Consider the following 57,671-nt stretch of genomic DNA (forward strand, 5'->3'; position numbering starts at 1 on the left):
TTTACTGTTCCAGAGGCAAGCATGGAAACCGTGGAAAAATGCTCCAGTGCTGGTGCCGCGGCTGTAATCGGCACCACCGGCTTTACTGCTGAGCAGTCACAAAAGCTTGAAAGCCTGGCCGCATCCACCAGGCTTTTCTGGGCTCCGAATATGAGCGTAGGCATTAATGTCCTCATTCAGATCCTTCCGGAACTGCTCAAGAGTCTGGGTGAGAAGTACGACCTGGAAATAATGGAGATTCACCACAAGTTCAAAAAGGATGCCCCTTCAGGTACTGCGGTCAAGCTGGCCCAGATCCTGGCTGAAACCAAAGGGCTGGATATGGACAGGCACGGCGTATACGCTCGTCACGGCATAATCGGAGAAAGACAGAAAGACGAAGTGGGAGTTCAAACCCTGCGCGGCGGGGATGTAGTGGGAGAGCATACTTTTTATTTTCTGGGACCCGGCGAAAGGGTGGAGGTGACTCACAGGGCCCATTCCAGGGAGACTTTCGCCCAGGGCGCTCTAAGGGCTGCAAGATGGCTTGTAGAGCAGAAACCCGGGAAGCTTTATTCAATGGCGGATATTTTTGCCTGAAAACCATCAGGATAAACACTGAGTAACCATTCAGGTTGGGCAGGTACTGGCCAGGGGACAGTCCCGCACTTATTTTTTTCTGATGAACAATTTACAGATGCGAGCGTTAGAAAAATAAGTGCGGGGACAGTCCCCTGGCCTAATGCCATGAGTCACCACCGAGCACTCCCTGAATGGTTACAACACTAAAAACAGTAGCACCTGGTCAAGGTACGGAACTAAAGGAGTTTAACATGAAAGAAGGATTGATACTTTTTTTGAAGGTTATGGCTGTTCCTATTATAGCCATAACTGTAGTGCTGATTCTTATATTTACCAACTGATATTGCCTTCAGCTACAGTTAAATCAGGGATATGTCCCAGTGCCACATGCAAAAAGCTGAACAGATACAATTTGTAATTATTTGCAAGCTGAAAATAAAGCAACCACACAAATGTGATTCAATCAAAATATGAATTAATGTACAGATCACTTTTTAAATACATTTTGGTCTTTTTTGTGTTTACTGGAATGTCATTTTTGCATGTCTATGAATCCAGAGCACAACCGCTGGACTTTTCCAGCTTCTTGATCGATACTCAGGAAGACTATCTTGTGGCCATGTTTTCCATTGATATCGAGGAGTTTGAAAAGATTCAGAAGGCTTTGCACGATGGAAACAAGATAAGTATGATCTGTACTATCAAGTTGAAAAGGCACAGGACCCTTTTCTGGAATAAAAATATACAAGAGAAGACCATCGAGGTCGACATGGCAAAAGACCTCTTGTCAGAAGAGTACATGATCAAATTTCCAGACAAGACATATACTCTGAAAAAACTGCAGGAGGACAGCTTTGACGCTCTGTTTGAAAATATCAGCATAAAGCTCGCTCCGCTGGAAGAACTTATGCCCCAGAGAGATTACAAACTCCACATTGGAATAAGGGTTATTTCTAAGGACGTCCCCCAGTGGATAAAATCCACGCTGTTTTTTTTGTCATGGGATGTAGTTCCTGAAGTACGCTACGAGAAGGAGTTTTCATTTTAACCCTGCAATGACAATGATTTTACAAGTCACCCATTTTCTAAGCGTCATTGCAGGTTTAAAAAGTAACCATACAGGGGATGCCGGAATCACGCCTCGTGCCAGTAATCACAACCGAGGATTCCCTGAATGGTTACGTTAAAAATATAAGGTACTGCGAGAGAATTCAAGTACAGGGTTTTAAAGGTGAATCAGAACACTATAGAAGTTGCCGGTCCTGATCCCAGGGAAAAACGCAGAAGGCTTAGGGAGGTTTATATTGCCCTGGCAGCAGTGGGACTAATGGGCCTTCTGACCTGGATAGAACTGCACTTTTTCGGAGTTGAATCCTACCTTTTCCTGGCCTTCTTCAATGTGAACCTTATTCTTCTACTCCTGGTACTTTTTCTGGTTGTCCGAAATGTTTTCAAGCTGGTCATTGAACGCAGGCGCAAGGTCCTGGGGTCCAAGCTCAGAACACGCTTGGTGATGACATTTATCGCCCTGTCCATTGTCCCCACTGTCCTGATGTTTTTCATTGCAGTACGCTTTGTCCACACATCGGTGGACTACTGGTTTCAGGAGCAGGTTGGCCAGTCCATGCAGCAGGCACTGGAAGTGGGTCAGGTGTTTTATGCCTCAGTCAAGCAGGGCCTGGAAGTACGTTCGGAAATCGCTCTGGATCAGATCCGTTCCCAGCAGTATCTGTGGGGTGGCCCGGGCATGAGCAATTTTCTGGAGAACAAAAAGGAAATTGAACATGATCTGAGTCTCATGGGGATTATCAGCCCCTCTCTAAGTGAACAGAACTGGTTTGCTGATGAGGAGTGGGAAACTTACTGGCCTGAAATCAGGCAGAGCGTTCCCTGGGATGAACTGCTTGAAAGCCCTGAATACTGGACGGGCATGTGGCCCAGTGAAGAATCTGGAGACCTGGTGGTGGGCATTATGCCTGTGGATGAGGCCAGGACGGGCTTTCTGGTTATGGGGCAGACCCTGGAGCCGGGCCTTTTGTCCAGGCTGGACGGTATTGTGCAGGGTATTGAAGAGTACCGCAAGCTGGAAACCATCAAGAACCCCATGAAGACCGCCCTGTATACCATACTGGGGGTCATCACCCTGCTGATCATTTTCGGCTCCACCTGGTTCGGTTTCAAGCTTTCCAGGGAAATATCCGCTCCAGTGCAGGCCCTGGCCGAGGGCACCGAAAGGATAGCCAGGGGAGATCTGAGTGTGCGTCTTCAGGATCAGTCCGATGACGAACTGGGGTTGCTGGTTCAATCCTTCAACAAGATGGCCAGGGACCTGGAAAAGAGTCAGAACAGCCTGACCCGGGCCAACATGCGCCTGGCCAGCCAGAATCAGGAGCTGGAATCCAGGGGCAGGTATATGCATGCAGTCCTGGATAACATTACCGCCGGAGTCATATCTGTAGATCATGAAGGCAGGATAACCACGGTAAACAAGGCGGCAGAATACATTCTGGGTATAGATAGCAGGAAAGTGCTGGGTCAGTACCCCTTAGATCTGGTGGGAGGAGAGTACGGCAGTCTGATTCACGAAGTCCTCAATCAGCTGCATGATCTTCCGGAATCCCAGTGGCAGAGACAGCTGGACCTGGAGGTTAAGGGGCGTATTGTCAAGATACTGGTAAATGCTGTGATCCTGAGAGGGGAGCAGGGGGACGATTACGGAATCGTGGCTGTATTTGAAGACATTACCGAGCTGGAAAAGATGCAGAGGCTGGCAGCCTGGAGAGAAGTGGCCAGGCGTATAGCCCACGAGATCAAGAACCCCCTTACCCCCATCAAGCTGTCGGCACAGAGGCTGGAGAAAAAGTTTTCTTCCAGTGTAAGGGATCCATCCTTCGAGCAGAGCACCCAGCTAATTATCAGGCAGGTGGAAAACCTGCAGCAGATGGTCAGAGAATTTTCCACCTTTGCCAAGCTGCCGGAGGTCAGGCCCAGGACTGACTCCCTGGACAGCCTGGTTCAGGAGGTGGTGTCCATGTTTGAACAGAGCCACAGGCAGATAGGCTGGGAGCTGACCATTGCCTCAAATATCCCCCAGTTCAGCTTTGACCGGGATGCCATGAAAAGGGTGCTCCTGAATATCTTTCTTAATGCGGCAGAGGCAATTGATAAAACTGGCGACGGTAAAGTGTCCATAGATCTGGATTATGATGCCCAGCTCAACAGGGTTTTCGTGCAGGTGGCGGACAATGGCCCGGGGCTTAGTTCCGAGGAAAGGGCCAGGCTTTTTGAGCCGTATTATTCCAGCAAAAAAGAGGGAACGGGTCTTGGACTGGCCATAGCCAAATCCATAGTTTCGGATCACGGGGGGTATGTCCGGGTCAAAAGCAATCAGCCACGGGGGACTGTCTTTGTTGTTGAACTGCCGGTGCGCAATCCCGAAAGCGTAAGCATAGCCTGATACCCCCTGGTTTTTTCCTGCAGAGCATCTGTTTACCGCCTTTATGGTAAGGTATCTGTTTAGCGCTTTTAAGGAAAGCAGGGGACAGGCACTCCGGGACCCACTTGAGCATCATTTTGTGCTTAAAATATCTCATTTTTTGGGACAAGTGGGTCCCGGAAGAGCCAGTCCCCATGCCACATGCAAAGCGCTAAACAGATACTTGGTAAGCAGGAAAACGGTGCAGAGACTGTCAGCTCCCATCAATCTTGAGCTTACCTGGAGGGTCGAGGATTTTGGCCAGCTATACAGAAGAAAACATAATGGTCCTGGAACCGGACCGGGATCGTGCCCTGGAAATTGCAGAAGATCTGAATTTGTGGGGGCTGAAGCCCTGTATTTATGCCAGTCATTTCCGGGCCCTGGGCAGAATGGAGGAGAAAAGGTTTCCCCTGGTTCTTGCTTCCATGGAGTATACCGGAATCGACGGCCTGGAATTCTGCCGCATATTGAGAAAGCGCCAGCAACTGGGGCAACTGGACTTTGCATACATAATCCTCATGGGTGAAAACCAGCATCGTACCAGGATATGTGCAAGCTTTGACGGGGCGGATGACTTTATCATCTATCCTTTTTTAAGGTGTGAACTGAAATGGAGGGTCCTGTCAGGACTTTCCAGGTACCGGCATCATGAAAAGTTACAGACATCATCCATGTATGACCCGGCTACCCTGGCACTTAACGAAAAGGGCCTGAAAAAGGCATTGTACCAGGAAGTAAACCGCATGGGGCGCAAAAAAGGATTTCTGTCCGCCGCGGTTCTTGATTTCAAAAACAGGGAGTGGATGGAAGTGAGCCTGGGGACCGGCCTTTGCACACAGGTAAAAGAGGAAGTCTTCAGGTTTTTAAAGGAAAAGCTGCGCAACTATGATCAGCTGGTCAGGACAGACCAGGACCGCATATGTATTATATCAGGGGAAAACGATATAGACGGGATCACCGGTATGTTAAAAAGAATTTCCGCTTTCATTGCTGAAATGGAAGTGAATGAACCCGGCACCAGGGATTTTGATTTTTCTCTTGCAGGATCCTTCTTAAGTGTTTCTGTGCACAGCACTTATGCCGACATTACTGCCTGCGCAGAACACGTCCATGACTGGATCAGATCCCGGGACAGTTTTTCAGACGCAGTGACCGGGTATTCCGGGACCCTGGATGAAAACGGCATACATGTAGATGGAGAACCGGTTCGCATGCATCCCGGGTCAGGCGCAGAGGATTAAGTGAGCCGACTTCGGACCGGGACATCTTTTATCCTCTGCATGAAGCCGGCTCCGGGCTGTAATTTTTTAACCCGCTCTGGCTGGCTGAATACAGGTTCATGTGCAGGACCTGAAGAGATGTTTCCGGACAGCAGGAGCAGGCATCCAAAGCAATGCGCATCATTTCTGGAACCTTGAAGGGAAGAGTTTTGAAGACCGGGTCCGGTCCGGGCTACCGGCCAGCTACCGGCAAGGTACGCGAAGCGATTTTCTCCATGCTCCAGGGACAGATTGAAGACTGGTCCCGGGTACAGGTGCTCGATCTTTTCGCCGGCAGTGGAGCCGTGGGCTTAGAAGCCCTGAGCAGGGGAGCATGCACGGCGGTGTTTGTGGAGAATGACGCCCGGGCCGTTAAGATACTGCAGGAAAACCTGCAGAGACTTCAAATCCCAGTAAACCGGGCTAAACTGATAAAAAAAGACGCAGAGTCTTTTCTTGCCCGCAAGGCAGAGCATGGATTTGAACTGGTGTTTGTGGATCCTCCCTACGGAAGGAATCTCTTAAACCAGGTGCTCCCTGGAATTATCAGCCAGGGCTGGCTTTTGCCCCGGGGGGTCCTTTGCGCAGAAGTCGAATCCAGACTCCAGGTAACCCCGGAAACTTATCCGGGGCTGGACCTTATAAAAGACAAGCACTATGGGCAGACAAGGATATTGATGTGGCAAAAGACAAGTTGACAGCGGTTTATCCCGGCACATTCGACCCCCTCACCAACGGTCATGTGAGCTTAGTCAAAAGAGGGCTGGACATATTCGATGAAATAGTGGTGGCGGTTGCACTGCACTCTCCCAAGAATCCACTCTTTTCTCTGCAGGAGCGGGTGGACATGGTCCAGAAAGCCTTTGAACCTTTTCCAGGGGTCGTAGGTGAGCCTTTTGAGGGGCTTTTAATAGACTATGTGCGCAGAAAAAATGCAAAGGCTATTTTGCGGGGGATGCGTGCAGTGGCCGATTTTGAATACGAATTCCAGATGGCTCTCATGAACAGGCGTCTGGACCGCGGTATCCAGACTATTTTTCTCATGACTGACTACAAATGGCTTTATATCAGCTCAACCCTTATCAAGGACGTGGCCAGGCTTGGAGGAGACATTACCGGCCTGGTTCCCGAAAATGTCCGGCTGGAACTGCTCAAAAAGTGCCGCAACAACAGTTGATCCCAGCGATAAAATCTTTGCCGGCGTACCAGTAAATTCATGAGCAAAGATAATGCAGACAGGCTTCCACGGATCATTTGCATTCTTGGCCCTACAGGAAGCGGAAAAAACAGGCTGGCCCTGGAGCTGTCAGGTTTTTTTCCAGTACAGATAATAAACTTCGATTCCAGACAGGTTTACCAGGGGCTTCCCATTATTACGGCTCAACCGGGTAAACACGAACTCGAGGTATGTGCGCATCACCTTTACGGTTTTCTCTCGCCGGACAAGAGCATAAGCGCAGGACGTTTTGTACAGATGGCCAGGGAATGCATCCAGGGGGTCCGTCGGGAATCCGGCATCCCAGTACTTGTGGGAGGTACCGGGTTGTATCTCAGGTCACTGATACATGGACTGGCCGAAATACCTCCCGTGGGAGATGACGTCCGAAGGGCTTTACAGCTGCGCTGCATGCATGAGGGACCGGAAATTCTGCACCGTGAGCTTCAGGAAATTGACCCTGAGTATGCCGCCAGGATCAGTTGCAGGGACAGACAAAGGATTACCAGGGCGCTGGAAGTTTACCAGGACACCGGATTCAATATGACCGCCTGGCATAGAAGCCAGCCCAGCGGTCCTTTTTTCCGGGTGCTGAAACTTGGGGTTTATACACAATGGGAATATTTGGAACAGGGATTGCATAGAAGAATACAGGATATGCTCAGGGCCGGGGCTGTGGAAGAAGTGCAGGAAGTATGCAGAGTGTACGGTTTCAACCGGGACCTGCCGGCCATGACAGGGATCGGATGCAGGGAGGTGATGGACTTTCTTGCAGGAGATACGGATATGAAGAGCTGCATTCAGAGATGGTTCAAGAATACCAGGGACTATGCTAAAAGGCAGATGACCTGGTTCAGGAAGGAATCCGACGTACACTGGATCCAGGCGGGTGATTTTTCCGAAGCCAGGGGCATGGTTGAAAAATTTGTTGAGAGAAGTTGAACACTGGAAAACTATTACAGGTGTTGGTGTTGATAATTTTCGTCAGGCGTATTATTTTCATTACTGGAGCATGCAGAATATGAAATATTTACTGACGTTACTGATGGTGCTTTGCCTGGCGGCCGTAGCCGGGGCCGGAGAAAAAGACCAGGGGGAAAAAAGGGATTACGTCCGCCATATCGGCACCGGAAGTATGAACTGGACTGAAGGCCGGGTCCATTCAACGGGTTCTTCCAGGATGCAGGAAATGGAAGACAGGACAAAATCGGCCCGGGCGGCCGAGAGGAAGGCGTTGGTCAAGGCCAGAAAAAAACTTCTTGAAAACCTGCAGCAAATCAATGTGGACTCTTCCATCACCGTCGAGGACCTTTCCCGGGAGAATCCAGAAACAGCCGGCCGGCTGCAGACCCTGGTGCATCATTCCAAGGTATGGGATACAGTGTATTACCATCACCCCGAGGGTGAAGTGGAAGTGCATGTCTTTCTGGATCTTCTGGATCAGGACGTGCAGCGCATGCTGCCGGGCAGGGTTTTCGCAGGTCCGCAGTGGAAAAGAAATGGTAATGTGGTTGTGGAACTCACCCCCTATTGCCCCTTGTATATAGATGCCACCGGCCTGTCTGCCAGGCCGTCCCTTATCCCGGCAATACTGGATCGAGACGGCAATATACTCTACAGAGCATCGGTTCTCGGGGAAAGACCCGGGGCGGACAGGGGCCATGTACGTTACATGCGTGTGGACAAGGATCAAAATATTACCAGGCTGTATGAGTCCGGACCTGACGGCTTCAAGATCGAGCCGGAGCGGACAAATGGAAGGCATGACAGCGATTTTGTGCTTTCCTGGGAGGACACCCTGGAATTTCAGGATATCATGGACAGTATCCCCGAAGGCTGCCCGGTGATCATTATGATGGGAGAAGAATAACTTTGTCTATTTACAGGATATTATTGTTCAGTCTGGTGTTTTTTCTTCTGGGATTGTCTTCCGCCCAGGCCTGGCAGCAGGTCCAGGTGGATGTTGAGCTGGACGAGGACAAAAGCTTCCAGGAACTTCAGCAGCAGGGCTTGAGATCGGGCTACAGCCAGGCTGTAATCCGGGAATCCCAGCGTATAGTCCCGGGTGAACTGTCAGAAAAAAGAAAAGAAATGCTCGGGGAGCACCTGGACTGGAGAATTGACGACCTCATCCTTGGATACCGCATTTTTTCCAGGGAGGAGGTGGATGACCGCCTGCTGATGGATCTCGAGGTGAATGTCGACACCGCGGCCTTAAGGAGCATCCTGCAGAGAACGGGGGTTTATTACACAAGTACTGCGCCCTGGAAATACGATCTGAGTACGCGGGGGTCCGGACCCGGTGACTTCGGCATGCTGCAGCGCCTGCAGACAATAACCGGGGTGGAAGTAGACAGCGATGCGCCCACCTCTGTTTCATTGACCCGCCGGCAGGATGGCAGCTGGAGCGGAGTCATAGACTATAAGGACATCACTCATGAGGTTACCGGAGGGAACCTTTACAGTGTATGGTCTGATTTATGGGCGTTCTTTTTTACCCGGCCGGAAGTAATGTCCGAAATGACCATGGATTTCACTTTGAAAACCACGGGCTGGGCCACAACCGATGCCATCATGCACTTCGACGAGATGATTCTTTCCTGGGATGAGAAAGTGGAAAAAGGAAGCATTCTGTATATTCATACCGATGTGCCATCCTACAGGGCCGGTTGGACTCTGACCACCCTGAATCCGGATCTTCTGAAAAAACGTCTTGGAGAGTATCTTCCATCAAGAGGGGTATACCACACTATAGATGAAAACACACAATAAGATCAGGTGTAGTTTACAGGAGCATAAAACAGATATCGGCTGCAATTCTTCCTGGACGGTTCCCAACGCCCTGACACTGGCAAGGTTCGCAATGGTGCCCGTATTTCTGGGCGCCTTTATCCATGAAGCTTATCTTCTGTCCCTGGCAGTATTCATCCTGGCCGGAATAACCGATGCTCTGGACGGTTTTCTGGCGCGTACCCTGGAGCAGCGCTCAAGGCTGGGGGCTGTGATTGATCCAGTTGCGGACAAGCTTCTGGTGTTGACCGCGTTTCTGTGTCTGGGTCATGTAGGATGGATTCCCTGGTGGCTGATAGTGGTGGTTGTCCTGCGGGAAATCTTGATTGTATCCGGTTTTGCATTTTTTCGATTTACCGGAATGGATGTACGGGGAAAGATCGCCGCCACCCTGGACAGCAAGCTTAATACCCTGGGGCAGATCATGCTGGTGCTTTCGGTCATGTCCTCCATTGTATTTGAGGCGGCTGCCCTTGATCCTGTGTCGGGTATACTGATTTATGCTGTGGGCGGATTGACCCTGATTTCAGGTCTTCACTACCTGCTTCTGGGGCTCGGCCTGGTGTTTTTTTCTGGAAATGATGAGAAAAACACGGATATGTAAAAGGGTCCAGTCCAGCAAAGGTGTTCAGGCAGGGCCTGTATTACTCTTTTTTCTGCTCTTCTTCCTTTTCCTGGCCTTCTTTATCCTTTTTCTGTTCTTTGTCCTTCTCCTCGGAAGGGGTAACATCTATTTCTTCAGGCTCTGTTGTTGCTTTCTTGAAATTCTTGATGGCCTTGCCCATTCCGGCCCCTATTTCCGGCAGCTTGTTGGCTCCGAATATGACCAGGACAATGACCAGAATAATTATCAGTTCTGTCATGCCGATTCCAAACATATACGTTCCCTCCCAGTTTTTGGCTTGCCCATGATCTATACACCCAGGCTACAGGACGGTCAAGGCGCAACTCGGTGCTCTCGCAAAAAGATTTTGCATGTTTACCCGAAAGCATGATTGAAGCAGGGTAAATCCGACCAGGCAGGGCTGATAAATCATGGTTGAAGTTTTGAGCCGGTACAGATAGAAAAATCTGTTTAAAGGAAACATCGACTGTTTACACAGGATAGATTGAAAGATACCGGGGCGGGGAACCTGCCCCAAAACTCTTGAGCACAGGAGCACCAGCATGGAAAGAGTGCTTGTAACAGGTTATGGATACCCGGCCTACAAGGCGGCTCAATTGGTCAAAAAACTGAAGCCGGAAGTGGATCTTTTATGGATAACCGAGTACAGCGAGGAAAAGTATCCCCTGGAAATGGTGGAACTTTTACTGGGACTGGGCGAGAGCCCGGCTGACTGGTCCAGAATCAGGGCCAGGGTCAAGACCGATTTTGAAAAAAATACACGCATGCCGGTTATCGCACCTGTAAGAGTCAAAAAGATCCGTTTCGACCTTCAGGCCAGGGAGGTATCCTTTCTGTCCAATACGGGCAATATGAACTATTTTTTTGACCAGGCATTTATTTTTCCCGAACCCGCCTTCCAGGCACCCCGATTCGCACCTTCGGGGGGGCTTTTATGGCCGCAGAGTTCCTGTGTTGAGCACGTGGTGAACAACTGGGGCCACCTGGAGGCCATACAGGTGGTGGGAAACGATATGAGTGCCGTCCAGGCCCTGGCCTGCGGCGAAAAAAGCTTTGAGTGGGTCAGATCGCAAAACTTCTTTTCCAGGCAGGTGCAGTTTTTTGTGGATGAATATCTTAAGTCCAGGGGCGGCAGCATTTCAATATGTTCTGACCTGGATAGAGAATCTCCTGAAACTGAACATGAAGAAACCGGCAGAACTGTGGTTTACTGCTCCAGGCCGGTACTTGACTTAGAGAGACTGAAAGCAATGGGCATTGATTCCCCTGTGGAATACCTGCAGGATTCAGGGGTGTACATCCAGGATAATATCTGCATAGCAGCCCCTTATGCCGCCCGGGATTATCCCCGGCACCCCACATCTATGGAATACAGCCTTCAAACAGGCCTTTTTGCAGTACAAAGTCTTTTGGGGGACGATCCCCCACGGCCTCCCCAGAAAAACACCCGGTCCTGGAACATGGCCGGACTGCATGCTGGAAGCGCCGGGTTAAACCCGCAGCAGGCCCTGGAAAAGGGGTTCAGCCCGGAATGGGCCATAGTAAGCGGTGCTGACCATCCTTTGAAAGAGGCCGGGCATGTCCTGCATCTGACTGTGGACAAGGATTCCCGCCGGATCCTGGGCGCTGAGTGTGCAGGAAGAGAGGCTGCCGCCTGGGTGGATATGGTCGGTCACCTGGTGCAGGAAAATGCGGTGCTTGAAGACCTGGTGAAGCAGGAAATGGTTTCCTTCGGGTTCGGCCTGCATCCCCTGAAGAAATGCGCCCGTATCCTGGAAAACAAACTTGGTTCCAGAATACTGGGCATCAACCCCACTGAGCTTGAAGAGTCCTATAACCAAGGGGCCGAGTTTTTTCTGCTGGATGTCCGCAGTCCTGAAGAATACCAGCGCATCAGGATTTCCGGGGCTGAAAATATCCCCTTGCCGGAACTGAAGAAAAAGGCCGTCCAGATACCCAGGTTTGTCCCCCTGGTTCTTTATTCCAGGTGTTCAGGCAGGGCTTACCAGGGTGCAAGACTGTTACAGTCCATGGGCGCCAAGCAGTTATACGTCCTGGACGGCGGAATGGAACTGTGGCCGCTGGCAAATGAGACCGAGCAGGAGGCCGGTTCCGGACCGATTGTCGTGCCGTCCGGCTGCAGCATATCCTGCTGCTGAAGACATGGCTGAATCAATAAATGGGCAAAGTGACCAGTCTACCCGGGCGAAACTGTGTCTACTACAGTTTCGGCCGCTGCAAATACGAGGAATATCTAAACCCCGGATACCAGTCTTCATGGCAATGCAGGGTGCTGGCTTTCCTGGAAAAGGATTATGACGGCCTTATCAGCAAGGCTGATGCCTTTGACCTGAGCTTTGATCAGGTGGAAAAGATCTGGGAAAAAAGATTTGCCGGCATCGGATCCTGGGCGGATTTATGCGGATCATACCTGCCTGCCGGCTCTGAAGATGATCGCTGCGCCTGTCTGTTCGGCAACGCCTGTGTCCTTATGATGCCGGAATGTACCGGGGTATGCAGACTGTACAGGCCGCGTGTGCAAAAAGATATTGAGAGTTGAGAATCTTTTGCCTATAACGATATCAGGCGTTCAGGCCGGGCAGGAAATTCAATACATTTTTTTAAGCCACCAGGAGCACAAATGGCAGGCCCGCCAAAGATAATTCATTTCCCTTACATGCATGAAGAACTGGTTTCACCGGGGCTTAGGCCCATGGGCCTTTTCCTGAATCCGGGGATAAAAGATCCCCTGGATATCTTTTTTACTCCCCAGGGCCTTGTTCTGGATAAAGGACTTTCTGAGTACTTCCTGGAACAGTGCCGGCAGTTCGGAGAGCAGTTCAAAAAGACCTCGGACATGACCCACTTGGGCATGGCGCAGATGGAGGACTTTTATACCGGCAGCACCCAGTCCATTCAATACGAGCTTTCCACCTACGGCAAAAGTGACGAGGCAAAAGAAGACCATAAGGAAGACCTCCTCCAGGCCCAGCAGTACTTGCTTCTCAATTTCGCCCTTGAAGAGAGGCTGCTGGAACTCGGCAGAATTGATGCCGACCTGAGCCTCTCCTGGAGCAGCTTTGACGAATCCCTGGGGATAGATGATGAGGAGGAGCACTTCCAGAACATCGCCAGGCAGTCCATCAGCCCCCAGATAAGCACTGATCACTGGCAGAAACTCTTGAAAGCCTATACCGCTTTCCTGCCTCCACAAGGGATTTTGCTGGTACACGAGGAATCAGTTAGCCAGGAACTGCAGGAGTATGGGATTGCCTGGGAAAGACATGATCCGGACCACTTTTTTCCGGGTCTTGCTGACAGGAAGGGGTTGGACTTTTTTTGCGCCACGTTGAATCTTGATAAAATCGACAAAAAAAAGCAGACTTTTGCCCGGGAGGTGAAGCTGCTCAGGGCGGTGAGCTCAACCAACAGCCTTCAACAGACAAAGGAGTAAGGATGAGTCAGGCTAGCATCGGTAAAAAGATCAAGAAGCACAGGGATATGGAAGAGATCAGCCTGGAAGAGCTGTCCAGGCGCAGCGGCCTGGATACCGATTTTATCCGTTCAGTTGAAGAGGATGATATATACCCTTCACTGGGCCCGCTTCTAAAAATCGCCAGGGGCCTGGGGGTCAGACTGGGCACATTTCTGGACGATACCGTGGTCCAGGATCCCCTTATTGTCAGGGAAAAGGACAGGCAGGAAGAGCTGACAATGCTCAAGGGGAAGGAAAAGCCCGCAGCCCTGCGCTTTTATTCCCTGGGAAAAGGCAAAAGCGACCGCAAAATGGAGCCTTTCTTCATTGAAGTGTTTCCGGAGCCGCCCCAGGACAAAAAGCTGTCATCTCATGAAGGAGAAGAGTTCATCATAGTGGTTGCCGGAGAGATAGAGCTGGTTTATGGTCATGAAACCCATGTCTTAAAAGCTGGAGACAGCGTCTACTACAATTCCATAGTGCCTCATAACGTATCAGCCAGAGGCGAGGGTCCGGCCAGAATTTACGCCGTACTCTATTTTCCGGAATAGGACCGGGCGGCACCGGCATTACGCGGAGAACAATTTATGTGGGACCAGTCTTTAAGGGAGATAACCCTTGGAACGCTTCTGGATGAAGCTGTGGAAAATTATCCTGATAATGATGCAGTAGTGTATGTTGACCGGGATTTCCGCCTGACATACAGGGAGTTTTCCCACGTGGTGGACCAGATGGCCAGAGGGCTTATGACCCTGGGGGTGAAAAAGGGCGAGAAAGTGGCCATCTGGGCCAGCAATGTCCCGCACTGGGTGGCCCTGCAGTTCGCTACGGCAAAGATAGGTGCCGTGCTGCTTACCATCAACACCTATTATAAAGAGCATGAGCTGAGCTATGTGCTCAAACAGTCCGAGGCGGAAAACATATTCATAATCGACGGGTTTCGTGATACCGACTATGTCCGGACCCTGTACGACCTTGTCCCGGAGCTTCGCACCCAGGCCAGGGGGTATCTGAACAATAAGGATTTCCCGCACTTAAAAAGGGTGTTTTTCCTGGGGCAGGAAAAACACCGGGGGATGTATTCCCTGCCGGAGCTTCTGGCACTGGGGGGCATGACCAGCGACAGGGATTACCAGGCGCGCCGGAGAGAGCTTGATCCCCACGATGTGGTCAATATGCAGTACACCTCCGGCACTACAGGCTTCCCCAAGGGAGTGATGCTTACCCACTACAATATCGCCAATAACGGTTACTGGATTGGGGAGCATCAGAAACTGACTCACAGGGACCGCATCTGCCTGCCTGTTCCGCTGTTTCACTGTTTCGGGTGTGTACTTGGGGTGCTTGCGGCTGTAAGTCATGCCAGCACCATGGTCATACTTGAGGGGTTTAATCCGCTTATGGTCATGACCTCTGTGGAAGCAGAAAAGTGTACCGCTCTTTACGGTGTGCCCACCATGTTCATTGCTGTTCTGGATCACCGCATGTTCTCCAAGTTTGACTACAGTTCCCTGCGTACCGGGATTATGGCCGGCTCTCCCTGTCCGGTCAAAGTCATGCGGCAGGTGATGGACAAGATGAACATGAGCGAGGTAACCATATGCTACGGCCTGACCGAAACCTCACCGGTGATGACTCAGACCCGCACCGATGATGACATACGCAGAAAGACCGAGACAGTAGGCAGGCCCATGCCGGAGATAGAGGTACAGGTGGTGGATCCGGAAACCAACAGGACCCTGGGGCCAGGAGAACAGGGCGAAGTCTGCTGCCGGGGATATAATGTCATGCGCGGCTATTACAATATGCCCGAAGAAACCAGCAGAACAATTGATGCTGACGGCTGGCTGCATTCCGGGGACCTGGGCGTAATGGACGAGGATGGGTACCTGAGCATCACCGGTCGCCTCAAGGATATGATCATCAGGGGCGGAGAAAATGTTTACCCCAGGGAAATAGAAGAGTTTCTGTACACCATGGAAGGGGTGCGCGATGTACAGGTGGTGGGGGTGCCCAGCAACAGATACGGAGAAGAGGTAGGTGCTTTTATTATCCTCAAGGAGGGTTACGATTACGCCCCCGAGGATATAAGGGACTTCTGCCGGGGCAGGATCGCCAGGTACAAGACTCCCAAGTATGTTGCATTTGTGGATGAATATCCCATGACCGCCAGCGGAAAGGTCCAGAAGTACAAGCTGCGGGAAATGGCTGCAGAGCTTTTTCCCCAGGCCATGAGATGACCTGACTGACTTAATTTATTATTGGAGAGTTTGTTGATTATCTGCAATCCACTGAGTTCCATGAGCCTGAAAGGGCTTGAAGGGATTATATTCGACTGTGACGGAGTCCTTTTCGATTCCAGGGACGTTAATATCCATTTCTACAACCGTATCCGTGAATATTTCGGGCTTGGACCCCTGAGCGATAATGAAGAGGAGTTCGTGCACATGCACTCGGTGATGGACTCCCTGCGGTACATATTGCCTCCGGAATGTCTGGATCGCCTGGACGAGGTGCGCAGGCAAATAAATTACAATGAACTTCTTCCATACATGCGCATGGAAGAGGGGGTGCCGGACCTGCTGGATCTGCTGCGCTGCAAGGGGCTGCGCATTGCCATAAACACCAACCGCACCACCACCATGAACCTGTTGCTGCAGATGCACGGCCTTGCGGACTTTTTCTGGCCCGTGATGACCGCCGGACAGGTGAACAGGCCCAAGCCCCATCCTGAAAGCATGTACAGGATACTGGAGATGTGGTCGACAAGTCCAGGAAAAGTGGCCTTTATAGGCGATTCTGTGGTGGATCAGTCAGCTGCAGGAAGTGCAGGCGTTCCTTTCTGGGCCTATAAAAACCAGCACCTGAACGCAGACATGCTCATTCCTGACTTCTGGACCCTGAGGGAGTTCATTGCAGGGCGGCTTTAAGCCTTCAACGACACTTTGAGGTTTTAAAACAGGTCTGCTTTTTCACTCAGCAGATGACTGAACCGACAAAATTTAACGGAGGATAGATGAACGTGTTTGCCAATTTTTTGATGGCCCTGGTAAGTGTTTTTGATACCCTGCTTACCCTTTACTTCTGGATTGTGATTATTTCCGCTTTGTTGACCTGGGTCCAGCCCGACCCCTATAATCCAATAGTAAGGGTACTGCGCAATCTCACTGAACCGGTGCTGCACCGGGTAAGGACCTGGCTGCCTTTTGTAAACATAGGGGGAATTGACCTGTCTCCCATTGTGGTGCTGGTGGGTATTCAGTTTATCAAGATTTTCGTTGTCCAGTCCCTTTACCAGGCTGTAGCCGGTATGGGCTGAGGATATGCTTGACTCGGCCTTTCGTACTTAAAAAACGGCCGGGACGTATTTTTAGTTCCGGCTCACTCCCTGTTTTTTTCATAAGGGGGAAAAATGGACATTTCAAAAATTGATATCCTGAACAAAAAATTTTCCACATCTTTATTTGGTTATAAAAAAAATGACGTGGAAATGTTTCTGCAGGAAGTGGCCGACTACGTCGGAGAACTGGCTGAAAAGAAATCACAGCTGGATCAGGAGATAAAACACCTTGAAGAGAAGCTGCAGGAGCACAGAAGCAGAGAGGAAGTGCTGCAGAATACTTTGCTCACAACTCAGAAAATGACCGATGACATCAAGGCCAACGCCAACAAGCAGGCCAAAGTTATTGTCCAGGAGGCCCAGTCCAAGGCCGAGGATATATTAAGGCAGGCGCACAAGAGGCTGGCCCAGATTCACGAAGACATATCAGAACTGAAAAAACAGCGGGCTCATTTTGAAATCAAGCTCAGATCCATGATAGAGTCACATCTGAAACTGCTTGAATCACATGACGAGGAACACCTGCACCTGGAGGAAGCTGAATCCAAACTCAAGTTTCTGCAGAAGTCCTGATTGCAGGCTGATGAATTGATAATGCCCTTGCGTGGGCAAGGGCTGATAAGATATAGTGATACTTGCATGCAGTTTCTGGAAAGATTGGACCCGGAAACCTGGATTTTAAGGGTTGTGTTGAAGCCGGGAGCAGACAGGGATGAGGTTCTGGGCATACATGCAGGACGGCTCAAGATTTCAGTTAAGGCTCCTCCTGTTGACGGCAAGGCCAACAAGGCCCTGTGTATTTTTTTATCCAGGTCTCTTGGAATTAGAAAAAAACAGGTATGGATACAAAGGGGGCTGCAGAGCAGAAACAAGGATCTAATTGTAAGCGGTGTTGCCGGGACGGTTTTTAATGCCTTGAAGCATGTACAGTAAACTAACAAGGAGGTCATCATAAATGGAGCAATATGAAAAGGATCTGATAGTCAGATACAGTGAAGAGGATGAAGAACTCAAGAAGCTGCTGGAAAATCATCAGATGTATGAAAAGCAGCTGGAACGTTTTGAAAATAAGCATTTTCTTACCCCCAGCGAGGAAAGGGAAGTCAGGGAGATAAAAAAGAAAAAACTGGCAGGAAAGACCAGGATGCACGCTATACTGGACAATTATAAAGCCAAGGAGGGTAAGTAAAATGGAGCTCACCGGAGCTCAGATCCTGCTTGAATGCATGAGGCAGGAGGGCGTACAACACATTTTCGGGTTTCCCGGGGGTGCAGTCATTGACATCTATGATGAACTGCCCAAGTCATCAATTCAACATTTTCTGGTTCGACATGAGCAAGGGGCGGTGCATGCGGCGGACGGTTACGCCAGGTCAACAGGCAAGGTGGGGGTGTGCCTGGTGACTTCCGGTCCCGGTGCAACCAATACAGTGACCGGCATTGCTACTGCCTATATGGATTCTATTCCTCTGGTGGTCTTCACCGGCCAGGTTCCCACGGCGCTCATCGGCAACGATGCTTTCCAGGAAGTTGACATCGTAGGCATTACCAGGCCCTGCACCAAGCACAACTATCTCATCAAGGATGTCAAAGAACTTGCTCATTCCATTAAGGAAGCATTTTATATTGCTTCCACAGGAAGGCCGGGTCCGGTGCTTGTGGATCTTCCCAAGGATGTCATGCAGGCCAGGACTGAATTTGATTACCCCAAGACCATCAGCCTGCGCAGCTACAATCCCAATTACACACCCAACAGGAAACAGGTAAAAAAGGCGGCCGGTCTGCTGGCCAAGGCGGAGCGTCCCCTGATTTACTCCGGGGGAGGGGTGATCTCTTCCGAAGCCGGAGAGATACTTACCAGGCTGGCCCGCAGGTTTTCAGTGCCGGTGACCTCCACCATGATGGGCCTGGGGGCCTTTCCCGGCAATGACCCGCTCTGGCTTGGAATGCTGGGCATGCATGGCACTTATGCCGCCAACATGGCTGTCAATAATGCGGATGTTCTGCTTTCAGTGGGTGCCAGGTTTGATGACCGGGTCACCGGCAAGGTGAATACTTTCGCCCCCAGGGCCAAGATAATTCATATTGATATTGATCCCACTTCCATCCGCAAGAATGTCAACGTGCATATTCCTATAGTTTCCGACTGCCTCAATGCGCTAAAGACCCTGGACGAGGAAATGGGCGAGATCAATGAGGTTCAGTGGGAGGAAAAGCATGCCTCCTGGGTCAAAACAGTCAAGGGATGGAACCAGGAACAGCCTCTCAAGTACGAAACCGTCCAGTCCGGCAAAATCAAACCTCAGTACGTGATGGAGCAGGTCTATGAACTGACCAAAGGCGAGGCCATCATCACCACTGAAGTTGGGCAGAACCAGATGTGGGCAGCCCAGTTCTACAAGTACCACAAACCCAGGACCTGGATCAGTTCCGGCGGTCTGGGCACCATGGGGTACGGATTTCCGGCGGCCATCGGAGCACAGGTGGCCAACCCGGACAAGCTGGTCATAGACATTGCCGGAGACGGATCAATCCAGATGAATATTCAGGAGATGGCCACAGCGGTATGCTACAATCTGCCGGTGAAGATAATCATCCTGAACAACAGCTACCTGGGCATGGTCCGGCAGTGGCAGGAGCTATTCTACAACAAGAACTACTGCGCCACCTGCCTGGATACTGCCCCGGACTTCGTCAAGCTGGCCGAGGCTTATGGCGCTGAGGGCTACCAGGTGGACAAAACCGAAGACGTGGTTCCTGTTCTGAAGAAGGTCTTTGCTTCCCCCAAGACCTGCATCGTGGACATCCGCGTGGAGCCCGAGGAAAACGTTTATCCCATGGTCCCTGCCGGGGCCTCATTAACCGAAATGCTACTGGTCTAGGAGGCTGGCTATGCGACACGTTTTATCAGTACTTGTGGAAAACGAGCCCGGAGTGCTCTCCAGGGTAGCCGGTCTTTTCAGCGGCCGCGGCTTCAATATAGACACCCTGAATGTCGGTCCCACCCTGGAAAAAGGGGTTTCGCTCATGACCATAAGCACCCATGGCGATGAGCAGATTATCGAACAGATAATCAAGCAGCTGAGAAAGCTCATTACAGTAATCAAGGTGGTGGATCTCTCGGATACCAAGGCCGTAGAGAGGGAGATGGTTCTAATAAAGGTCCATGCATCTGAAAACAGCAGGGCTGAGATCCTGCGCATCGTGGATATTTTCCGGTGTAAGGTGGTGGATGTAAGTACCGATGAGCTCACCCTGGAAGTGACCGGAGATCAGGGCAAGATCAACGCTATGGTCAACATGCTGCAGCGCTTCGGCATCAAGGAATTCGCCAGGACAGGCACTGTAGCCATGAAGCGGAGCATGCAGTTTTAGCCTGGCATGTCCTGGTTTTTATCGGGTTTTTATCACTACAGCGAAACTTATTTATTGACCTCCGGGGACTGTCCCGCACCTACTTGGAAATGATTTCATGAAATCGCTGGAACTTGCTGAGAAATCAAGTAGATGCGGGACTGTCCCCAATTGAGATACCATACTGTATTTTATAAGTTTCGCTGTAGTGCTATTGATTGTTGAAAATATATTGTAAATCAGTTTAAGGAGCTATGATGAAGGTTTACTACGAAAACGATGCGGATCTTTCTCTTCTAAAAGACAAGACCATTGCTGTCATCGGGTACGGCAGTCAGGGACATGCCCATGCCCAGAATCTCCGGGATTCCGGCCTGAATGTAGTCATCGGCCAGAGACCGGGGGGAGCCAATTACAACCTGGCCAGAGAGCATGGATTTGAACCAGTGGCCGCGGCAGAGGCAGCCAGGCAGGCTGATCTTATCCAGATTCTGGTGCAGGACCAGTATCAGCCCGGGGTCTTTTACAATGAAGTCCTGCCTCATCTTGATTCCGGCAAGACCATGGTTTTCAGTCACGGATTTAATGTGCACTACAACCAGATAGTCCCGCCAAAGGACGTGGACGTGGTCATGATCGCTCCCAAGGGACCGGGCCACCTGGTGAGAAGGGAATATGCCCGGGGCGGCAGCGTTCCGGCCCTGGCCGCAGTCTACCAGGATCATACAGGACAGGCCTGGGATAAGGCCCTGGCATACGCCAAGGGTATCGGAGCCACCAGGTCCGGGGTAATCCAGACAACATTCGCCGAAGAGACAGAGACTGATCTTTTCGGAGAACAGGCAGTACTCTGCGGTGGAGTAAGCGCTCTTATCCGGGCCGGCTACGAGACTCTGGTGGAAGCTGGTTATCAGCCCGAGGTGGCTTACTTTGAGTGCATGCACGAACTAAAACTAATTGTGGACCTGTTGTACGAAGGTGGATTTACCCGGATGCACTATTCCATCAGCGATACTGCTGAATACGGTGATTATTCCCGCGGCGAAAGGATTGTCGGGGATCAGGCCAAGCAGGAAATGCGCAAGGTGCTGGGAGAAATCCAGGACGGCAGGTTCGCCAGGGAATGGATCCTGGAAAACAAGGCCGGACTGCCTGCTTTTTACGCCCAGCGCAGAAAGTACCACAGTCACCAGATCGAGGAAGTGGGTGAAAGGCTTAGAAAAATGATGGCCTGGCTCAACAAGTAAAATATCAGGCAAAAAACAACCCCGCACTTATTTTTGTACAGACGAAAAAAAGTAAGGCGGCCTTCAGGCTGGAAGACATGCTTCATGCTATGGACTGCCTGAAAGGTGTCCTGTACAAAAATAAGTGCGGGGTTGCCTGTAGCCTGCCTCAGGCTTATAGTAATAAACCTTGCAGTATGTTATAAAACTTTACCATTAAAAGGATTTTTTTCAGTCCGGACCCTCATTGTCAAGCAAGCAGATGCAACAAGCACCCTCCACTGAATATTCTCCGGAAAATACAAAAACCGGAGGCCGCTATGCATACCTGTTGAATACCGGCGCAATCAGCGACCACGATCTGCAGCAGGCCATGCGCGTGGCCAAAAAGGAAAACCTGCGCATGGACGATGTCCTGGTGGAAAGGCTGAAAGTGGACAAACAGGCACTGGGCCGCTCTCTGCAGGAGTATTACGACACAGATTTTGTTTCCTTTGATCATTCCTATGTCGCGCCTTTCGAACTCTTTGAACAAAAAAGGCTGGATCCCGAATTTCTCAAGAAATATGAGTGGGTGCCTCTGGAAAAAGAGGGGGGCAATATTATTGTCCTTGTGAACAACCCCTATGATCTGGGACGGCTGGATGAGATCCGCTTTATTTTCGGAACGAGCAATATCGTGGCCAGAGTGGCAATACCCGGCGATATCCGGCGTTTTATCGAGCATTTTCACCAGCAGTATCTTGCAGAGCAGAGCATGGCTTTCCTGGGAGAGGAAGACGGGTCTGCTGCTGAAGAATCTGAAGCAACTACCGACTACATTGACGAGGGAGAGCTTACCGAACATGACAGTGAGGTGGTCCGCCTGGTCAATGCACTGCTCCTGGAGGCCTGGCGCAGGAAGGCCTCGGATATTCACATCGAGCCCAGTCCAGGTTCCAGGTATTGCCTCATCCGGATGCGCGTGGACGGTACATGCCACGAATTCAAAAAAATACGCCTGGCCCTGGCCAAACCGCTGGTGTCCAGGCTTAAAATCATGTCCAGCCTGGATATAGCCGAAAGAAGGCTGCCCCAGGATGGCAAACTAAAGATAAAGCTCCCGGAAGTTTCCCAGGTTCTTGAGTTCAGAGTGGCCACAGTGCCCACCACAGGAGGACAGGAAGACGTGGTGCTCAGGGTTTTGACCTCGGGCAAACCCATTACTCTGAAAGAACTGGGGTTGTCCTCAAACAATCTGGAGCACTTCGACAAGCTTATCAAAAAACCCTACGGACTGATACTGGTAGTAGGTCCCACCGGTTCCGGAAAAACCACGACCCTGCATTCAGCCTTGAGCTGCATCAACACCCCGGACAAAAAGGTCTGGACAGCAGAGGACCCGGTGGAAATCAGCCAGGAAGGCCTGCGCCAGGTACAGGTCAATCCCAAGATAGGCCTTACTTTCGCGCATCTTCTACGCTCTTTTTTAAGGGCTGATCCGGATGTGATCATGGTAGGCGAGATGCGCGACAGGGAGACGGCTCACATCGCTGTGGAGGCCTCCCTGACGGGACACATAGTTTTCAGTACCCTGCACACCAATACTGCTCCGGAGACCATTACCAGGCTTCTGGATATGGACCTGGATCCTTTCAACTTCGCTGACTCTCTGCTTTGCGTCCTGGGCCAGCGGCTCATCAAGACCCTGTGTCCCAGGTGCAAGGAGAAATATAATCCTGATTCAGCGGAATTGCAGGAACTGGAGATGGAGTACGGAGAGGGCTTCAACGCTTGGAAGGAGCATTATTTCCATAAAAAAGCTGTACTTTACAGGGGCAAGGGCTGCAGGGACTGTATCGGCGGCTACCGGGGGCGTCTGGGCATCCACGAACTGATGCTCAATACGGATAAGATCAAGGATCTTATCAAGTTTCGAAAATCCGCCGAAGAAATAAGACAGCAGGCTACCATGGAGGGTATGCTTTCCCTTAAACAGGACGGCATACACAAGGTGCTGGCAGGGTTGACGGATATCCATCAGGTCCGGGCCGCCACCGGGGCCTGATGCGGCAGGTTCCAGGCGGCCGTGAAGTTTTTCCTTGATTACTTGCTTCAGGGGATTTAGTTGTGTCTTGCTTCCTCAACTTCCACAAAAACTTTAGAATCATGGGGCAATGGTAAACAGAAATCAATCTGCCCGGGGATGCGGTCATGGCCTGCGTTTATTACACAGTATTTTAAAATTTTTAATCCTGGCTCCTAGATTTTATTATGAGTGATCTTCTTTCTCTAATCGGCAATACTCCCCTGGTGGAAATAAAGGCCCTGTCCCCGAATCCCGGTGTGACCATCCTGGCCAAGCTGGAAATGTCCAACCCTGGTGGTTCGGTCAAGGACAGGGTGGCCCTGGCCATGATCGAGAGAGCTGAGAAGTTCGAAGGCCTGGGACCGGGAAAAACAGTCATAGAAGCCACCTCCGGCAATACCGGCATCGGCCTGGCCATGGTCTGCGCCCTGAAAAAATACCCCATAAAACTGATCATGCCTGCTTCCGCCTCGGAAGAACGTAAAATGATCATGCGCGCTTACGGAGCGGAAATAGTTTTAACTCCGGGGCACCTGAGTACTGATGGAGCCATTGAAGAAGCCTACCGCCTGGCCAGGGACTTCCCGGAAAAGTATGTCCTCATGGATCAGTTCAACAATCCTGCCAGCATAGAAGCCCATTACCATACCACCGGACCCGAGATCTGGGAGCAGACCGGGGGCAGTGTGACCCATGTGGCCGCCTGCCTGGGCACTACCGGCACCATAATGGGCATCACCAGAAGAATGCGCGAGCTGAACCCCGAAGTGCGCTGCATAGGCATTGAGCCTTATGCCGGCCACAAGATACAGGGGCTCAAGAATATGCAGGAATCCTACCCCCCGGGTATATACAGCAAAAAGGCCCTGGACCGGATAATTCACGTCAGAGACGATGATGCCTGGGCCATGTGCCGTGAACTGGCCCGTAAAGAGGGCATATTCGTAGGCATGAGTTCCGGGGCGGCCATGGCCGGGGTGCAGCAATTGGCCAGAGAGATGCAGGAAGGGGTGCTGGTGACCATATTGCCGGACGGAGGGGAAAGATATCTGAGCACACCTTTGTACAGCATTCCTGAACTGGATGGGATCAAGATCTATGACCTGCAGAAAAGAAAAAAGGCTGTTCTGCAGTGTTCCGGGAAAAAACCCGGAATCTTTACTCCCGGTCCAAGAACCAACTTTTTTCAGGACCCGGATTTCTGGCGGCGGGCTGTATTTCTGGATGTGCTTTGCCGAAGGCTTGCGCAAAAGGGGCATGACCCCAATCCGGTTGCAGCTGTGGCTGATTTCGACGACCGTACCCTGGAATGCATGCGGGAAAAGGGAGTGTCTAGAGAGGACTTCAGCCGTGAGACCCTGGATTCTATCCGGGATCTGGCCGGTAGAATAAAGCTCAACCGAAACTTTAACTTTTTGCCGGCAGCCGGATCCCTGGATACCGGGATAGAGATGTGCAACAAGCTTTTATCCAGAGGGCTGGCCTATGAAAAACTTCGCTGCGTATATTTTGATGTGGGCCGGGACAGGGATTACGGACTTCTGGCAGGCATTGATCCGGAAAAGATCATTTCCGGTAAAACAGTGGACCTGGAAGACTATGTGAAGGACAGCCCCCGGGACTTCACTCTGCTCAAAAGAGCCAGTCTCAAGGACCTCAAGGAAGAAAATGTGCTCAAGACCAAGTGGGGCAATGTCCGGCCATCCTGGTATCTGCAGATGGCAGCAGTGGCAGCGGAGAATGCCGGTCATCTGGACCTGGTCATGGCTGGTGAAGCACACCTGTTTCCGCATCTGGACAATCTTTTGAGCATCTGGAAGGGCTCCACCAGTTTAAGGCCCCAGTGCTGGAGCCTGGCCCTGCCGGTTCATCACCAGGAAAAGGGGGAACCCCTGCCGGGAATACAGGAGATGGCCAGGGAAATGGGAGGTTTTCATCCTTTGAGAATGTGGCTTATGTCGGTTTCTTATCACAGGCCGCTAATGTTTTCCCCCAAAAACCTGGAGATGTGGGTCAAAAACTGGAAGCGCCTGCAGGAACTTATGGGCAAACTCAAAATTTGTGCTCGCGGCACCCGTCCCGACAAGGAGACCGGTTCGGAAGTGGAGAAACAGTGCCGGGAACTTGGGCCTGCGCTTTCAGGTTGCCTGGATGATGACCTGGCCCTTTACAAATTCTGGCCGCAACTGTTCGAGTTCTGCAGAAAGATGCAGAAGCTTCTGGACGAAAATTTGATGGATGTCCGGGATGCCGGATCATGCCTGCACCATCTGCAGGGCCTTGACTCTATTCTAAAAATTATTGACTGGCAGGCTTTGCCCCTTGCTGAAAACGAGTACCCTGTGCAAATCAGTGAATTGCTGCAGGCAAGGGCAAGGGCCAAGGAAGCAAAGGACTTTGTTGCAGCGGATGAGCTGCGGGACAGAGCTTTAAGTTCCGGGTTCCGGCTGGTGGACACCAGGGACGGGACCCGTGTGTATCCAGCCGGGAGTAAAGAGAATACGGAGGAGAAATGACTGAAAAACACTGGATAGCCGTTGGGGACATCCATGAAAATGCGGTCAACCTGCAACGGATCCGCAAAATATCAGAGGCCAGAGGAATCCTTGTTTCCGGAGATTTGACCAACGTAGGGGGCAGATCCACGGCCAGAATGCTTCTGGATGAAATCAGGAAGGTAAACCCCAACGTCTATGCCCAGATAGGCAACATGGATACCAGGGAGGTGGACAGATTTCTGGAAGAGTCCGGGGTGAATGTGCACAACAGGATAGTTCTTCTTGAAGACGACGTCTATCTGCTGGGTCTTGGCTATTCCACAGTCACCCCTTTTAATACCCCCTCCGAGGTAAGCGATGAACAGCTCGAAGAGTGGCTGCTGGCTCACCGGGATAAGGCATCCAGAATAAAGCACCTGATATTTATGACCCACACCCCGCCTTACGGCACCAAGACTGATATGCTCAATTCCGGGGCAAACGTGGGCAGCCGTGCGGTAAGAGAGTTCATAGAGGACGTGCAGCCGGAAGTCTGTATCACGGGACATGTCCACGAAGCCAATATCGAGGATCACGTGGGGGGCACAAAGGTGATAAACCCGGGCACCCTGAGCGGCGGAGGCTACGTCGTGATCAGGTACGATGGTGTGGGTCTGGACGCACATCTCAAGCAAGTCTCATGATAATATACTCCTGGAATGTAAACGGCTTCAGGGCGGTTACGGGCAAGGGTTTCTGGGACTGGTTCCAGGACAGAAATATTGATGTCCTTTGCCTGCAGGAGACCAAGGCGCACCCGGACCAGCTGCCCGCAAAGGACAAAGAGGTCTCGGGGTATAATATCTACTGGAATCCGGCCCGGATCAAAAAAGGCTATTCCGGAACAGCCTGTTTTTACCGGCTGGAACCACAGTACATAAGTACCGGCCTGCCTCAGGAGCATCTCAATGGAGAGGGCAGGATGATCCTCATGGAGTATGAATCCTTCTATCTCTTCAATGTTTATTTCCCCAACGGCCAGATGAGCCATGAGAGACTGAAGTTCAAGCTGAACTATTACGACCGTTTCCTGGAATACGCCCAGGATCTGCGGCGCAAAAAGCCCATTGTGGTCTGCGGGGATTTCAATACTGCCCACAAGGATATTGATCTTAAAAACCCCCGGGCCAATGAGGACAGATCAGGATTTTTGCCCGTGGAAAGGCAGTGGCTGGACAAGTTCATAGATCACGGGTACGTGGACACGTTCAGGATGTTCAACCAGGAAGGGGGCAACTACACCTGGTGGACATACCGCTTCGGGGCCAGATCCAGGAATGCCGGCTGGCGTATAGATTATTTTTTTGTGTCTGAAGAGCTGCGAAGCAATGTGCAAAACGCCTGGATAGAACCTCAGGTCATGGGTTCAGATCATTGTCCTGTGGGGCTTAAACTCAACATCTAAGGAGCAGGCATGCAATACCAGGATACCATGTTTTCACCTGCCTCAGGTTCCAGGGCGGCTTTGCTGGATCTTGTCCAGATGCTCACCGGCCTGGCCCTGGTGGTGTTTATGTATCTGCACGCTCTGTTTGTGGCCAGTATTCTGCTTGGTCCCCAGGTTTTCAATACCCTGGCTGACTTTTTCGAAAGGTACTACCTGGCCCAGGTGGGAGGCCCGCTTCTGGCCCTGGTCTTTCTGATCCATTTTTTCATGGCCGCCCGCAGGATACCTTTTTCCCAGCAGGATCAGAAAAAAGTCTTGTCCTTCAGCAGATTGCTTGCTCACAGGGACACCTGGCTGTGGACTGTGCAGGTGGTTACAGCCATGATAATCCTTATCATGGGAGCCATTCATATCTGGGTGGTGCTAACGGACCTGCCCATCACCGCTGATAAAAGCGCCGCCAGAATTCAGACAGGATTCTGGCTTGGCTTTTACCTCCTGCTTCTGCCCATGGTGGAACTGCATGTGGGAGCAGGCTGGTACAGGCTGGGGGTCAAGTGGGGGGTCATTAAGAGCAGTGCCCGCAAAAAGGCCAAAAGGGCGGAATATTATATCACCGGGTTTTTTATCCTCCTGGGCCTGATTACCCTGGCCAGATTCATGTTTGTTTCAGTTTCATAAGGCTTATCCATGCGCATAATTTACACTGATCTTCTTTGTATCGGAGCCGGCCTGGCCGGTGAAAGGGTGGCCATAGAAGCGGCCCGGGCCGGGTTTGAGACCATCTGCCTCAGCCTTGTTCCGCCCAGACGTTCCCATTCCTCGGCCGCCCAGGGCGGGATGCAGGCAGCTCTGGGCAATTGCATCAAGGGTGACGGCGACTGCCCTGATGTACACTTCCAGGATACGGTCAAGGGCTCGGACTGGGGATGCGATCAGGAAGTGGCCCGGATGTTCGCGGATAATGCCCCGCTGGCCATCAGGCAGATGGATCACTGGGGAGTGCCCTGGAACAGGGTGGTGCCGGGAAAATCCTGCTATTACAAGGGCGGGGAAAAGCTGGAAAAGGAAGAATCAGAGGACAAATCCGGCCTCATCACCGCCAGGGATTTCGGGGGCACGGCCAAGTGGCGGGCCTGTTACTGCAGCGACGGTACCGGCCATGCCATGCTTTACACCATGGACAGCGTGGCCGTACAGCACGGGGTGCAGGTGCATGACCGCACCGAGGCATTAAGCCTTATTCATGACCAGGAGAGGTGCCACGGTGCAGTTGTCAGGTGCCTTAAAACAGGGGAGCTGAGGGCTTATATATCCAGGGCTACACTTATTGCTTCCGGGGGATTCGGGCGAATTTACCGGGCTTCCACCAATGCCGTGATAAACGAGGGCGGAGGACAGATAATCGCCCTGGATACCGGGGTGGTGCCTCTGGGCAACATGGAGGCGGTACAGTTTCACCCGACAGGCATAGTGCCCACGGACATCCTGGTCACCGAAGGGTGCCGCGGAGACGGGGGGACACTTCTGGACGTAAACCTGGAGCGGTTTATGCCGCAGTACGAACCAGAAAAGGCTGAACTGGCCTCCAGGGACGTGGTTTCCAGGCGCATGCAGGAGCACATGGTCAAAGGGATGGGGGTAAAAAGTCCCTACGGGGAGTACCTGTGGCTGGATATCAGGCACCTGGGCCGGGAGCACATCACCACCAAGCTGCGGGAAGTAGATGAGATCTGCAAGAATTTTCTGGGGGTAGACCCGGCCGAGTCTTTGATACCGGTTCGTCCCACCCAGCATTACAGCATGGGCGGGGTAAGAACGGACAAAAACGGCGCCGCATATGGCCTGAAAGGGCTTTTCAGCGCTGGAGAAGCCGCCTGCTGGGATATGCACGGGTTCAACCGCCTGGGGGGCAATTCCCTGGCCGAGACAGTGGTGGCCGGCATGCTGGTGGGCCGCAGTGTGGCCGGGTTTCTTCAGGAGGAAGACATGAGGGTGGACACCGCACTGGTGCGCGGCGAACTGAAAAAACAGCAGGAGCGTATCGATGGCCTCAAGTCCAGTACCAGGGGGGAAGCCCCGTTTGAAGTGCGAAACCGCATGCAGGATATCCTCATGGATTACGTGGGCATTTTTCGCAATGAAAAAGACCTGCACCTGGCAGTGGAAAAGCTGCAGCAGGTCCTGCAGAGTGCGGAAAATCTAAAGCTTTCTTCCAGCGGAGCAGGGGCCAGTCCGGAACTGTCCCTGGCCCTTCGCCTGCCCGGCATGGTCAGGCTGGCCCTGTGCGTGGCCTTCGGGGCCCTGGAGAGGCGCGAAAGCCGGGGCTCCCATGCCAGGGAGGATTATCCGGCCCGAAATGACCGGGACTGGCTGGTGCGGACTCTGGCCTTCTGGCCGGGAGGCCGGGCCCTGCCCAGGCTGGAGTACGAACCTGCAACAAAGGTAGTGGAAATTCCCCCTGGAGACAGAGGATATGGCGGATGTGAAGTCATCAGTGCCGAAAGTTGAAGTGCAAGTAACTATTCAGCCCGCAGGAGTTTCTCGCCCGCAGGAGCTGAATAGTTACAAATGCAAAAGGATAACCAAATTTTTAATAACTTTAATGGAATAAAAGACGGTTTTTTTGATGAACAGAAAGCTGACCTTTTCCATATTCAGGTATAATCCCCAGGAGCCAGGCTCCAGCCCCGGGACACAGGAATTCAGGCTTGAGGAGACTGAGAATCTGAATCTTTTTGTGGCGCTGAATCTCATCCGGGAAAAGCAGGATCCATCCCTGCAGTTCGACTTCTGCTGCCGGGCGGGTATCTGCGGGGCCTGCGCCATGGTCATCAACGGAAGACCCGGGCTGGCCTGCCGCACCAAGACTGCTGAACTGCCGGATAAAATAGTCCTGATGCCTTTGCCCGGATTCAGACTGGTGGGGGATCTGTCCGTGGATACCGGGGCCTGGTTCAGGTCCATGAACGAAAGGGTCAGGGCCTGGATACATACTGATGAAGATTTTGATCCGGATGCTCCTGAAGTGGTCATGGACAACCATGTTGCTGAACAGATTTATGAACTGGACCGCTGCATTGAGTGCGGATGCTGCATCGGGGCCTGTGCCACGGCCCAGCTGCGAAGCGACTTTATGGGAGCCGCAGCCATGAACCGCATAGCCAGGTTTATGCTGGACCCAAGAGATAAGCGTAATAACAGGGATTATTTCGAAATCGTAGGTACGGACCAGGGTATTTTCGGGTGCATGGGTCTTCTGGGTTGTCAGGACGTTTGCCCCAAGAATCTGCCTCTTCAGGATCAACTGGCCCATGTCCGGCGTAAAATGGGCCGACAGGCTCTGAAAAACATCCTGCCGTGGTACAGGAATTAGATTCACCCAGGTACACAAGGAGAACAGATGCGAAGTATTGATGCCCGGGAAGTCACCAGGCAGGTTTCACAAATGGTGGTGGAGGCCAACATGGTGCTGCCCGGGGATGTTTCCACCGCCCTGGAAAAGGCCTGGGAAAACGAGGACAACCCTTCCGGCCGGGAAATCCTTGGGCAGTTGCTGGAAAACGCCCGGCTGGCCCGGGAAATGAGTCTGCCCCTTTGTCAGGATACAGGGCTGGCGGTTTTTTTTGTGGAACTGGGCCAGGAGTGCAGGTTGCGGGGAGATTTGTACCAGGCTGTAAATGCAGGGGTCAGCAGGGGTTATGAAGAGGGCTTTCTGCGTAAATCAGTCTGTAATCCCCTGAGCAGAAAAAATACCGGCGACAATACTCCGGCGGTTATTCATCTGGATCTGGTACCCGGAGACAGGCTTAAGATCCGGTTCATGCCCAAGGGGGGAGGCAGCGAAAACATGTCCGGTCTGGCCATGCTTACTCCTTCCCAGGGTCTGGAGGGGGTTAAGGAATTTGTCCTGCAAAGGGTTGCCGGGGCCGGTCCCAATCCATGTCCTCCGGGAATCATTGGAATCGGCATCGGGGGATCTTTTGACCAGGCACCCCTGCTGGCCAAAAAAGCTCTGTTCAGGCCCCTGGATGATATCCACCCGGAGCAGGAAGTGCGGGACCTGGAAGCAGAACTTTTCGAGGCTGTGAATGCCCTGGGGATAGGCCCCATGGGCATGGGAGGCAGAACCACATGCCTGGGGGTGAAGATCCAGGCCGCGCCATGCCACATTGCTTCTTTGCCTGTGGCGGTGAATATCCAGTGTCATGCAGCCAGGCACAAGGAGGTCAGCCTGTGAGTCGGGAGATCAAATTGAGTACACCCCTGCAGGAAGAGGATGTCTTACACCTGAGAACCGGGGACAAGGTTCTTTTAAGCGGGCATATCTATACCGCCAGGGATGCAGCCCACAAAAGGCTTTTACAGGATCTGGACCAGGGTATTGAGCCCCCCTTTAATCTCCAGGGGGCTGTTGTATATTATGTTGGCCCCACTCCGGCCCCTCCCGGGCGGGTGATCGGATCTGCCGGTCCCACCACCAGTTCCCGTATGGATGCCTACACACCTCGCATGCACCAGCTGGGGGTCAGGGCCACCATCGGCAAGGGCCGCAGGAGCCAGGAGGTAAGGAGGGTACTGCAGGAGCAAAAGGCAGTCTACCTGGGGGCCACCGGCGGGGCCGGGGCACTCTTGTCCAGGTGTATTACCGGTTCCCGGGTGCTGGCCTTCGAGGAACTGGGCACAGAAGCCATCCGGGAACTGGAGGTCCTGGATTTTCCCCTCCTGGTGGTCAATGATGCCTTTGGCGGGGAACTTTACGTCACCGCCGGGCAGTAAGCCTGCAAAATATTCAGGAAAAACCATGCTGGAAACAATCAAGGAAATAATACACCAAAACGACCTGGCGGTACTGGCCACTTCCCACGAAGACAGGCCCCACTGTTCACTTATGGCCTATGTGCCTGACAGTGACTGCACAAGGATCTACCTGCTCACCCTGAAAGATTCCAGAAAATTTGCCAATATCAGCCGCAATCCTTACGTGAGCCTTTTGGTGGATACCAGGGATCCCCATGAGCCCAGGAAAGACTACAAGGCCCTGACCATAAGCGGGACCTGTGCTCCAGCGGACACCACGGAGCAGGAAAAACTAAGGCAGGACATGGTGAAACAGCATCCACAGCTCAAGGAGCTTGCAGATAAACCGGACTGCGTGCTTTTAGTGGTAAATATAAATTCCTTTCTCTTGCTGGACGGGGTGTCTACGGCTCATTATATTGAACTCGATGATCAAACGGCCAGGTAAATGGATAAGGAGGGGGCGGGGTGGTTGCATGAGGAACCTTCCCTTTGTTTTCAAGTTTTAAGATGCGCCTGCAAAAAGTCGACAAATGAATAATTCAGGGTATCTGTTTAGCGCTTTTAAGGAAAGCAGGGGACAGGCACTCCGGGACCCACTTGAGCATCATTTTGTGCTTAAAATATCTCATTTTTTGGGACAAGTGGGTCCCGGAAGAGCCAGTCCCCATGCCACATGCAAAGCGCTAAACAGATACAATTCAGGAATCAACAATCCGCATAAGTCTTTGTTTTTAATGACCTCTGACCCCTGACTTCTGACGTCTGTGACTGCAAAAATGACTTTTTGCAGTCACATCGTTTAAGGGAGTATAAAGCATGAGCAGTGACAGCGTATTTCAGGAAGTCAAAGATTTTTACCGTATCATTCCCCTGCAGTCCCTGAGGCGTACTCCGGGAGTATTTTTTGACAATGTCCCCATGGAGTTCCTGCCCAGGATTGATGCCATAGACCGGGTTCTGCACCAGGGAGGGGCCGTCTCCCCCGGCCCTGTGGGGGATGTACAGCGCCCCTGGTATATGCATCCCCACCAGGATGACAATCTTATAGTCCTTTACGGCGTGCGGGATGTGGATATTTATATAAACGGCCACGGCATGACCAGTTTCAGGGTGACCCCGCATGAGATCATCCAGAACGGGGAGGTACTCTATGACGGCCCGGCCATGCTGGTCTGGCCCAGGTATGTATTTCACCGCATAACCAGCGGGGAAGAGGGGTCCGCCTCTTTGAATTTTGCGGTACATTATCAGGGGCTGGACATGCGCACCAATTTTAACATCTATGACCTGGATACAGAGACTGGAAGCTTCGAGGTGATCCGAGAGGGATTCAGGGACCAGTGAAATGCATGACTGCAGTAACCGGCTTTGAACCATGCGGTTTTTCTTGCCAAAGGCATAGAAGTGCTTAAATACCATACCAGTACAGGTGGAAATATTTTGTAATTTTTCCCGGCAAAAGCTTAAAAAAAGGGTAACCATTCAGGGGGTCCTCGGTGGTGACTCATGGCCGGTACCTGCCCCTGAATAGGCCAGGGGACTGTCCCCGCTGAGTAATGACTGTGCAGCTTCATTTGATTTCGCGCCTGTACTTTTTGTATTCGTGAAGGAAAAGTGTCGCGGGGACTGTCCCCATGGCCGGTACCTGCCCCCTGAATGGTTACAAAAAAGGAGATGCAGATGGATATTTCAAAGGCCATAGCAGAGCTTAAGAAAGAAGAAGGTTTTACGGAAAACGTAGGCATGGTGCTTGTTCACAACGGGGTTGTGCGGGCCTGGTCCAGAAAGGACCGTTCCCTGGTGAAAAAAATTGAGGTTACTCCTGATCATGACAGGGTCGAGGCCATCAGGCAGCGTTACGAAAAAAGCCAGGGGATTTTCAGGATAGTGGTCCAGGCCAACTCAGGTATCCTGGAGCCTGGAGATGACTTGCTTTTTATAATAGTGGCCGGGGATATACGTGAAAACGTCAAGCCGGTACTTTCGGATATACTCGATGAAATCAAAAAAGAAGCCATATCCAAAAAAGAGATGTCCTGATGCCCTGTGTGCCCTCCAGGGCTTGAATCTTTCTGTTTAAAAATCCGGGAAGCTGATCCAAACTGTTTCTTGCCATTTGGCCCGCACTATGTTTAGGTGTAATTATTGAAATTGAGTTTTTGGAGGAAATGAATGGATTTTCCAGAATTAAGATTTAAAGACCTGGTAGCCAGGGTGCCCATTATCCAGGGGGGTATGGGAGTAGGCATCTCTTTATCCGGACTGTCTTCGGCCGTTGCCAGTCAGGGTGGAATCGGGGTTATTTCAGCGGCCATGATCGGCATGAATGAACCTGATATTGCTAAAAAACCTGAAGAGGCCAACATAAGGGCCCTGCAAAAAGAGATAAGAAAGGCCAGGGAAAACTCTTCCGGTATCCTGGGCGTGAATATAATGGTGGCCCTGAGTAATTTCGCCGAACTGGTGAAAACCTCCATCAAGGAGGGGGTGGACATTATCTTCGCCGGGGCCGGTCTGCCTTTTGACCTGCCCCAGTATCAGACTCCTGAATCCAGGACAAAGCTGGTGCCCATAATTTCTTCGGCCCGGGCGGCCAGGATCATGTGTAAAAAATGGCTTTCGCGCTTTAATTACCTCCCGGACGGCCTCGTGGTAGAAGGCCCACTGGCAGGGGGGCATCTGGGCTTTAAGAAGGAACAGCTGGATCTACCGGAGTTTAAGCTGGAAAACCTGGTACAGGAGGTTGTGGCGGAAGTCAGGCCCTTTGAGGAGGAGCACGGCCAGACCATCCCTGTTATTGCTGCCGGGGGGATATATTCCGGAGAGGATATCTGCCGGTTCCTGCGCCTTGGAGCATCGGGGGTGCAGCTTGGGACCCGTTTCGTGGCTACCCATGAGTGCGACGCGGACATGGCCTTCAAGCAGTCCTTTATTGACTGCACTGAAGAAGACCTGATGATAATCAAGAGTCCCGTGGGCATGCCCGGCAGGGCCGTACGCAACGAGTTTCTTGAAGATGTAGAGCAGGGCGGCAGACAGCCCTTCAAGTGCGTCTATCATTGCATAGTCACTTGCGACTACAAGAAAACCCCCTACTGCATAGCCTCTGCTCTGGCCAATGCCAAAAAGGGAAAGCTGCACCGGGGATTTGCTTTTGCGGGCCAGACCGCTCACAGAATCAAGGAACTTACTTCCGTTGAGGAACTTATTAATTCTTTACGCCGGGAATACGTGGAGGCCTGCTCATAAGTTTACCTGAGCAGGCCTTTACGGCTATGATTTATTCCCCGGCCAGCACTTCTATTTCTGCTTCCTGAATAGTGTTGCCGCGATACTTGACCAGGGGCTTGAAGACTCTGGAAACCACCTGCTCTCCGGGGAGCAGTTCATGAGTCAGAACGAATTCCACCCTGGCCTCCATGTCCTCCTTGTACTGCCTGCCCTCCAGGTCCACTATTTCATACCCCTTTTCCTTCAGCGCCTTGTAGGACCTGGACAAAGAGGACTTGATATCCCTGGTGGTTTCATCTTCAGGCAGTTTCCTGGAACGCTTTACCAGTTTGTACAGTTCATCGGCAAGGCTCAGGGCAAGAGCATGATCAATTTCCTGCTGCCCCGGATCACCCTGCGTCCCGTCCTGCTGCTGCCCCGGTTGGGGCATGACCAGAGAAAGGCTTTCCAGGAGTTCAGCCAGTTTTGAGTCCTGCAGGGCCTGCTGTTCCTGAAATTCATTTCGAAGTTCCTGGCTTGTTTCTTCTACCAGTTTCTGCAGTTTTCTGCGTCCACGCCTGGCACCTATCGCCCCTGCCAGCCCGGTGAGACCAAGAAGCAAAGCAAGGGCCGCCGCTCCTGCAGTGTAGAGTATACGTTCATCCATCGCGTCTTCCAGGTCCCTAAGCCCGGCATCTGTCTCCTGCAGCCGGTCTGCAAGGCCCTGGTCCGTATATTCAATTTCCCGGGACAATTGTGAAATCTTATCCCTGAGCTCGGTCTCAATCCCTTCAACCGTTTCCTGCTGATTTTTCAGATTCTGCTCCAATTCCGATGAGATGCGCTCTGCCTGGGACTCTAATTCGGATCTCAGCTCGGATTCCTTCTGCTGCAGGGCTTTTTCAAAATCAGCCAGGCTTTCTTGAAGCTCTCCCAGCTCTCCAATGCGCTCCAACTGTTTTGAATATTCGGCATCGATTCCCGAAAGCTTTTTAGACAGCTCCTCAAGCCTTGAATCCACTTGTTCATGGGAGACTTCCATGCCTTGTACTGCCTGCTGCAGGCTGTCTTTGATCTCCCGCAGTTCCTCCAGAGAGCTTTCCGCCTTTTCCAGGCGGTCCTGCAGCTGCTTTATTGAAGCTTCATGCTCCTCAAGGCCGGTTTCAACCTCATGGATATCCTGACGGTGTATATCCAGGTATTCTCTGAACAGACTCTGGTCACGGCTTATCTGCTCTTCCAGCTCGGAGAACTTGCGGGAGAGCTCACGCTCCAGTGCATGCAGTTCGTCTTCCAGCTGCATTACCCGGGTGGACTCTTGGTCCATGAGGGCGTCCTGCGAGTCCGCAGGTGAACCGTTCAGCTCTTCAGCCCCTGCTTCCTGGTTAGTTGCATGCTGGGAGGCAAAAAAGAGCAGGGTGCACATTAAAAACGGCAAAATTGCAATAAAAAACAGATGTTTTTTCATGTCTGCTGAACCTTATTATTATCTTAATATTCTGGTAACTAACTCATTGTCGGGATAAGAGTATACTCAAGGGTTGCTGCTTGAGGCTTAGACTGTCAAGCTCAATCAGGCTGTGAGTAACAGCAGTATGCTTTACTCCCCTGCCCCCGGGGCAGAGTTGTCCTGAATGATTTGAGCTTAAATCTTTAGTTCTTCATGTGCAAATGACTTTTTGACCACAAAGCTTACTTTTAATCAGGCTCAAAGTTCAGGACAAAAAAACATTGCTATTTTCTGTTCAGGCAGTTAATTTATCCGGCTGTTTTATCAATATTTTAAAAACTGGATGAACCAAGACATGAAAGAAATCAGGCAGAATGATTCCATCCGGAATATCGCCATTATAGCCCACGTGGACCACGGCAAGACCACCCTGGTGGACGGGATGTTCAGGCAAAGCGGGGTGTTCAGACAGGGACTGGAGGTGGAGGAAAGGATAATGGACTCCATGGACCTGGAGCGGGAAAGAGGCATCACCATCTCGGCCAAGAACTGCGCGGTTATGTGGAAGGGGGTCAAGATAAACATCATCGACACCCCGGGCCACGCCGATTTCGGGGGAGAAGTGGAGCGCTCCCTGTCCATGGCTGACGGCGCGGTGCTTCTGGTGGATGCTTCGGAAGGCCCTCTGCCACAGACCAGGTTTGTTTTGAAAAAGACCCTGGAGGCCGGACTGAAGATCATCGTGGCCATCAACAAGATCGACCGCAAGGACGCCCGCCCTGCCGAGGTCCTGGATGAAATCTACGACCTTTTCATCGATCTTGACGCTGGTGAAGAACAGCTGGATTTTCCTGTAATTTACTGTATGGCCCTGGACGGCATAGCCAGAAAAGATTTTCATGAAGACTCGGACAACCTGGATATTTTATTTGATACTATCCTGGATTTTATTCCGCCTCCATCTTTTGAACCGGACAAGCCGTTTCAGATGCTGGTGTCCGATCTGGGGTACTCGGATTACGTGGGGAGGCTTGCCGTGGGCAGGGTGTTCAACGGCAGGGCCAGGCAGAGCGATCAACTGGTTCGCCTGGGACCGGAAGGCAGCCAGGACATGTTGCGGGTGACCAAACTGCAGACCTATGCCGGGCAGGAACTGGTGGAAATAAGCGAGATACAGGCCGGGGACATAGCCGTTATATCCGGTATTGAAGAGGTGCATATCGGAGATACCATATGCACCCGGGATAACCCCATGGCCATGCAGAGAATCACCGTGGACGAACCTACTGTGTCCATGAAATTTTCCATCAATACCTCCCCCATGGCCGGTAAAGAGGGCAAATATGTCCAGTCCAGCAAGATCTGGGAGCGTTTGCAAAAAGAGACTCTGAGCAACGTGGCCATCCAGGTGGAAAAGACACGGGACAAGGACAGCTTTGTGGTCAAGGGCAGGGGTGAGTTCCAGATGGCCATCCTTATTGAGACCATGCGCAGGGAAGGATTCGAACTAAGCGTGGGCCGGCCTCAGGTCATAATCAGATACCAGGGGGATAAAAAGCTGGAGCCCATGGAGCACCTTTTCATAGACTGCGACGAGGCCTTCATGGGGGTGGTCACGGAAAAGCTGTCCCTGCGCAAGGGACGCATGACCAACCTGGTCAATCACGATACCGGGCGGATACGAATAGAGTTTACCGTACCCTCCAGGGGGCTCATCGGCTACCGGGACGAGTTCCTGACGGACACCAAGGGCACCGGCATAATGAATTCCTATTTTACCGGATACCAGGAATACCGCGGGGATTTTCCCAGCAGGTTCATGGGGTCCCTGGTGGCGGACCGGCCGGGTACAGCAGTGCCTTATGCCCTGTCCAATCTCAAGGCCAGGGGCAACCTGTTCATTACACCAGGCACCCAGGTTTACGAAGGCATGGTGGTGGGGGAACACAACCGCGAGCATGATTTAAACGTCAATGTATGCAAGGAAAAAAAGCTGTCCAATGTCCGGGCCGCCGGCAAGGACGATGCCATTGTCCTGCCCCCGGTACTGCCCATGACCCTGGAGCGGGCCCTGCATTTCATCCGCGAGGACGAACTGGTGGAAGTCACTCCCGTATCCATCCGCCTGCGAAAGACCATTCTTTCGGCTTCACAGAGACACAGTGCCCGGCCAAAAGATTAATCCCGGAGTTTTTCCAGGCTGCACATGAAGCTTCGATTGGAAGGGGTGCTGGTGACAGGGTCCCGGTGATGGTCATCTGTCAGCAGGTTTAAATTATAATCCTGATGCACCTCTCCCCAGCCCCAGGCGATAATTACGTGGCCTGGGCGTACCCTGTCCGTGACCCCGGCCTGCATTTTTATGCTTCCCCTGGGGGTATGCACCCGGACCATCTCCCCGGCTGTGATGCCCAGACTGCCGGCATCCTGCTCATGCAGGTCCACAGTTGGTTTTTCCCCGGTCTTTAAAAGCTTGTCCACATGGTGAAACTGGGTGTGCGTAAAACGGTTTTCCCGTTCTCCGCTCATGCCCACCAGAGCATGACCTGCATGGCTGGAGAAGCTGATGGGGTTCTCCCGGCGTCCATGCTGGTAGGGTACCGGGTCATGTCCGTTTTGCTCCAGCCTGTCAGAGAAAAACTCCACTTTGCCCGAGGGCGTGTTGAATCCCTTTGAGCGGTATTTTTCAAAGACCTGTTCCCCGTCGCGGATGCCTTGAGGTGAGTTTCTAAGCTCCTCTACAGTGATGCCGCTTGGTTCAAGCTGAAAATCTATGGCCTCCTGTACATCTTCCCAGGGAAATTCTTTTTTCAGGCCCAGTTTTTCAGCCAGCGCAAATATTATCTTCCAGTCCGGCCGGGTCCCGGGGAGAGGTTCTATGGCCCGGTCCTGCAGGATGACCGGGCTGGTACGAAGGGATGCCCGGTTTAGCTGGGTCTTTTCAAAACACATGCTTGCCGGCAGGATAACGTTGGCAAGCTCCGCCGTGCGGGTGAAAAAAGGATCTATAACCACCATGAAGTCCAGGCTTTCAAAGGCCTTTTGTACTCTGGTGGAGTCAGCCATGGTTGCAAGGGGATTGCCGGACTGGACCACCACCATGTTTACAGGGTAGGGTGTCTGGTCCAGCATGGCGTCCACCAGGCAGGACTGGGCATGCAGTCCCCAGTTGGGGTGGAAGCTGCCAAACAGACTGTAGTCCCTGGTGACCGGATAAGTATCCGGGGAAAGCCTGTCCCGCAGCTGGATATTGTGTACCCTGGGGGGCTGGGGGATGATATCCCCGCCGGCAATGTCCAGGTTGCCGGTTATGGCCCGCAGCATGGCCACCGCCCGGGTGGCCTGAAAAGTATGCAGCTGCATGTCCAGGCCGTTGCCGTCCACGATGCAGGCAGGGGAAGAGCGGGCATACATGCGGGCCGCCTTTATAATGTCCCGGGCATCCAGTCCGGCAAAGGGGGCTACCTCGTGCGGGGGATAATTCTGTACTGCCCGGGCCAGTGCATCAAAGCCCAGGGTATAGTCGCGGATGAAGTTCTTATTGTGCAGATCACTGTTGATGATCTCGTGCATCATGGCCATGGCCAGCATACCGTCGTGGGCCGGTTTGACCTGCAGGTGGATATCCGCCATGGCCGCCGCCGGAGTGCGCACTGGGTCCACTACTATGAGTCCGGCCCCGTTTTGGCGGGCATGCAGCAGGGCTTCGAAGGCCCCGGGCATGGTGTTGCGGTCGTTTTTGCCCCAGACCAGGACACAGCTGGAATCCTTGATGCCGGGCATGGTCATGGCCCCGTAGGTGTAAAAGTGAGCCATTTCCCGGGCCACGTGGCAGACCGAGCCATTGCCTATGCTGTTGGGAGAACCAAAGGCGTTCATGAGCCTCTGGGCGTAATCCCAGGGTGCCCCCCAGTCAGCTGCCATGCCCCTGAGCCAGGCAATGCTTTCCGGGCCTGAAACATCCCGGTGCTGCAAAAATTTTGAGGCCACCAGGTCCAGGGCCTCGTCCCAGCCGGCATCCCGGAACCTTGCCGCTCCCTTTTTTCCTTCGCGGATAAGAGGGGAGCTCAAACGTTTTCTGGAATATACTATCTCCGGGGCCCGCATGAGCCTGGGGCAGTTAATCCTTTCGGCAGGGGGAAGAAAGGATTTCCTTTGGGCCGAAATCAGCCTGCCGGATTCCACCCGGGCCTCCACCGGGCAACAGGCGGAACAGAAACGGCATACGGTATGTATTATCATTTTTTTGCTCTGTAATTTTTTACCTTAATGATATGACCTCCAGTGGTCCGGAAATTCGGCAAACAGGACGTAAAAACTCGCTTCAAGGAAGCGTAAATTAAAACCTCTTCAAGTTTTTTCAACCATAAAAGCTTCAATTATATTATGCTTTGAATCAAGTTGAGTGTTTAACGGTTTTGATTAACGCTTCCTACGTCGCTCAGATCCCGCACTTACTTTCTGGTAAATCTTGCTTTAAAAGTTGGTCAGACTTAAGAAAGTAAGTGCGGGACCCTGTTTGCCGAACCTCCGGCCTCTGGCTTTTCGTCCGCAGGTGCTGAATAGTCACTTTTCTCTTTTTGTAACTCACAAGCCTGAACAGTCATCACCTGAAAGCCTTGACGTAGCAGCTGCGGATAAGTTCGTAGTGATTGCGGTGGGTGCGGATTTTCCACCAGACGTGACCTTTTTTTTCGATATTCCATCCCGGTCCGGGATTGTCCCGGGGACGTTCAAGCCATTTTGCAATGTTATCCAGTCCGTAGCCGGCAAAGTCTCCCTCGGGCTTGCCTCCCAGCCAGTATTGCCGGTCAGCGCTCTGCTCGGACCAGGAAAAGGGGTCTGAGAGCAGGAACTGGGCCTTTTTCCTGTGGGCCAGCCTCCCGGCTTCCTGCAGGTGCTTCAGGGGCAGGGGCAATTTATCTACCATATTCAGGGAGGCCAGGGCGGAAAAAGTGCCCGTGGCGAAAGGCAGGGCCATGGCGTCGGCCACTATGAACTCAATGTTTCTGGTCTGCCATTCATCCGGCAGGGTCAGTGTCTCTTTCCGGGACAAAATACCCTCCTGAACAAGCTCAAATTGCACCTGTCTCCGGGTCATGAGTTCCCTGGCCGCCCGGATAAAGGCCACGGAATTATCTATGCCCAGGGCAAAATCAAACCTGGAGGCCATGTCAAAGGTAAATCTGCCCACGGCTGAGCCCATATCCAGGCAGCCCCCGGTATCCGCGTGCATTTGCTCTGCCCAGTCCTTGTAGGCGCTGCTGCCCTCGGGGTCTTCAAGCAGGTCGCAGTAGTGACTCCAGAGATAGGATGAGACCACGGAAGAGTTTTCATATTTTGATCCGGAATCTTTAATCGTGTCCTGCTGCGGGTGTACCATGGCGATGCCTTCCCGTATGGGATATTCTTTCAGGCATTCCGGGCAGTTGAGGGTTCCTTCTAAAACATCGTCATCTTCCTGAGAGTCTGCTTTGAGCTGCAACCCCTTTTCCAGGGGCAGGCAGGCCGGGCAGATCAATATTGAAGTAAGCCAGGTTTTCATGAAATTCCAATGGTTGGTTTTTGCCGTGCAGTCTGCTTATGGCAAAGGTTAAAAATTAAATATGAGTGTGTGCCACTCAGGCCTGATATCCATCTTCAAATTGGTTCCGGAAGACCCAGCCCCTTTGAGGCATAAATAAGTATCGCAGAGATAAGCAGTATTATAAAAAAATGTAAGAAGCAACAGGAATCATACCTGTTGTGATCAACTGTCCTGTACGTGACTGTTTTTATCCGGAATTATTTGAACTTGAGGTTCAGTTTAAAAGATATTAAAGGTTGAATGGTTATTTGTCCTCTCAAGGAATGTCTTCTGGAACTCTTTTTTTTATAATCTCTGTCACGTAACCATTCATGGGGTGCCTAAATCACGCCTCTGGCGTGACCGGGGACAGTCCCGTACTTATTTTTTCCAACGCTCACACCTAAGGCGGGCTTTGCCCGCAACCCAATAAAGAAAAGAACTTTTTTGACAGGATTAACCACGCCAAAGACGCGTGGCAGGCATAGATTAAGAGATTGATGAAGAGAAAATCATCTTTGTCCTGGCCGGAAGCCAGGCCAAAAGGTTATCACTCCAGCACTCACTTTTTTCCGGCACTCATAAATGTCGGAAGAAAGTGAGTGCTGGATGGTTAATGCAATCTGCGGCTTCCGGCTTGCCCTGTGAAATTCCGAAGGACAGCGCAGCTGATTTCACCGGGGCCGCAGATTGCTTATCCTGTCAATCCTGTTAATCCTGTCCAAATTTCTTGTTTTTTATGACAAGGTTTCAGCAGTAAGCCACTGTCTAAATTGTTTATCATAAAAAAATAAGTGCGGGACAGTCCCCAGACCTTGTGCCATGAACTACCACTGAGGAGCCCCGGAATGGTAACTGTCTCCTGAGGCTGCCGGTTCCAGACTTTTTAAAAAAAGTTGACAAAGTTGATTTATAATAATAGTTACTGTTCGCGGAAGAGAATTAAAAAAGGAGGTTATTTATGGCTGAAGAATTACCGGCCGGATGCGCCCGGCCAACAGGCGGCCCGGTTGGAGAAGAGCCCTCGGAAGAAAATGCGGAAGAAACAGGTATGGAAACCGGTTCAAAAAAGGAGCACAAAAAAATGATTCAAGTGGGAAGAAAAGCACCGGACTTTACGGCCCCGGGGTATCAGCAGGGCAAATTTGTAAATGTTTCATTGTCCGATTATCTGGGCAAATGGGTGGTTCTTTGCTTTTACCCGGGTGATTTCACCTTTGTCTGAGCTACAGAAATAGCAGCAGTTGCTGCTAAGTACTCCGAATTTCAAAATCTGGGCGTAGAAGTTCTGCCCATGAGCATTGACAGCATGTTTGTGCACAAGATGTGGGACGATCATGAACTGTGCAAGATGATAGAGGGTGGCGTGCCTTTTCCCATGCTTTCCGACGGCGGCGGAAGAGTCGGTAAAGTCTACGGTGTCTATGACGAAGACGCCGGTGTTGAAAACCGCGGCAGATTTATAATCGACCCCGACGGTGTTGTTCAGGGCTACGAAGTCCTTACCCCTCCTGTGGGCAGAAATGTGGAAGAGACCCTGAGACAGATCAGGGCGTTTCAGCACATCCGGGAGACAAAAGGCGGAGAAGCCACTCCGTCCGGATGGAGGCCCGGCAAGATGACCCTGAAGCCCGGGCCGGATCTGGTGGGCAATGTCTGGAAAGACTGGAAAGTAGAAATGGCTTTTGATTAAGCCGATACTTAACAATAGCGCCCGGTGCTGACTGAACGCCGGGCGTAACCATTGAGGGGGTGCCAGACCTCGTGCCAGTAATAACCACCGAGGCCCCCCTGAATGGTTACCGCCGGGCGCTGCACAACCAGGAGCTTTTATGAGAAAAACAGCCCTTTTCGTGTTCAACGGTGATCCCATGTGTTTTATTCATGTCCTTCTCAATGCCCTGAATATGAAGGAAAAAGGACACGAAGCAGGAATAGTGGTGGAAGGAGCGGCAACAAAACTTATCCCCGAACTTGTCAGGGACGAGCACCCTCTAAGTGATCTGTGGTCAAAGGTTAAAGACAAAAACCTGGTTTATGGAGTCTGCAGGGCATGTTCCCACAAAATGGGCACCCTGGAGGACGCCAGGGATCAGAGCCTGGCGCTGCTGGATGACATGTCCGGACATCCGGGCATGGCAGGCTACCAGGACAGAGGATACGAAGTAATAACTTTTTGAGCGCAGTCTGGATTCAGATCAGGTCTGGAATTGTCAGTGCCTTGCCCACCGGTGCCACATAGACCGCGAATTCATCCTGTCCATTCAGGCCCACCAGTTCATCCATGGCTTCCTGGTCATATGCGGCCACAGCACAGGTGGCCGCTCCTATGGCCTCGCATGCCAGGTACAGGTTCTGGCATACATGCCCGGCATCCATAAGAATCACCCTGTAGGCAGTGGGGCCGTACCTCCATTCCATGCGGTAGGGTATGCACGACCATACAAAGGTTGCAGCCCCCAGACCCACGAACTTCTGGCCGAAAGCCGCCCGAGACAGGTCTGCCGTCATACCGGGTATGCTTTTCAAGAGTACCAGCTCGTTTTCCAGGGGCAAAAAACGGTAAAGAGCCGGATCAAGTCCCTGAACATTGCGGGCGAAAATATAGGTTTCAAAACTGTGCCTGGCTCCGGCTGAAGGGACATTCCTCAGGGCTGTAAAATCACTGTTTTGTTTGCGAATGCCCTGAGTTGCCCACAAAAGAAAGGAGAGTTCCTGAATCTGCAGCGGTTCGTCGGAGTACTTTCTCCTGCTTTTGCGATTGGCGATTATTCTGTCCAGGCTTAAATCTTTTATGTAACTTTTCCACTCTTTTTCCGAACTCAAGGACAACCTGTAAAGAGAGGGGTCATAGGGTTTCTGAAGGGGTGGGGCGGGCACGCCCCTGTTTTGGTCAGTCTGTGAAAAATCTGTCTCTTTTCTCAGGGAATCCTTCAGGAAATCCCGCCCGGGTTTTTTATCAGACATAGTTTTCTCCCCGGCCCGAATCTGGAACATGGGCCATAATCTTTGTGGTTGAACTGCTGGAGAAGAGCATAAATGTGTTACCACCTGGTGTACATGCGGTTAATCTATTGCTTCAGAAAAGCACGAATGCTGTTGACAACCGCCTTGAAGAACTCTGCTTATAATTCAGCCTAAAACATGCTGCAGTTGATGACAAGGCAAAAAAACCGGCTGGACAAGTTAACGTCTTGATATTGTTAACTCAAAAAAATAAAAAAATGCAAAAAAAAGCTTGCATATCTCGCGCATAGGGTCTACAAGGTTTCTTGCGTTGATCATTGGTCTATGTTGTCAGGCTGAAAAGGTGCAGCCTGGGGCTGATGATTATTTATTTTATTTTTTTCAGGAGCTTTTTTTTATGACCAATCTGTACGTGGGCAATCTGCCCTGGAGCACAACCGAGGCCCAACTCCGCGATTCTTTTGCCGAATTTGGAGAAGTAAGTTCAGCCAAAATCATTGAAGACCGTGAGACCGGCCGTTCCCGTGGTTTTGGTTTTGTGGAGATGGAAAACGGTGCCGATGAAGCCATTGAAGCACTTAACGGCAAAGATTACGGGGGACGCAGCATCAAGGTCAACGTTGCCAAGCCCAAAAGAGAATCCCGCTTCTAAAAGGGATTTTCCATAGTTTGCCAAAACCATCCCGGGAGTCCCCGGGATGGTTTTTTTTTAGCTGTTGATCGATATATAACCCTGCCTGCCCGCGCGCAAACACAGGGAAAGACAAACCTTGATCCGAGTGAGGTCCAGTGATGCTGGCGGAATCCATGATCTGGAGTCTTGGAGGCTGGGTTATCCGACTGGGGATGATTCCGGTAATCGGAATGCGCCAGGAAAATCCCTCCACCTGCCTGGCCTGGCTGGCAGTGATTTTTTTAATGCCCTGGCCGGGGCTAATCCTTTATCTGCTTCTTGAAGAGCACGGACTCAGCCGTCCAAGGCTGTCGCGCCGCATTAAAAAACACAAAAATTTTCACCTGACCAATTCCAGTTACCTGACCACACCCAATTTTGAAGGGTGTCAGGTCAACCCTGATCACCAGGCCCTGGTCCACCTGGCTGAAAAGCACGGGGGGCTGCCGCTTCTTGGAAGCAACCGCATGAAGCTCATTGTCGATACCGAAGAGTTCATCGACTCCCTGAGCGCAGATATTCTTCAGGCCAGAAACCATGTGCACCTGCTTTTCTACATATTCAGAGACGATTTTACAGGTCGTAAAGTGGCCCGGGCTTTGGGGGAGGCAGCCGGCAGGGGGGTTACCTGCAGGGTTCTGGCGGATGCCGTGGGATCCGCGGGTATGTTTTCCGGTCTGGGCAGGTGGATGCAGGAACAGGGAGTGCAGGTACAAAATGCTCTTCCTGCCAATCCCCTTAGAATGCGCCTGGCCAGGCTGGACATCCGCAATCACCGCAAGCTGGCTGTCATTGACGGTAAAGTAGGGTATACGGGGTCCCAGAATATAGTCGACCCCGAGTTCGGCCACAAAAAGGCCGGACAATGGCATGATGTCATGACCCGGGTGCAGGGGCCTACAGTCAGGCAGCTGCAGTCGGTTTTTGTAGAGGACTGGTTTTACGAGACCCAGGAGATACTGGATGATCCGGATGTTTATCCGCCGTCCACCAGCGAGGGCATGGCCGCGGTACAGGTTGTGCCCACAGGTCCGGACAGGCCCACCTACGGGTTTCAGGACCTGCTTATCCAGGCCATCAACTCGGCCCAGCTAAGTGTCTCGGTGGTGTCGCCTTACTTTATTCCCAATGAAGGCCTGATTACGGCTTTGAGGCTGGCTTCGGCCCGGGGGGTTGAAGTAGACATAATCATTCCCGACAGAAGTGACCACCTCCTTGTGGACCAGGCCAGTGCCTATTACTGCGGGATTGTCCTGAATAACGGGGGCAATGTCCATCTTTTCCGGGACGGGATGCTGCATGCAAAAATCATCGCCATGGATCACTCCCTGGCCATCGTGGGCTCGGCCAACTTCGATATTCGCTCTTTCTACCTCAATATGGAACTGGTGAGCATAGTCTTTGACCAACAGTTCAGCTACGAACTGAGTCTGCTGGTTGAGGGCTACAAAAAAAATTCTTTTAAAGTCGGACGGGCATGGTGGTCAAGACGACCAGTATACAAAAGGATGACCGAGGGAGTGGTCAAGATCTTCAGTCCATTGCTTTAAGCATTATGACAGGGTCTTGCTGATCCTGTGCATGGCTTCCTGAACATTCTCCTGTGTGTTAAAGGCGCTGATACGAATAAAACCCTGGCCGCAAGGGCCGAAACCCGTTCCCGGCGTGCACACCACGCCGGCCTTGTTCAGAAGAGCATCAAACAGACTCCAGGAATCCGAGCCGCTCTGGATCCAGATATAAGGAGAGTTTTTCCCTCCGGTGCATTTGTATCCCAAGTCCTGCATGGCCTTGAGGATAATGCCGGCATTACTCAGGTAATAGTCGATATTGTTTTTTACCTGGGCCTGCCCTTCCGGACTGTAGACCGCCTCTGCAGCGCGCTGAACAGGGTAGGCCACCCCGTTGAACTTGGTATTGTGCCTCCTGTTCCACAGGGGATGGACCATGGTTTTTCGGCCCTGGCTGTCATAGGCCCGGCAGTCTCTGGGAACAACAGTATATGCACACCTGGTTCCGGTGAAGCCCGCGGTCTTGGAAAAACTTCTGAATTCAATGGCCACTTCTCTGGCCCCGGGGATTTCAAAAATACTGCGGGGCATGGCCTCATCACGGATAAAGGCCTCGTAAGCTGCGTCAAAAAGGATCAGGGCTTTGTTGTCCCGGGCGTAGTCCACCCATTTCTGCAGCTCCTGCTTTGAGATGCCTGCGCCGGTGGGATTGTTGGGGTAGCACAGATATATCAGGTCCGCCTGTTCCCGGGGCAGGTCAGGGATGAAGCTGTTTTCCGGGGTGCATTCCAGGTATATGAGCCCCTGATAACGGCCATCCTGCATTTCCCCGGTCCTGCCGGCCATAACGTTGGTGTCCACATATACGGGGTAAACAGGGTCCGGCACTGCGACCCTGGTGTCTGTGCTGAATATTTCCTGAATGTTTCCGGTGTCGCACTTGGCCCCGTCGCTGATAAAAATTTCGTCTGGAGCAATTTCCGCCCCGCGTTCCTGGAAATCATGCCTGGCGATCTTTTCCCGTAGAAAATCGTAGCCCTGCTCCGGTCCGTAACCTCTGAAAGACCCGGGTTCAGCCATCTCGTCCAATGCCCTGTGCATGGCCTGAACACATGCTGCGGGAAGGGGCAGAGTGACATCTCCTATGCCCAGCTTTATTATGGATTTGTCCGGGTTTTCATCCTGGAATTTCTGTACGCGTTTTGCGATGTCGGCAAAAAGATAAGAAGCGGTCAATTTGTTGTAGTGCTCGTTGATCAAAATCATAATACTCTCCCATATTTTTTGCTTCCAGTAAAAAAATAACCTCCGGGTGTCAAACATGCCAGCCAGGGGAGTTTTAAAAAAAGGTATCTGTTTAGCGCTTTTAAGGAAAGCAGGGGACAGGCACTCCGGGACCCACTTGAGCATCATTTTGTGCTTAAAACATCTCATTTTTTGGGACAAGTGGGTCCCGGAAGAGCCAGTCCCCATGCCACATGCAAAGCGCTAAACAGATACAAAAAAAGTTTTTTGACAACATACCAGAATAGTCTTAATTAAATTCCTGGAAGGAGGCCACGAAGATGGTTGACTTCAAAAGTCAAAAAGGCTATATTTGTCTTTTTACAAAACAAGGAGGGATTTGTATATTATGTTTGAGTTAAGCGATACTGCCAAAATGCAATTGGACAAGTTTTTTGAGACCCAGGAAAAAGCCCCTATCAGGGTGTATCTGGCTGCCGGTTGAGGCGGTCCAAGGCTTGCACTTGCTCTGGACGAGCAAAAAGACAACGACAATGTATATGATCTGAAGGGCTTTCAATTCCTGGTGGACAAAAATCTCATGCAAACTGTAGCTCCAATTCAACTGGACATGACAGAAGGCGGTTTTGTTATAAAATCCAGTCTGCAGGCCAGTGCCGGAGGGTGTTCCTCTTCCTGCTCTTCCTGCTGATTCCAGGATGTGTACATGTTTAACATAATGGCCATGTCTGAAGGACGTGGCCATTTTTCTTATTTGATTCTAATTTGCGCAATTAATTGCGGTCATGGAGGTTTTTTCAGTATGCAGTGCGATACCATAAAAAAAGGTGTGGAGTGCACTTTTATGACAGCCAGGGGCTGTTCTTACAAAGAGGGACAGTGCTATCCCATAGTGGAAAAATGCAACGGCTGCGACCGCATTCATGAATTCGGGGGGCAGACTTACTGCAAAAGCTACCCTGAACCGGCCATGAAGTGGGAACACAATGCCTGCAATTTCGCCACCCATGTGCAGGCCACCTTTGACAAAAGCGGCCAGGTCAAGATCAACCCCATCAAGGCTTCCAAGCGCGCCGCCAAAAAGAGATAACAATTACTTGTGCATACGCCGGGCAAGATTTCCGGCGTATACACCATCCTTTGAAGTCAGGTCATGCAACAAATTATACAATATCTGGATAAACAAGCGGATGAAGTGGTGCAGTTGCAGTCCAGCTTAGTTTCCATTCCTGCTCTCGGGCCGTCCAATGAAGGCCGAGGCGAAAAGGAAAAAGCTGATTTTGTGCACAAGTATCTGCGTGCCTGCGGATTTGAGGAAATAATTGAAATCAATGCACCGGATCAGCGGGTGGAATGCGGGTACAGGCCCAATCTGGCTGCCTGGATCCGTGGCCGGGATGCAGGCAGAACTCTGTGGATCATCAGTCACCTGGATATCGTCCCGCCGGGGGATCTGTCTCTATGGAAAAGCGATCCCTACTCCCTGGAAGTAGATGTAGATACGCTCATTGGCCGGGGAGTGGAGGACAACCACCAGAGCATAGTATCATCTGTACTTGCGGCCAGGGCTTTTATGGAGCAGGGTGTAAAGCCGGATATAAATCTGGGTCTTCTTTTCGTGGCCGACGAGGAAACCGGGAATGACTACGGCCTGCCTTATGTGCTGGATAATCGAAAAGATCTTTTTGAAAAAGATGATCTTTTCCTGGTTCCTGACTTCGGCACCAGCGATTCCACCATGATGGAAGTGGCTGAAAAAAGCATGCTCTGGCTCAAGGTATCTGTTAAGGGCAGACAATGCCATGCCTCGACCCCGGAAAAAGGGATAAATTCTCTTGCAGCTTCTGCTGCCTTCATACTCCAGCTGGAAAGACTGCATGAAATTTTTCCCGGCCGGAACGATCTTTTCAGTCCGGCAGGCTCCACTTTCTGTCCTACCAAAAAAGAAGCCAACGTGCCCAACATCAATACCATCCCGGGACTGGATGTCTTTTATCTGGACTGCCGCATACTGGCTGAATACTCAATCCAGGACGTAATCAACGAAGCCAGGAACCTGGGCTCGGATATAGAGAAGAAATACGGGGTGCATATTGATTACGAGGTTGTTTATCAGCAGCAGGCAGCCCCGCATACCGACCCTGCCAGTGAAGTTGTCCAAAGGCTTGCCCGCGGTATCGAGAAAGTTTACCAGGTAAAGCCAGAGCCCCGGGGAGTGGGCGGGGGCACCGTGGCTGCTTTTCTCCGGCACAGGGGATACAGTGCCGTGGTATGGGCCACCCTTACAGGCACGGCGCACCAGCCCAACGAACGTTCCAGCATCGCCAGCACCCTGAAGGATGCCCAGGTCATGGCCCTCATGGCTATAAATGATGAAACGGGCTGAACTACTGGCTGCAATTATATCAAAACCCAGGATGACACATTCAGCCATCAACCGCCAGGAATGATAAAAGAACTCCCCGAGATTTTCGACCTGATTATTGTCGGGGCCGGGCATGCAGGCTGTGAAGCCGCTCATGCCGCTTCAAAGCTTGGCCTTGCAACCCTTGTTCTGACCAACAACATAGACCGTATCGGACACCTTTCCTGCAATCCAGCCATCGGAGGCCTGGCCAAGGGTCACATGGTCAAGGAGATTGACGCCCTTGGAGGAATCATGGGGCTGTGGGCCGATGAATCGGGTATTCAATTCAGGCGGCTCAACACCCGTAAAGGACCTGCCGTGCAGGCCACCCGGGCCCAGATGGATCGCAGCAGGTATCTCTTCAGTGCGCAAAGCACCCTGTTCTCTCTTGATCACCTGTATATCATGGAGGCTTTTGCCGAGGACCTGCTGGTAACCAGCGGCCGTATCCGTGGAGTGCGCACCGCCTTTGGTGAAGATTTTTATGCACCGGCTGTTCTGCTCACCACGGGAACATTTCTGCAGGGCCAGATCCATGTGGGGCTTAGGAGCAGTTCCGGCGGGAGACTGGGTGATCCGGCATCCGCCGGTCTTTCCCACAGCCTGCGCAAACTCGGCCTGGATCTTGGACGGCTTAAAACCGGCACAGTCCCCAGGCTGTTGAAGGAAAGCATTGATTTTTCCGTCATGCAGGAGCAGCACGGAGACGATCCTCCTCCCAGGTTCAGTTTCCGGGGGGCCCCCAGAACCCTCAGGCAGATTCCCTGCCATATCACCTATACCAGCAGCAGCACCCATGAGTGCATAAACGCCGGCCTGGACCGTTCTCCCATGTACCAGGGCCTAATTCACGGCACCGGAGCCAGGTATTGTCCCTCCATAGAGGACAAGGTGGCCAGGTTTCCAGAAAAAGAGCGTCACCAGATCTTTGTGGAGCCCGAGGGTCTGGACAGCCATGAAGTTTATCCCAACGGTATTTCCACAAGTCTTCCCCTGGATGTGCAGAAAAAGATGCTTCAGACCATTCCCGGCCTGGAAAAAGCCATTATTGTCCGCCCAGGCTACGCCATTGAATACGACTATATTCATCCAACACAGCTGACGCCGCACCTCGAGACCAGGGCGGTGCAGGGGCTTTACTCTGCAGGACAGATAAACGGCACCTCAGGGTATGAAGAGGCTGCAGCCCAGGGACTATGGGCAGCGTTGAATATTTATGCCCGCAGTCACGGCACGGATTTCATTCTCAAAAGGGACCAGGCATACATGGCCGTACTTGTGGATGACCTGATAACCAGGGGTACCAGCGAGCCCTACCGCATGTTTACCTCCAGGGCGGAGTACAGGCTGCTTTTAAGAGAGGACAATGCGGATGAAAGACTTACACCCCTGGGCAGGGAGCTGGGCTTGGTGGACGATGCGTACTGGAAAATTTTCACGGCCAGGCAGCAGCAGATGCAAAGCCTCAAGGAGGCTTTGCGGTCGATGGTTATCCGTCCGGATCAATCCACCGTCAAAATTCTGGAACAGATCGGAGCCCATCCTCCCAAAAGATCGGCCTCCCTGGCTGATATCCTGAAGCAGCCAAGTATCAGTATCAGGGAGCTAAAGCCCCTCTGGTCCGGGTTGGATGATTACGAAGATGCTATTCTGGAGCGGGTACAGACAGATATAAAGTTTGAAGGTTATATCAGCCGCCAGCGGGAAATGGCCGAACGTATCAGGCATCTGGAGGATACCGGGCTGCCCCGTGACCTGGACTACACCCGGGTGTCCGGTCTATCCAGGGAGGCGGTGGAAAAACTGTCTGCCATCCGCCCTGAAACACTGGGTCAGGCAGGCCGTATTTCCGGCATAACTCCTGCAACACTTTCTGCATTGCAGATTTATCTTAAAATGGGTAAGAAAGATCCACAACAAGATAAGGACCATTGAAGTATTTCCTGGAAAAAGGCAGTCTATTGTGGAAAAAGATTGAATGCTGCCGGCTGCAAGCACTTGAATCTATCCCTAACCCCTGAAAGGTAGTGCTTTGTTCACCCTGTACCAGGCATTATTCAGCGCGCACATATATTTTGCGCAGTTCTGGCCCCAGATATCCGAGGGGTTTCATGACACTCCCATGCTCGGCACCGGTTTTATGGTGCTGGGAATCGTGCTGGGAATCGTGCTTTTTTTTATTCTGGGGTATCTGGCCTACTCCAGGCTTGGCTCCTCGACAGAGTCCCAGGAATCCAATCCCTTCACAGTATCCTCCCCTGAAAAAATACATGAAATTCTGGATAAAGCCTGGGCCCAGAACAGCCGTCTGGAGCTTTATTTCAGGACCCGCGGACAGCATTTGTCCTGTCTCATTCAGGACCTTTCCGGGGACAAGCTGGTTATAGAACCTCCGCAGCACATAAAGCTTAAAAAGAGCTGGCTGAACAGGAGTGTGATTGTTTTTTTCTCTGTTCGTATAGACAGGCAAAAAAGGGTTTATTATAAGTTTGAATCCAGCATAACCGGCTTCCCTGTAATAAACAGCGAGCCAGTGCTTCAACTTGCTGTACCCGGTGTGCTGAACATGGAGCAAAAAAGGGTGCACCTGCGCCTGGACCCTCCTCTGGCCTACGTCAAGTCCATGAGGGTCTGGCAGGTTCTGTACAACAGTGACGGTTCCCTGCCCCGGGATATCTCTTCAAAGGCGGAACCTCTGGCACAATACATTCCGGCTGAAAGCAAGCCGGTGTTGAGGCTTGCAGACCTGTCGGGTGGAGGGATCAGGATTAAAATAGCAAAAAGCCTCCTTGGATCCATGGAGGATTTTATAAAAGCAAATCCAAACCTGATAATTTTCCTTCAGCTCCGGGACAAACCTGACCAGGACAGCGAGGTACACAATTATTACTTAGTGGGCAGGATAAGGAATTATTTTACCGACCAGCATGGATACTATATTCTGGGCATGCAGTATGAATATTCTGCCCGTCTTGATCCTGACACCGGCGACATAGTCAGATGGGAAAAGGTGGACCCTGAAGAGGGAGTGGAGGACGTGGTCAACTGGGTGGTGCAGAAACACCTGCAGTTTTACCGTGAAAAAGGAGTCCCTGATTGACAGGTTGAAAAAAAGTCTGCATATGAACAGAATTTTATCCAGGGAGGAATGACTTGGAAGAGGCCTCAGAAAGTAAGCTGTGGAACATGATCCGCAGAATGTTCGGTACGCGTTGTGATGCCCCGCTGGAAGAAGTCATCCGGGAGGCCAGCGAAGAAGGGGAGATAAAAAATGAAGAAGTGCGCATGCTTCTTAATATACTGCGCCTTCATGAAAAGCAGGCCGTGGAAATCATGGTCCCCAGAACGGACCTGGTATGCGCCGAAGAAAACGACACCCTGAAGGATGTGGCGGAGTCCATATTGCAGTCCGGGCATTCCAGGCTGCCTGTATACCGGGAGAACAAGGACCATATCGTGGGTTTGATTCATGCCAAGGATCTGCTGCAGCATTTTTTTGAAAACAAAGACGTTTCCGTTAATTCTCTGATGCGCGAACCTCATTTTATGCCGGAAACCAAAAATGTCAGGCAGATCCTCATGGATTTCCAGAATCAGAAGATACACCTCGGTGTTGTACTGGATGAATACGGCGGCACTTCTGGTATCGTTACCCTGGAAGACGTACTCGAGGAGATAGTAGGAGAGATCGAAGACGAATACGATCCGCCACGCCCACAGGAAGTGCAGACCATGGATGACGGAACCTACTATGTTGCCGGACGCACCTCCCTGGACGAACTGGCAGATATTGGAATAAAAATTCCCACAGAGCAGGTGGAGACTATCGGAGGCTACATAAGCCATCTGGCCGGCAAAGTCCCCGTGAAGGGCGAGGAATTTTCCGATGAATTTTTCTCTTATGTAGTGCAGGAAGCCAATACCAAAAACATACAGTGGCTGACAATAAGGCGTCTGGATCCATGAGACTCCCGGAAATTTTCAGGCAGGGCTCTTTCTGGGCCCAGTTTTTCATGTGTCTTGCCGGGCTTTTTCTGGCTTTTCCCAACCCCCTGCTGCAGGTACCCTTCCTGATTTTTCTTTTTTTCCTGGGGCTTAACTATATTGCCTTCAACACCCGCAGTAAAGGTGAAGCTTTCAGGCGGGGGCTTCTTGTTTCAGGTCCGGCCTACGCAGTGACCCTTTACTGGATAGTGGTCCCGGTGCATGTCTACGGGCACTTTCCCCTGGTGCTGGCCCTGTTCTTCCCCCTTCTGCTGGGGTTTGTCCTTGGGCTTTTCAGCAGTCTCTATGTATTTGTGGTACATATTATGAGCAGGCGTTTCTCATGGATTGCTCTCGGTGTTTTCGGCGGAGCTGTCTGGGCCTTTCTGGAATTTGCCAGGGAGTATGTCTTTACCGGGTTCCCCTGGCTTATTGCTGCCCAGGCCTTCAGTATCTGGCCGGAATCCATCCAGGCTGTTTCCATAGTTGGAAGCTACGGACTGGCAATGCTCCTTGCCTGCGCAGGCATCTGGATTTATCAGGGCAGGACAATCCCTGTACTGGCGGCACTGGCCCTGCTTTTTCCTGTGCTGGGATACGGTTTTTTTCTGCAGCAAAAAGAATATGACGGCCCGGCCAAAGATATCCTGATTGTTCAGGGTAACCTGGACCAGGATATTAAGTGGGAAGAAGAGATCCAGATGAAAACTGTGGAAAAGTATAAGGACCTGACCATTCAGTCTCTTGATGAGATAAATGCTGATCTGGTGGTCTGGCCGGAAACCGCCATGCCTTTTTACCTGCAGGAACAGAGCCGCATGAGCTTCATGGTCATGAATCTCGCCCAGGAAAAGGGCATTGATCTTATCACCGGTGCCCCTGCTTATGAAATGCAGGAGGACGGTATAAATTACAAGCTGCACAACAGGGCCTTCTGGATATCCGGAAGGGGGCTGATACAAGATCACTACGACAAGGAACGCTTAGTCCCTTTCGGAGAATATATCCCCTGGTCCAGCTACCTTTTTTTCCTGGATCGCCTGGTGGCCGGGCCCATGGATTTTTCTCCGGGCAAAGCTACTGCTCCCATGGAAAATGAAGAGCTTGCCTTGGGCATGCTCATCTGCTACGAAATAATATTCCCGGGGCTTGTCAGGGACAGGGTGCAGCAGGGTGCAAACGTATTGATAAACATATCCAATGATGCCTGGTTCGGCGATACTTCAGCCCCCAGACAGCACCTGCACCTGAGTGTCTTAAGGGCCGTGGAGCAGGGTCGTTATGTGGTCAGATCCACAAATACCGGTATTTCAGCTTTTATTGATCCTTCCGGCAGAGTATATGAAAGTACCCCGCTTTTTCAGGAGGCGACCCTGTCAGGCCAGGTAAAACTTCTGGATGATAAAACTTTCTACCATGTCTGGCACTGGCATATAAACTGGATTTTGGCCGGCATCAGCCTTGCTGGACTGGCCCTGTGTCTGGTTGTGCCGGCAAAGAGGACTTTTTCTGAAAAATCTTACATCAATAAGTAAATCATGATTCAGCAGTTATCCGATATAAAAGCCCGTTCAGATCAGGTGCTTCAACGTTTTTCATCTTTCTGGGGGCGGCTTTGACCTTGAATCCCAGAAGCAGCGACTGGAGGAGATCGAGCATGAACTGTCCCGGCCCGGGGCATGGGACAGTCCTGAAAAATTGACTCCCATACTCAAGGAGAAAAGCGGCCTGGAAGAAAGCGTCAGCAAGTACGAACAGTTGCACAGCTTACAGGAAGAGGTAAGGGAATGGCTGGAGTTCGCTGACAATGACCAGTCCGGTGAAGTCCTGCAGGCCCTGGAGGACAGCCTTGAGACCCTCAGCAGGCAGCTTGAAAAGGTTGAACTGGAAGCCCTGTTAAGCGGCAAGGACGATAATAACCCCGCTATTGTCTCCATTCATCCTGGAGCCGGAGGCACTGAAGCCCAGGACTGGGTGGAGATGCTTCTGCGCATGTATACCAGGTGGGCTGAAAGCAAAGGCTTTAAGCTGGATTACCTGGACTACCTGCCCGGAGACGAAGCAGGCGTCAAAAGCGTGACGCTGCAGGTTACAGGAGAGTATGCATACGGCCTTCTCAAGAGCGAAAGAGGCATACACCGCCTGATCCGCATTTCTCCCTTCGATGCCTCCGGGCGCAGGCACACCTCCTTTGCTTCAGTGGACGTGTATCCGCAGGTCTCCGACGATATCAATATCGAAGTCAAGGAAGAGGATATGCGGGTGGATGTCTTCAAAGCCAGCGGTCCGGGCGGGCAGCATGTAAACAAGACAAGCTCCGCCATCCGGATAACCCACATGCCGACTGGAATCGTTGTCCAGTGCCAGAGCGAAAGATCTCAGAGGCGCAACCGGGATGCCGCCCTGAAAATCCTGAAGGCCAAGCTTTACGATGAAGAAATGAAAAAGCTTGAAGACGAAAGGCAGGAAAAGTATGCAGCCAAGGACAGCATTGCCTGGGGAAGCCAGATCCGCACCTATACTCTTCATTCTTACCGGC

The 57,671-nt window shown here is 51.8% G+C and carries 55 protein-coding genes (2 of these 55 cut by a window edge); 49 read left to right on the plus strand and 6 right to left on the minus strand.

The genetic code is table 11. From position 1 onward, the window contains the following. The 10 genes from dapB to DTHIO_RS02560 all read left to right on the plus strand — a co-directional run. Positions 1 to 579, plus strand: partial view of a 4-hydroxy-tetrahydrodipicolinate reductase gene (dapB, locus tag DTHIO_RS02515; protein ID WP_008868778.1) — the 3' portion only. The gene continues 204 nt to the left of window position 1, outside the view; only the last 579 of its 783 coding nucleotides appear in the window; the start codon falls outside the window, past its left edge; its stop codon occupies positions 577 to 579. 436 nt (positions 580 to 1,015) lie between these two features. Beyond that, complete coding sequence (locus tag DTHIO_RS02520) at positions 1,016 to 1,609, plus strand: DUF4390 domain-containing protein (protein WP_144311421.1); 594 nt, start codon at positions 1,016 to 1,018, stop codon at positions 1,607 to 1,609. Between the two features lie 183 nt (positions 1,610 to 1,792). Beyond that, a complete protein-coding gene (locus DTHIO_RS02525; RefSeq protein WP_008868781.1) occupies positions 1,793 to 4,018 on the plus strand; it encodes a sensor histidine kinase in 2,226 nt (741 codons plus the stop codon). Between the two features lie 275 nt (positions 4,019 to 4,293). Then, positions 4,294 to 5,280, plus strand: coding sequence for a diguanylate cyclase domain-containing protein (locus tag DTHIO_RS02530; protein ID WP_008868782.1), 987 nt, complete (start codon positions 4,294 to 4,296; stop codon positions 5,278 to 5,280). Between the two features lie 152 nt (positions 5,281 to 5,432). Continuing rightward, positions 5,433 to 5,996 (plus strand): 16S rRNA (guanine(966)-N(2))-methyltransferase RsmD, encoded by a 564-nt coding sequence (gene rsmD / locus DTHIO_RS02535; RefSeq protein ID WP_008868783.1) that lies wholly within the window; start codon positions 5,433 to 5,435, stop codon positions 5,994 to 5,996. Then, complete coding sequence (gene coaD, locus DTHIO_RS02540; RefSeq protein ID WP_040417822.1) at positions 5,972 to 6,475, plus strand: pantetheine-phosphate adenylyltransferase; 504 nt, start codon at positions 5,972 to 5,974, stop codon at positions 6,473 to 6,475. Before rsmD ends, coaD begins: the two co-directional genes overlap by 25 nt. A 39-nt stretch (positions 6,476 to 6,514) precedes the next feature. Beyond that, positions 6,515 to 7,456 (plus strand): tRNA (adenosine(37)-N6)-dimethylallyltransferase MiaA, encoded by a 942-nt coding sequence (gene miaA / locus DTHIO_RS02545; RefSeq protein ID WP_008868785.1) that lies wholly within the window; start codon positions 6,515 to 6,517, stop codon positions 7,454 to 7,456. 79 nt (positions 7,457 to 7,535) lie between these two features. Then, on the plus strand, positions 7,536 to 8,384 hold the full coding sequence (locus tag DTHIO_RS02550) for a TP0624 family protein (RefSeq protein ID WP_008868786.1): 849 nt from the start codon (positions 7,536 to 7,538) through the stop codon (positions 8,382 to 8,384). Positions 8,385 to 8,386: 2 nt separating this feature from the next. Further along, a complete protein-coding gene (locus DTHIO_RS02555; protein WP_144311422.1) occupies positions 8,387 to 9,286 on the plus strand; it encodes a hypothetical protein in 900 nt (299 codons plus the stop codon). After that, on the plus strand, positions 9,270 to 9,908 hold the full coding sequence (locus tag DTHIO_RS02560; protein ID WP_008868788.1) for a CDP-alcohol phosphatidyltransferase family protein: 639 nt from the start codon (positions 9,270 to 9,272) through the stop codon (positions 9,906 to 9,908). The genes DTHIO_RS02555 and DTHIO_RS02560 overlap by 17 nt, the downstream gene beginning before the upstream one ends. A gap of 40 nt (positions 9,909 to 9,948) precedes the next feature. Here DTHIO_RS02560 and DTHIO_RS02565 read toward each other — a convergent pair whose 3' ends face one another. Next, positions 9,949 to 10,182, minus strand: coding sequence for a twin-arginine translocase TatA/TatE family subunit (locus DTHIO_RS02565; protein WP_008868789.1), 234 nt, complete (start codon positions 10,180 to 10,182; stop codon positions 9,949 to 9,951). Positions 10,183 to 10,471: 289 nt separating this feature from the next. Here DTHIO_RS02565 and DTHIO_RS02570 point away from each other — a divergent pair, with 289 nt between their 5' ends. The 26 genes from DTHIO_RS02570 (at position 10,472) to DTHIO_RS02695 (ending at position 35,368) form a co-directional block, all read left to right on the plus strand. Further along, positions 10,472 to 12,088: a rhodanese-like domain-containing protein gene (locus tag DTHIO_RS02570; RefSeq protein WP_008868790.1), complete on the plus strand. Its 1,617-nt coding sequence runs from the start codon at positions 10,472 to 10,474 to the stop codon at positions 12,086 to 12,088. Between the two features lie 20 nt (positions 12,089 to 12,108). Continuing rightward, a complete protein-coding gene (locus DTHIO_RS02575) occupies positions 12,109 to 12,489 on the plus strand; it encodes a hypothetical protein (RefSeq protein ID WP_008868791.1) in 381 nt (126 codons plus the stop codon). Positions 12,490 to 12,570: 81 nt separating this feature from the next. Continuing rightward, the gene (locus DTHIO_RS02580; RefSeq protein ID WP_008868792.1) at positions 12,571 to 13,383 is read left to right on the plus strand and encodes a hypothetical protein; all 813 of its coding nucleotides are present in this window, start codon (positions 12,571 to 12,573) and stop codon (positions 13,381 to 13,383) included. 2 nt (positions 13,384 to 13,385) lie between these two features. Beyond that, a complete protein-coding gene (locus DTHIO_RS02585) occupies positions 13,386 to 13,955 on the plus strand; it encodes a cupin domain-containing protein (protein WP_008868793.1) in 570 nt (189 codons plus the stop codon). A 36-nt stretch (positions 13,956 to 13,991) separates the two neighbouring features. Next, complete coding sequence (locus DTHIO_RS02590; RefSeq protein WP_008868794.1) at positions 13,992 to 15,644, plus strand: AMP-binding protein; 1,653 nt, start codon at positions 13,992 to 13,994, stop codon at positions 15,642 to 15,644. A gap of 33 nt (positions 15,645 to 15,677) precedes the next feature. Beyond that, positions 15,678 to 16,334: an HAD family hydrolase gene (locus tag DTHIO_RS02595; protein WP_008868795.1), complete on the plus strand. Its 657-nt coding sequence runs from the start codon at positions 15,678 to 15,680 to the stop codon at positions 16,332 to 16,334. An 86-nt stretch (positions 16,335 to 16,420) separates the two neighbouring features. Continuing rightward, entirely contained in the window at positions 16,421 to 16,723 is a 303-nt protein-coding gene (locus DTHIO_RS02600; protein ID WP_008868796.1) for a YggT family protein, read from the plus strand. A gap of 93 nt (positions 16,724 to 16,816) precedes the next feature. Next, positions 16,817 to 17,317: a DivIVA domain-containing protein gene (locus tag DTHIO_RS02605; protein WP_008868797.1), complete on the plus strand. Its 501-nt coding sequence runs from the start codon at positions 16,817 to 16,819 to the stop codon at positions 17,315 to 17,317. Between the two features lie 66 nt (positions 17,318 to 17,383). Further along, entirely contained in the window at positions 17,384 to 17,677 is a 294-nt protein-coding gene (locus DTHIO_RS02610; protein ID WP_050775113.1) for a DUF167 domain-containing protein, read from the plus strand. Between the two features lie 22 nt (positions 17,678 to 17,699). Then, complete coding sequence (locus DTHIO_RS02615; RefSeq protein ID WP_008868799.1) at positions 17,700 to 17,933, plus strand: hypothetical protein; 234 nt, start codon at positions 17,700 to 17,702, stop codon at positions 17,931 to 17,933. 1 nt (position 17,934) lies between these two features. Then, a complete protein-coding gene (gene ilvB / locus DTHIO_RS02620) occupies positions 17,935 to 19,626 on the plus strand; it encodes a biosynthetic-type acetolactate synthase large subunit (protein ID WP_008868800.1) in 1,692 nt (563 codons plus the stop codon). Positions 19,627 to 19,636: 10 nt separating this feature from the next. Beyond that, entirely contained in the window at positions 19,637 to 20,119 is a 483-nt protein-coding gene (ilvN, locus tag DTHIO_RS02625) for an acetolactate synthase small subunit (RefSeq protein ID WP_008868801.1), read from the plus strand. A gap of 236 nt (positions 20,120 to 20,355) precedes the next feature. Continuing rightward, positions 20,356 to 21,345, plus strand: a complete 990-nt coding sequence (gene ilvC, locus DTHIO_RS02630; protein WP_008868802.1) for a ketol-acid reductoisomerase — start codon at positions 20,356 to 20,358, stop codon at positions 21,343 to 21,345. A gap of 241 nt (positions 21,346 to 21,586) precedes the next feature. Next, positions 21,587 to 23,371, plus strand: a complete 1,785-nt coding sequence (locus DTHIO_RS02635) for a GspE/PulE family protein (protein ID WP_008868803.1) — start codon at positions 21,587 to 21,589, stop codon at positions 23,369 to 23,371. A 206-nt stretch (positions 23,372 to 23,577) separates the two neighbouring features. Further along, positions 23,578 to 25,908 (plus strand): cysteine synthase, encoded by a 2,331-nt coding sequence (locus tag DTHIO_RS02640; protein WP_008868804.1) that lies wholly within the window; start codon positions 23,578 to 23,580, stop codon positions 25,906 to 25,908. Further along, positions 25,905 to 26,573 (plus strand): metallophosphoesterase family protein, encoded by a 669-nt coding sequence (locus DTHIO_RS02645; protein WP_008868805.1) that lies wholly within the window; start codon positions 25,905 to 25,907, stop codon positions 26,571 to 26,573. The genes DTHIO_RS02640 and DTHIO_RS02645 overlap by 4 nt, the downstream gene beginning before the upstream one ends. Continuing rightward, entirely contained in the window at positions 26,570 to 27,334 is a 765-nt protein-coding gene (locus tag DTHIO_RS02650) for an exodeoxyribonuclease III (RefSeq protein WP_008868806.1), read from the plus strand. The genes DTHIO_RS02645 and DTHIO_RS02650 overlap by 4 nt, the downstream gene beginning before the upstream one ends. Before the next feature lie 9 nt (positions 27,335 to 27,343). Next, positions 27,344 to 27,997, plus strand: coding sequence for a succinate dehydrogenase/fumarate reductase transmembrane subunit (locus tag DTHIO_RS02655; protein ID WP_008868807.1), 654 nt, complete (start codon positions 27,344 to 27,346; stop codon positions 27,995 to 27,997). A 9-nt stretch (positions 27,998 to 28,006) separates the two neighbouring features. Continuing rightward, positions 28,007 to 29,827 carry a fumarate reductase flavoprotein subunit gene (locus tag DTHIO_RS02660; RefSeq protein ID WP_008868808.1) on the plus strand — a complete coding sequence of 607 codons (1,821 nt, stop codon included), beginning with the start codon at positions 28,007 to 28,009 and terminating at the stop codon, positions 29,825 to 29,827. Positions 29,828 to 29,945: 118 nt separating this feature from the next. Continuing rightward, the gene (locus DTHIO_RS02665) at positions 29,946 to 30,692 is read left to right on the plus strand and encodes a fumarate reductase iron-sulfur subunit (protein ID WP_008868810.1); all 747 of its coding nucleotides are present in this window, start codon (positions 29,946 to 29,948) and stop codon (positions 30,690 to 30,692) included. A gap of 27 nt (positions 30,693 to 30,719) precedes the next feature. Beyond that, complete coding sequence (locus DTHIO_RS02670) at positions 30,720 to 31,556, plus strand: fumarate hydratase (protein WP_008868811.1); 837 nt, start codon at positions 30,720 to 30,722, stop codon at positions 31,554 to 31,556. Further along, positions 31,553 to 32,095, plus strand: coding sequence for a FumA C-terminus/TtdB family hydratase beta subunit (locus DTHIO_RS02675; RefSeq protein ID WP_008868812.1), 543 nt, complete (start codon positions 31,553 to 31,555; stop codon positions 32,093 to 32,095). Before DTHIO_RS02670 ends, DTHIO_RS02675 begins: the two co-directional genes overlap by 4 nt. A 25-nt stretch (positions 32,096 to 32,120) precedes the next feature. Then, positions 32,121 to 32,564, plus strand: a complete 444-nt coding sequence (locus DTHIO_RS02680; protein ID WP_008868813.1) for a pyridoxamine 5'-phosphate oxidase family protein — start codon at positions 32,121 to 32,123, stop codon at positions 32,562 to 32,564. A gap of 371 nt (positions 32,565 to 32,935) precedes the next feature. Beyond that, positions 32,936 to 33,463, plus strand: a complete 528-nt coding sequence (locus DTHIO_RS19440; RefSeq protein ID WP_008868814.1) for a hypothetical protein — start codon at positions 32,936 to 32,938, stop codon at positions 33,461 to 33,463. 336 nt (positions 33,464 to 33,799) lie between these two features. Further along, positions 33,800 to 34,159, plus strand: a complete 360-nt coding sequence (locus tag DTHIO_RS02690) for a molybdenum cofactor biosynthesis protein MoaE (protein WP_008868815.1) — start codon at positions 33,800 to 33,802, stop codon at positions 34,157 to 34,159. A gap of 132 nt (positions 34,160 to 34,291) precedes the next feature. Then, a complete protein-coding gene (locus DTHIO_RS02695) occupies positions 34,292 to 35,368 on the plus strand; it encodes an NAD(P)H-dependent flavin oxidoreductase (protein ID WP_008868816.1) in 1,077 nt (358 codons plus the stop codon). Positions 35,369 to 35,399: 31 nt separating this feature from the next. On the opposite strand, the gene DTHIO_RS02700 is transcribed toward DTHIO_RS02695, so the two are convergent. After that, entirely contained in the window at positions 35,400 to 36,767 is a 1,368-nt protein-coding gene (locus tag DTHIO_RS02700; RefSeq protein WP_161598622.1) for a coiled-coil domain-containing protein, read from the minus strand. 367 nt (positions 36,768 to 37,134) lie between these two features. On the opposite strand from DTHIO_RS02700, the gene typA reads away from it, so the two are divergent. After that, on the plus strand, positions 37,135 to 38,961 hold the full coding sequence (gene typA / locus DTHIO_RS02705) for a translational GTPase TypA (protein WP_008868818.1): 1,827 nt from the start codon (positions 37,135 to 37,137) through the stop codon (positions 38,959 to 38,961). On the opposite strand, the gene DTHIO_RS02710 is transcribed toward typA, so the two are convergent. Then, positions 38,958 to 41,021 carry a molybdopterin-containing oxidoreductase family protein gene (locus DTHIO_RS02710; protein WP_008868819.1) on the minus strand — a complete coding sequence of 688 codons (2,064 nt, stop codon included), beginning with the start codon at positions 41,019 to 41,021 and terminating at the stop codon, positions 38,958 to 38,960. The genes typA and DTHIO_RS02710 overlap by 4 nt on opposite strands. 364 nt (positions 41,022 to 41,385) lie before the next feature. Continuing rightward, entirely contained in the window at positions 41,386 to 42,324 is a 939-nt protein-coding gene (locus DTHIO_RS02715; protein ID WP_008868820.1) for a methyltransferase domain-containing protein, read from the minus strand. Between the two features lie 982 nt (positions 42,325 to 43,306). Between DTHIO_RS02715 and prxU the strand changes: the two genes are divergently transcribed. Further along, positions 43,307 to 44,038 carry a thioredoxin-dependent peroxiredoxin gene (gene prxU, locus DTHIO_RS22225; protein WP_244156294.1) on the plus strand — a complete coding sequence of 244 codons (732 nt, stop codon included), beginning with the start codon at positions 43,307 to 43,309 and terminating at the stop codon, positions 44,036 to 44,038. Between the two features lie 139 nt (positions 44,039 to 44,177). Next, positions 44,178 to 44,525: a DsrE family protein gene (locus DTHIO_RS02730; RefSeq protein WP_008868823.1), complete on the plus strand. Its 348-nt coding sequence runs from the start codon at positions 44,178 to 44,180 to the stop codon at positions 44,523 to 44,525. Positions 44,526 to 44,538: 13 nt separating this feature from the next. Here DTHIO_RS02730 and DTHIO_RS02735 read toward each other — a convergent pair whose 3' ends face one another. Then, complete coding sequence (locus tag DTHIO_RS02735) at positions 44,539 to 45,312, minus strand: SagB/ThcOx family dehydrogenase (protein WP_008868824.1); 774 nt, start codon at positions 45,310 to 45,312, stop codon at positions 44,539 to 44,541. Between the two features lie 397 nt (positions 45,313 to 45,709). On the opposite strand from DTHIO_RS02735, the gene rbp reads away from it, so the two are divergent. Together rbp and cls are read left to right on the plus strand one after the other, a co-directional pair. Beyond that, positions 45,710 to 45,964 (plus strand): RNA-binding regulator, encoded by a 255-nt coding sequence (gene rbp, locus DTHIO_RS02740; RefSeq protein WP_008868825.1) that lies wholly within the window; start codon positions 45,710 to 45,712, stop codon positions 45,962 to 45,964. 140 nt (positions 45,965 to 46,104) lie between these two features. Next, positions 46,105 to 47,535 carry a cardiolipin synthase gene (gene cls, locus DTHIO_RS02745; RefSeq protein ID WP_008868826.1) on the plus strand — a complete coding sequence of 477 codons (1,431 nt, stop codon included), beginning with the start codon at positions 46,105 to 46,107 and terminating at the stop codon, positions 47,533 to 47,535. A gap of 3 nt (positions 47,536 to 47,538) precedes the next feature. Here cls and DTHIO_RS02750 read toward each other — a convergent pair whose 3' ends face one another. Then, complete coding sequence (locus DTHIO_RS02750) at positions 47,539 to 48,762, minus strand: LL-diaminopimelate aminotransferase (protein ID WP_008868827.1); 1,224 nt, start codon at positions 48,760 to 48,762, stop codon at positions 47,539 to 47,541. Positions 48,763 to 49,129: 367 nt separating this feature from the next. Between DTHIO_RS02750 and DTHIO_RS22230 the strand changes: the two genes are divergently transcribed. The 8 genes from DTHIO_RS22230 to prfB form a co-directional block, all read left to right on the plus strand. Then, complete coding sequence (locus tag DTHIO_RS22230) at positions 49,130 to 49,432, plus strand: IscA/HesB family protein (RefSeq protein WP_008868828.1); 303 nt, start codon at positions 49,130 to 49,132, stop codon at positions 49,430 to 49,432. Between the two features lie 111 nt (positions 49,433 to 49,543). Then, on the plus strand, positions 49,544 to 49,831 hold the full coding sequence (locus DTHIO_RS02760; protein WP_008868829.1) for a PxxKW family cysteine-rich protein: 288 nt from the start codon (positions 49,544 to 49,546) through the stop codon (positions 49,829 to 49,831). Between the two features lie 63 nt (positions 49,832 to 49,894). Beyond that, positions 49,895 to 51,127: a M20 family metallo-hydrolase gene (locus DTHIO_RS02765; RefSeq protein ID WP_008868830.1), complete on the plus strand. Its 1,233-nt coding sequence runs from the start codon at positions 49,895 to 49,897 to the stop codon at positions 51,125 to 51,127. A gap of 60 nt (positions 51,128 to 51,187) precedes the next feature. Beyond that, positions 51,188 to 53,083 (plus strand): tRNA uridine-5-carboxymethylaminomethyl(34) synthesis enzyme MnmG, encoded by a 1,896-nt coding sequence (gene mnmG / locus DTHIO_RS02770; protein ID WP_008868831.1) that lies wholly within the window; start codon positions 51,188 to 51,190, stop codon positions 53,081 to 53,083. 97 nt (positions 53,084 to 53,180) lie between these two features. Continuing rightward, a complete protein-coding gene (locus DTHIO_RS02775) occupies positions 53,181 to 54,248 on the plus strand; it encodes a PilZ domain-containing protein (protein ID WP_008868832.1) in 1,068 nt (355 codons plus the stop codon). A 53-nt stretch (positions 54,249 to 54,301) separates the two neighbouring features. Further along, on the plus strand, positions 54,302 to 55,114 hold the full coding sequence (locus tag DTHIO_RS02780) for a hemolysin family protein (RefSeq protein ID WP_008868833.1): 813 nt from the start codon (positions 54,302 to 54,304) through the stop codon (positions 55,112 to 55,114). Beyond that, positions 55,111 to 56,667, plus strand: coding sequence for an apolipoprotein N-acyltransferase (gene lnt, locus DTHIO_RS02785; protein ID WP_008868834.1), 1,557 nt, complete (start codon positions 55,111 to 55,113; stop codon positions 56,665 to 56,667). Before DTHIO_RS02780 ends, lnt begins: the two co-directional genes overlap by 4 nt. Before the next feature lie 6 nt (positions 56,668 to 56,673). Continuing rightward, positions 56,674 to 57,671 (plus strand): peptide chain release factor 2 gene (gene prfB / locus DTHIO_RS02790; RefSeq protein WP_144311463.1). Its coding sequence is split into 2 segments (ribosomal slippage): positions 56,674 to 56,748 and positions 56,750 to 57,671, totalling 1,104 coding nucleotides; it runs 107 nt beyond the window's last position; the frame shifts between segments, so codons are not numbered across the junction.

It is taken from the genome of Desulfonatronospira thiodismutans ASO3-1 (genome assembly GCF_000174435.1).
GTDB lineage: Bacteria > Desulfobacterota > Desulfovibrionia > Desulfovibrionales > Desulfonatronovibrionaceae > Desulfonatronospira > Desulfonatronospira thiodismutans.

What these genes read in the sequence shown, in the direction of transcription:
- rsmD (WP_008868783.1), top strand. Translation starts at nt 5,433, where the DNA reads ATGCGCATCATTTCTGGAACCTTGAAGGGAAGAGTTTTGAAGACCGGG.
- miaA (WP_008868785.1), top strand. Translation starts at nt 6,515, where the DNA reads ATGAGCAAAGATAATGCAGACAGGCTTCCACGGATCATTTGCATTCTT.
- DTHIO_RS02550 (WP_008868786.1), top strand. Translation starts at nt 7,536, where the DNA reads ATGAAATATTTACTGACGTTACTGATGGTGCTTTGCCTGGCGGCCGTA.
- DTHIO_RS02560 (WP_008868788.1), top strand. Translation starts at nt 9,270, where the DNA reads ATGAAAACACACAATAAGATCAGGTGTAGTTTACAGGAGCATAAAACA.
- DTHIO_RS02565 (WP_008868789.1), bottom strand. Translation starts at nt 10,182, where the DNA reads ATGTTTGGAATCGGCATGACAGAACTGATAATTATTCTGGTCATTGTC.
- DTHIO_RS02570 (WP_008868790.1), top strand. Translation starts at nt 10,472, where the DNA reads ATGGAAAGAGTGCTTGTAACAGGTTATGGATACCCGGCCTACAAGGCG.
- DTHIO_RS02575 (WP_008868791.1), top strand. Translation starts at nt 12,109, where the DNA reads ATGGGCAAAGTGACCAGTCTACCCGGGCGAAACTGTGTCTACTACAGT.
- DTHIO_RS02580 (WP_008868792.1), top strand. Translation starts at nt 12,571, where the DNA reads ATGGCAGGCCCGCCAAAGATAATTCATTTCCCTTACATGCATGAAGAA.
- DTHIO_RS02585 (WP_008868793.1), top strand. Translation starts at nt 13,386, where the DNA reads ATGAGTCAGGCTAGCATCGGTAAAAAGATCAAGAAGCACAGGGATATG.
- DTHIO_RS02590 (WP_008868794.1), top strand. Translation starts at nt 13,992, where the DNA reads ATGTGGGACCAGTCTTTAAGGGAGATAACCCTTGGAACGCTTCTGGAT.
- DTHIO_RS02600 (WP_008868796.1), top strand. Translation starts at nt 16,421, where the DNA reads ATGAACGTGTTTGCCAATTTTTTGATGGCCCTGGTAAGTGTTTTTGAT.
- DTHIO_RS02605 (WP_008868797.1), top strand. Translation starts at nt 16,817, where the DNA reads ATGGACATTTCAAAAATTGATATCCTGAACAAAAAATTTTCCACATCT.
- DTHIO_RS02610 (WP_050775113.1), top strand. Translation starts at nt 17,384, where the DNA reads ATGCAGTTTCTGGAAAGATTGGACCCGGAAACCTGGATTTTAAGGGTT.
- DTHIO_RS02615 (WP_008868799.1), top strand. Translation starts at nt 17,700, where the DNA reads ATGGAGCAATATGAAAAGGATCTGATAGTCAGATACAGTGAAGAGGAT.
- ilvB (WP_008868800.1), top strand. Translation starts at nt 17,935, where the DNA reads ATGGAGCTCACCGGAGCTCAGATCCTGCTTGAATGCATGAGGCAGGAG.
- ilvN (WP_008868801.1), top strand. Translation starts at nt 19,637, where the DNA reads ATGCGACACGTTTTATCAGTACTTGTGGAAAACGAGCCCGGAGTGCTC.
- ilvC (WP_008868802.1), top strand. Translation starts at nt 20,356, where the DNA reads ATGAAGGTTTACTACGAAAACGATGCGGATCTTTCTCTTCTAAAAGAC.
- DTHIO_RS02635 (WP_008868803.1), top strand. Translation starts at nt 21,587, where the DNA reads ATGCAACAAGCACCCTCCACTGAATATTCTCCGGAAAATACAAAAACC.
- DTHIO_RS02640 (WP_008868804.1), top strand. Translation starts at nt 23,578, where the DNA reads ATGAGTGATCTTCTTTCTCTAATCGGCAATACTCCCCTGGTGGAAATA.
- DTHIO_RS02645 (WP_008868805.1), top strand. Translation starts at nt 25,905, where the DNA reads ATGACTGAAAAACACTGGATAGCCGTTGGGGACATCCATGAAAATGCG.
- DTHIO_RS02650 (WP_008868806.1), top strand. Translation starts at nt 26,570, where the DNA reads ATGATAATATACTCCTGGAATGTAAACGGCTTCAGGGCGGTTACGGGC.
- DTHIO_RS02655 (WP_008868807.1), top strand. Translation starts at nt 27,344, where the DNA reads ATGCAATACCAGGATACCATGTTTTCACCTGCCTCAGGTTCCAGGGCG.
- DTHIO_RS02660 (WP_008868808.1), top strand. Translation starts at nt 28,007, where the DNA reads ATGCGCATAATTTACACTGATCTTCTTTGTATCGGAGCCGGCCTGGCC.
- DTHIO_RS02665 (WP_008868810.1), top strand. Translation starts at nt 29,946, where the DNA reads ATGAACAGAAAGCTGACCTTTTCCATATTCAGGTATAATCCCCAGGAG.
- DTHIO_RS02670 (WP_008868811.1), top strand. Translation starts at nt 30,720, where the DNA reads ATGCGAAGTATTGATGCCCGGGAAGTCACCAGGCAGGTTTCACAAATG.
- DTHIO_RS02680 (WP_008868813.1), top strand. Translation starts at nt 32,121, where the DNA reads ATGCTGGAAACAATCAAGGAAATAATACACCAAAACGACCTGGCGGTA.
- DTHIO_RS19440 (WP_008868814.1), top strand. Translation starts at nt 32,936, where the DNA reads ATGAGCAGTGACAGCGTATTTCAGGAAGTCAAAGATTTTTACCGTATC.
- DTHIO_RS02690 (WP_008868815.1), top strand. Translation starts at nt 33,800, where the DNA reads ATGGATATTTCAAAGGCCATAGCAGAGCTTAAGAAAGAAGAAGGTTTT.
- DTHIO_RS02695 (WP_008868816.1), top strand. Translation starts at nt 34,292, where the DNA reads ATGGATTTTCCAGAATTAAGATTTAAAGACCTGGTAGCCAGGGTGCCC.
- typA (WP_008868818.1), top strand. Translation starts at nt 37,135, where the DNA reads ATGAAAGAAATCAGGCAGAATGATTCCATCCGGAATATCGCCATTATA.
- DTHIO_RS02710 (WP_008868819.1), bottom strand. Translation starts at nt 41,021, where the DNA reads ATGATAATACATACCGTATGCCGTTTCTGTTCCGCCTGTTGCCCGGTG.
- DTHIO_RS02715 (WP_008868820.1), bottom strand. Translation starts at nt 42,324, where the DNA reads ATGAAAACCTGGCTTACTTCAATATTGATCTGCCCGGCCTGCCTGCCC.
- DTHIO_RS02730 (WP_008868823.1), top strand. Translation starts at nt 44,178, where the DNA reads ATGAGAAAAACAGCCCTTTTCGTGTTCAACGGTGATCCCATGTGTTTT.
- DTHIO_RS02735 (WP_008868824.1), bottom strand. Translation starts at nt 45,312, where the DNA reads ATGTCTGATAAAAAACCCGGGCGGGATTTCCTGAAGGATTCCCTGAGA.
- rbp (WP_008868825.1), top strand. Translation starts at nt 45,710, where the DNA reads ATGACCAATCTGTACGTGGGCAATCTGCCCTGGAGCACAACCGAGGCC.
- cls (WP_008868826.1), top strand. Translation starts at nt 46,105, where the DNA reads ATGCTGGCGGAATCCATGATCTGGAGTCTTGGAGGCTGGGTTATCCGA.
- DTHIO_RS02750 (WP_008868827.1), bottom strand. Translation starts at nt 48,762, where the DNA reads ATGATTTTGATCAACGAGCACTACAACAAATTGACCGCTTCTTATCTT.
- DTHIO_RS02760 (WP_008868829.1), top strand. Translation starts at nt 49,544, where the DNA reads ATGCAGTGCGATACCATAAAAAAAGGTGTGGAGTGCACTTTTATGACA.
- DTHIO_RS02765 (WP_008868830.1), top strand. Translation starts at nt 49,895, where the DNA reads ATGCAACAAATTATACAATATCTGGATAAACAAGCGGATGAAGTGGTG.
- mnmG (WP_008868831.1), top strand. Translation starts at nt 51,188, where the DNA reads ATGATAAAAGAACTCCCCGAGATTTTCGACCTGATTATTGTCGGGGCC.
- lnt (WP_008868834.1), top strand. Translation starts at nt 55,111, where the DNA reads ATGAGACTCCCGGAAATTTTCAGGCAGGGCTCTTTCTGGGCCCAGTTT.